We start from the raw sequence: 55,806 nt of genomic DNA, 5'->3' as shown, positions 1-55,806 counted from the left end.
AGCGTGAGGCCGGGCAGATCGAGCACTTCGAGCACGCGGACAGCTTCGTGCACCACTTCGGGACCCACCCCGTCGCCTGGCAGCAGCGCGACTTTCATGGCTTCAGCTTCTCCAGTCGCTCGCCCAGCATGGCGCGCGCGGCCATAGCATCGCCTTTCCGGTCGGCAAGCAGGTAGCGCTCCAGCGGAACCCCGAGCCGGGCAAACATTTGCAGCAGCGCCTCAAGATCGGCTTCGGCGGGGGGCGCCGTACCGCCATATCCCAGTTCGCGCAGGACCAGCGCCTCGAACGCGATCACGGCGCGCAACCATCCCCGTGCGGACGGCGCGTGACAGATCGCGTCAAGAGTGGCGCTTAACCCGCTGTAGATATTGGGATAAGCATTTCGTTCCGGCAGAACCGCGGCCGTCAGCGTGGTCACCCACGCGATTGCTCCTGCCGCCAGCGGCTCGCTGAGCCATGGGCCACGGCTCTCGACCAATTCCAGCCTGAGGAAGGGCATCTGGCTGTCGCTGCGACCGGACAATTCAGCCGCCACCCGGTTTCCGGGGATCAGCACGGGACGCAGATGGCGCCCGCGCGCGCCGGCCACGTATCCAGCCACCAGTCCATATTGCTCGCTCAACACCCGGACAATGGCCGCAGTCTCGCCGTGAGGCCGGGCGGCGACCACGATGGCGGCAAACGACAGATGCATTCAGTCCGTCGCGCCGGGTTCAGGCGGAATAGCTTGCGCGACTGCATCGCCAGTCGCCTTCACCAGCGCCGCCACGCCCTCCGCGGTGGGATGCACATGATCGGACTGGATCATCCGGGGATTGGTGAACACCTGCGCGGTGACGAAGGGCACCAGCGCCGCGCCGTGCTTGGCGGCCAGCGCGGGATAGATCGCATCGAACTGCTGCTGGAAGGCGGTGCCGTAGTTGGGTGGCGCCTGCAGGCTCATCAGGACCACCGGGATGTCCCGCCTGCCCAGCTCGGTCAGCATCGCATCGAGATTGGCGCGGGTCTGCTCGGGCGGAAGCCCGCGCAACAGATCGTTGCCGCCCAATTCCAGCAGAACGAGATCGGGCTTGGCGGGCTGGCTGTCGAGCGTAAAGGTTAGCCGCTGGCGGCCGGTGGCGGTGGTATCGCCTGAGACGCCGGCGTTGGCGATCCGCACGTTCCGCCCTTCCTGCCGCAACGCGCGCTCGAGCTGTGCCGGATAGCTCTGGTCGGGCGAGGCCAGGCCGTACCCGGCGAACAGCGAATCGCCGAAAGCGAGCACGTCGACCTGAGGGCCCGTGGCCTCAACGGCCGGCGGCGAAGCCTGGGGCGCGGGCTGCGGCGTGGGCGCCTCCGATCCACAGGCCGTGACTGCCAGAGCCACTGCAATAATCGACCAACCGCTGACCTGCATCGCCCACTCTCCCGCGGCGACGATTGCCGCCATCGACCAGCTATGCCATCGAGCGTGGGTGACAAGTGCTCATCCGGCAATTTGTGCCCGCAATCTTTCCCTCACCTACGGTTCCGCGTCGGCCCCGGTCGACGTGTTGCGCGGTATCGACCTCGATATCGGCGCGGGCGAGGTGGTCGCCCTGCTCGGGCCATCGGGCTCCGGCAAGTCAAGTCTGATGGCGGTGCTCACGGGGCTCGAGCGGGCGAGCGGCGGGACGCTCAGCGTGGCCGGGGCAGACTTCGCGCAGATGGACGAGGACGCCCTCGCCCGCGCGCGGCGGGGCCGCATCGGCATCGTCCTGCAAGCGTTTCACTTGCTGCCCACCATGACGGCGGAGGAGAACGTCGCCACCCCGATGGAGTTGGCCGGCATGGCCGATGCGCAGGAACGGGCGCGGGCGGAATTGTCCGCTGTGGGCCTGGGCCATCGGCTCGGCCACTATCCGACCCAGCTCTCCGGTGGGGAACAGCAGCGGGTCGCGATCGCACGGGCGACCGCGCCCCGGCCCCCGCTGATCTTCGCCGACGAACCGACCGGCAACCTGGATGCGGCGACTGGTCAGACGATCGTGGACCTCCTCCTCTCCCGCCGGGCCGAAACCGGCGCCACCCTGCTCGTGATCACCCACGACGTGGAGCTCGCGGCCCGCTGCCAGCGGGTGATCACGCTGGCCGATGGCCGGATCGCGAGCGACCTGCGACCGTGATGCGGGACCCAAGGTGCGTTCCATGACCTGGGCGATCGCCTGGCGCATTGCGCGGCGTGACCTCTCCGCGCGCTTCCACGGACTGCGCTTGCTGCTCGTGTGCCTGTTCCTCGGAACCGGCGCGCTCGCGGCGATCGGCACTTTGACAAGCACGATCGAACGCCAGCTGAGCGAGCGTGGCCGCGAATTCCTGGGCGCGGACGTGCAGGTCGCGTTGTGGCAGCGCGCGCCTACGCCGCCTGAACTCGCCGCGTTGCGCGCGCTCGGCACCGTGTCGCAAGGGCTGCGGATGCAGGCCATGGCGAGTTCCGCGGATGCCGCAGCGCCCGTCGAGTTGAAAGCGGTGGACGACCGCTGGCCGCTGTATGGCCGTGCGACGCTGCTGGATGGCCAGACGGTCGGTGCCCCGCCCGCCGGCGCCGCCTGGGTCGCTCCTGGCGCCGCAGACCGGCTGGGCGTGAAACCGGGGGACCTGCTGACAATCGGTTCGGCCCGGTTGCGGGTCGGCGGGCTACTCGACCAGGAACCGGATCGGCTGGGCGAAGGGTTCCAGCTTGGCCCGACGATAATCGTGCGCGCCGATGTGCCCGCGGCCGCCGGGCTCACCGCGCCGGGCGCAATGTACCGCTCCAAAACCAACGTCGCCTTCACGCAGCCGGGCGATCCGCAAGCGGTCGAAGCCGAGTTGAAGGCGCGCTTTCCCGCCGCCGGGTTCGAGATCCGCACACGCGACAGGGGCGCGCCCGGCGTGGACCGCTTCGTGGGCCGCATGGGGGAGTTCCTGACCCTGGTGGGGCTCGCCGCCTTGGTGATCGCGGGGATCGGCATCGGCGGGGGCGTGTCGTCATACCTCGACGCCCGGCGCCAGAACATCGCCACGCTGAAGGTGCTTGGCGCCACCAGCGGCGACATCGCCCGCATTTACGCCATGGAAATCGGCGCCGCCTCGCTGGTGGGCAGCATCGCGGGGATCGTTGCCGGGGTCGCGCTCACGCCGGTGATCGCACGCGCACTTGCCGGGCTGCTGCCGATTGGTACCGGCATCGTGTTCGCGCCCGCGGCGCTGTTCAGCGCACTGGCGTATGGCCTGCTCGTAGCGCTCGTCTTTGCCGCGCCGCCGCTGCTGCGCGCGCGGCGTTTCCCGGCCATGGCCCTGATGCGCGAGCGCGTATCTCCGTTGGGATGGGACCGGATCGCGATCGCGGTGGTCGCCGCCGGTTTGGCCGCGATTGCCGCTCTCGCGCTGGCGACCGCCCGGCAACCATTGATGACCGCGGGATTTCTGGGCGGGGCGGCGGCAGCGCTTATCCTGCTCGCGGCGCTTGGTTGGGGCATCCGGTTGGTCGCTGCCCGCCTGCCGCGCCCGCGCGATCCGCTGTGGCGCGCCGCGCTGGCCAACCTGCACCGCCCGGGCGCGGCGACCGGGACGCTGGTGACGGCCCTCGGCTTTGGCCTGTCGGCGTTCGTGCTGCTCGCCGCGGTCCAGACCAGCATCGACGGCACGATCGCCCAGCGCGTACCTGAGCGTGCGCCTGACTACTTCGTGCTCGACGTGCCAAAGGAGCAAGTGGGGGCATTCACCGGGCTGGTGGACCGCGTCGCGCCCGGCTCTGCGGTACAAACGGTGCCAGCGCTGCGCGGCGCGATCCTGGCCTACGGCCCCAAGGACGCCATGACCCGCGTCGCCAGCCTGGGAGAGAATTTGCCGGAGGACGCTTGGGCACTCCGCGGTGAGCGGGGGCTGACCTACGCGGATGAGGTGCCCCCCGGGAATACGCTCACGCAGGGTGAATGGTGGCCGGAGAACCATGCCGGCGAACCGCTGGTGTCGATCGACGAGGATCTGGCGCAGGCGATCGGCGTCGGGGTGGGCGACTTCCTGACCATCGGCATCCTGGGAACCGAGCGCAGTGCGCGGATCGCATCGCTGCGGCGGATCGACTGGCAGACCATGGGCTTCAACTATGTGCTGGTGTTCAGCCCCAACACGCTGCGCGACGCGCCCCACAACGTCGCCGCAACCATCGAGCTGCCCGATGACGGCGCAAAAGGGGCGCTGTTGCGCGACCTCGTGCGCGCGTTTCCGTCATCCAGCGTGATCGAGACAGGGCCGGTGCTGGTTCAGGCGCGCGAACTGCTAACTCAAGTGGGGCTAGCCACCCTCGCCGCCGCTTCGGTGGCGGTTCTGGCGGGCTTGGCCGTGCTGCTGGGAGCGATCGCCGCGGCGCGGGCGCAGCGCACTTACGATACCGTGATCCTGCGCGTACTCGGCGCCAGCAGGCGGCAGGTCTTGTTACTGGCTCTGGCAGAGTATGGCGCCCTCGCCGCGCTGCTTGCGCTGGTGTCCCTCGCGCTCGGGCTCCTCGCCGCGTGGGCGGTGGTGACCCAGTTGTTCGAGTTCGACTGGCTGCCCGCGTGGCCGGCGGTGTTCGGCGTGCTTGGCGCAGGCCTCGCGCTGGTTGTGTTGTTCGCGCTCGCCGGCGCCTTGCCGCTGCTCCGCGCGAAACCGGCACAGGCGCTGCGGGCGCTTTGAGCCCGCAGCGCCTGCCGCGCAGATCAAGCGAACGTTTCGGCTTCGCCCACGCCCTTGGGATCGGGCCCGAAGCGGTTCGGACCCGGGGTGCCCGGCAGCGCCATCAGCACCAGGAACGCGATCGAAACCAGAAATCCCACGACCGGGATCATCCCCCCGATGATCGCGCCAAGATACCACCACCCGCTCTTGTCGCGATCGTGCAACCGGCGCACGGTCACGGCGATGCTGGGGACCAACACGATCGCCGCGTACAGCAGCATCAGCAAACCCACTCCGCCAAACAGCGCACCGAAACCCGCGCCCAGTTCGCCACTGGCGCCCGGCGCCATCAAGCCGGCTGCCCCGCCCGCTCCGAAGATGACGAACATCAGCACCGTCACGACGATCACGTTGAGCAGCGCGAACATCCAGTATTCCATACGGCGCGAGCGGCCCGAGAATTCGGCGTAACGCTTAAACGGCAGTATCATCCAATCCATGGAAACTGTCCCCTCTGTTGTTTCCCTGTTGGGGAGGGGAACATAAGAGCTATCGGCGCGCAACAAAAAAGGGCCCCGCGAACGGGGCCCTTCCTTGCGTCAACGAAAACGCGCGCAGGCGCGTGATCAGAACTTGAACCGTGCCAGTGCGCCATAGGTGCGCGGCGTGTTCGGGTAGCCCGAAACGGTGCCCGCCTGGGCCACGCCGTCGAACACCGTCACGATGTAGCGATCGTCGAGCAGGTTGCGGGCAAATGCACCGATTTCCAGCCCGTTGTTGAGCGCCAGCGTCATCGACGCATTCACCAGGTTCACTTCGCGCCGGAAGCTGTTCGGACCGAACGTCGGCAGGCCGTTGTTGATCGCGGTGTTGCTTTCGTGGCTGAAATCGATCCGGCTGATCAGCCGGTTGCCGCTCGCGCCGAATTCATGCGCGTAAGTGGCCGAGGTAGAGAGGTTCCATTCGGGGATCCCGCCCGGACGCAGTCCCGACAGATCGCCCACCGGGCTATCCACGAAGCTGTCGTACACCGCATCGAGGTACGTTGCGGCGAACGTGAACACGAGCGGCCGGACAGGCGTGATAGTCGAGCTGAACTCGAAGCCCCGCACCGACTGCTGACCAGCGTTGTTCAGCTGGAAACCGGTGCCGGTGAACACGAAGCTCTGGAAGCCCTTGATGGTCTGGTCGAACAGCGCGAGGTTGAAGTCGAGCCCGGGGAACTGCGCCTTCAGGCCGATCTCATAGACCTCGGCATCCTCAGGTCCGGCAAACCGCGAACCGGTGGTGAGGTTCGCCACGCCCAGACCGGCGTCGGTGATCGGCGAAGACGGGGCGAGGAACGAGGAACGCCCCGGACCCGGGATGAAGTCCCCGAACAGCGGCCGCGAATCGCGTGACAGGTTGACCGAGCTGGCCTTGAAGCCCGTCGCATAGCTCGCGTAAACGTTGATCTGGTCAGACACGTTGTACGCCACCCGCAGCAGGTAGCTGAGGTCGCTGTCGTGGGTACGGCCGTCCTCGACCGCGTTCGGAATGGCCAGGAACGGCGGCTGGAACTGGAACGGCGCCAGACCCAGCAACGGATTGACGGCCGGATTCAGCGCCGCCGCGCGCAGGGCCGCTTGCGTTGCCGAAGGCAGCGCCAGGAACTGCGCCCGGCTCGTCACCGCGCCGCCAGTCGCACCGGTGATGAACGTGTCGACGAGGTTGAGATTGGACAGCTCGTCGAACGCCTGACCGCTAAGGGCGAAGTCCTTCTTGTCGTCGGTGTAGTTGAAGCCGCCCGTGAACACGAGCCCGTCGACCGGTTCGAAATCGACCGTGCCGAAGACCGAGACGGCCCGGTTGTCGAGCGAATAGCTTTCTGCCGTCAGCGGGCCGGCGGAGAAGAAGCTGTTCTGCGGCTGGCCCACCGCCGCTTCGATCTGGTTAAAGGTGAAGGCCGGGTTCTGCGTCGCCGCACGGCCCAGCAGAGTGAAGAACGAGCGCGAGGCCGCACCGGTGGTCAGCGCGCTGTCCTGGGTGACCTTTTCGTCGAAGTAGAAGCCGCCGAGCAGGAAGTTCAGCGGTCCGTCGAAGTCCGACGCGATGCGGAACTCCTGAGTGACCGTCTTGACCCGCTGATCGCGCATTTCGCTGACGATGTCGGCGCTCGTGAAATCGACGTCCTGGTCGACGAAGTTCTTGAGTTCGCGATAGGCGGTGATCGAGGTCAGCGAGATCGCGCCCAGATTGTAGTCGGCCTGTACCGACCCGCCGTAGTTGTCGACCTTGTTGATCGGCTCCTTGTTCAGGTAGGTGTCGTAGCTGAAGAAGTCAGTGCTCAACGCACCGCCGACCCCGAAGATCGCCGGAGCCGATGGGCCCGCGACCAGCGTGCTGACGACACAGCACACTTCGTCGATCTGCGAGTAATCGGCCATCGCGCGGATCTTGAGGTCGGAATTCGGCTCGATCAGCAACTGGCCGCGCGCAGTCCAGCGGTTGCGGTCGGAAATGTCCTTGTCGAGGTTGACGATCCGCCCATAGCCGTCGCGGCGATTGTAGCTGGCGTCGAGCGAGAACGCGATCGTCTCGGTGATCGGCCCGGTAACGTCACCCTTCAGGGTCATGGCATCATAGTTGCCGTAAGTCGCCTCGATCGAACCGCCGAACTCGAACTGCGGTTCGCGAGTGATGACCGAGATGACGCCGGCCGAGGCGTTCTTGCCGAACAGGGTCGACTGCGGGCCGTTCAGCACTTCGATGCGCTGGACATTGGACAGGTCGTTGAGCGACGAGGCCGAGCGCGAGCGGAACACGCCATCGATGAACACGCCAACCGACGGCTCGATGCCGAAGTTGTTGTCACCATTGCCGAAGCCGCGGATGATGAACGTCGAAGACGACGAGTTCTGCAGCTGGCTGACCCGCAGCGACGGATTGACCGTCTGCAGGTCGAGCACGTCACGGATCTGCGCGCGCTCAAGCGTCTCGCCCGTCGTGACGGTGACCGAGATCGGCGTTTCCTGCAGCGTCTGCTCGCGCTTCGAAGCGGTCACGACGATGACGTTGCCGGAGCTGGTGTCCTCAGCCACCGGGTAGTTGTCGCCGTCGGCGTCGACTTGCTCCTGAACGTCCTGCGCGGTCGTATCCTGCGCATGGGCGACGCCCGGCGCGACGAGCACGGCAGCACCGGCGAGCAGGGTAAAGCGGGCCCGGCCGGCAAATCCGGAAGCAGTCTTGATCATGTTACGAAAGGTCCTCGTCCGATGTGGGCGACGCTTATCACGCGCGAACCATTCGCGCGGTGCGGCGACCCTTAGCTGACAGGGGAGTCAATAGCCGGCAGATTGCACCGCGCAAGCACGCTCGTCGGACAAGATAGGTTGCTCGTCCGAACTGTGGCGCGCGCGACACACGCACGCACACGCGGTTGTCTTCCGCCGCCCGCTCGGCTAGGGGCGCGCCACTTTGCGGGGAGCCGTTCCCCTGCCCTACGACCAAGAGACATCGAAAATGAACCTTCGCAACGTGGCGATCATCGCCCACGTCGATCATGGCAAGACCACGCTCGTCGACCAGCTGTTCCGCCAGTCCGGCACCTTCCGCGATAACCAGCGCGTTGAAGAGCGGGCGATGGACTCCAACGACCTCGAGAAGGAACGCGGGATCACGATCCTGGCGAAGCCGACCTCGGTCGAATGGGCGCCGGAAGGCTCCGACGAGCATATCCGCATCAACATCGTCGATACGCCGGGCCACGCCGATTTCGGGGCCGAGGTCGAGCGGATCCTGTCGATGGTCGACGGGGTGATCCTGCTGGTCGACAGCTCCGAAGGCGCGATGCCGCAGACCAAGTTCGTCACCGGCAAGGCGCTGGCGCTGGGCCTGCGTCCGATCGTGGTGGTGAACAAGGTGGATCGCCCCGACCAGCGCATCCAGGAAGTGCTCGACGAGGTGTTCGATCTGTTCGTCAGCCTCGACGCCTCTGACGAGCAGCTCGATTTTCCCGTGCTCTACGCTTCGGGCCGCAACGGTTATGCCAGCGAGGATCCCGATCGGCGCGAGGGCAACCTGACGCCGCTGTTCGAAAAGATCGTCAGCCACGTCCCCGCCCCGCAGGCAGACTTCGACGGACCGTTCAAGTTCCTGGTGACCTTGCTGGACCGCGACAACTTCCTCGGGCGCATCCTGACCGGCAAGGTTCAATCCGGCACGGTCAAGATCAACTCGCCGATCCACGCGCTCGACAGCAGCGGCAAGGTGATCGAGACGGGCCGTGCCAGCAAGCTGCTGGCTTATCGCGGACTCGACCGCGTGCCGGTCGACGAGGCGCGTGCCGGCGACATCATCTCGATCGCGGGCCTGGCTGTGGCGACCGTGTCCAACACCATCGCCGATCCTTCGGTCAGCGAGCCGCTTCACGCACAACCGATCGACCCGCCCACCCTGTCGATGCGCTTCGCCGTCAACGACAGCCCCTTCGCCGGGCGTGAGGGAACCAAGGTCACCAGCCGCATGATCCGTGACCGGCTGGAGCGCGAAGCGGAAAGCAACGTCGCCATCCGCGTCACCGAAAGCGCCGACAAGGACGCGTTCGAGGTCGCCGGCCGCGGCGAGCTTCAGCTGGGCGTGGTGATCGAGACGATGCGCCGCGAAGGCTTCGAACTCGGCATCAGCCGCCCGCGCGTGCTGTACCGCGAAGACGAGAACGGCAACCGGACCGAGCCGTACGAAACGGTCGTGATCGACGTCGATGACGAGCATTCGGGCACGGTCGTCGAGAAGATGGCCATCCGCAAGGGCGAGATGATCGACATGCGCCCGAGCGGCGGCGGCAAGACCCGCATCACCTTCTCCGCTCCGAGCCGCGGACTGATCGGCTATCACGGCGAATTCCTGTCCGACACGCGCGGCACCGGGATCATGAACCGCCTGTTCGAGAAGTACGGCCCCCACAAGGGCCAGATCGAAGGGCGCCCGGTCGGCGTGCTGATCTCCAACGGAACCGGCGAGGCGGTCGGCTACGCGCTCAACATGCTCGAGGAACGCGGGCAGCTGTTCGTGCGGCCGCAGGAAAAGATCTACGAAGGGATGATCATCGGCGAGAACGCCAAGCCGGAAGACCTTGAGGTCAACCCGATGAAGTCCAAGCAGCTGACCAACTTCCGCTCGACGGGCAAGGACGATGCAATCCGCCTCACTCCGCCGCGCGTGATGACGCTGGAACAGGCGATCGCCTACATCGACGACGACGAGATGGTCGAGGTGACGCCCAAGAGCATCCGGCTGCGGAAGGCTTTCCTGGACCCGCACGAGCGGAAGAAGGCCCGCCGCTCGGGCAGCTAGGCCGCCGCCTGCGTCGCTTGAACGAAGCGCGCCGGGGCCTCTATACGCAGACTACCAAACGCAAAAGGGGCGCCCGTGAGGGCGCCCCTGCTGCATTCGGATGGTTGCCGCCGCTTAGAAGTGGAAGCTCACGGTGCCGCGGAACGACTGCAGGTCGAGGTCCGTCCGTGAAGGGCGCAGGTTGGTTCCGGTGGAATTGACCAGCAGGAACGGGTTGGTTGCGCCTGCCGTGCCCTTGCCAACGGCGACGTATGCCTTGTCGTCATCGTAGCGCGAGTAGAGGTACTCCAGCCCGATCCCGATGCTGGGCGTGATCATCAGTTCCGCGCCGGCACCGGCCTGCACGCCAAAGCGCATGTCGTCGTCGTTGACCACGGTGAACGAGTTGGCCGTGTTGGTCGTGACGAAGTCATGATTGATGCGGGCATAGGCCACGCCGCCGGTGATGTAGAACAGTCCCCGGCCGTCACCCGGCGAGATACCCGCCCGGCTGCGCAGTGCGATGGAGTAATCGAGCTCGCGCGAGAAAGTATAGCTGGCGGGTGTGGTGCTGAACCCGCTGGAGTAATCCACCGCGTTCGAACCGCTCGCCTCGACCAGAAGCCCGGCGACCAGCGGACTGTCAGGCTGCCGGAAATCGAAGCCGGCCCGGACGGCATAGCCGATCTCGTCATCGTCGCTGGAGCAGCCGGCCGCCGCGGTCGAACCCACGGCAGTGCCGCTGCAGAAACCGGGTCCGAAAGCATTCGCGCCCGCCGCGGTGCGGACGACATCGCCATACGTGCCATCAAGGTCAGTGTCGAACCGCAGACGCCGCGAATCGCTGGCTTGTGTATCCAGTCCACCCGCGACCGAAACGTACGGTCCATTGAAGTAAGGCCCGGCATCCTGCGCCAGCGCGGGTTGGGCGAACGCCACGGCAACGGCGAGCGCCGAGGTTGAAGCTAATGTGCGGAACATGGTGTATCCTTTGGCATGTATGGGGGCGCGACCGCCAATACGTGGCCGACGTATCAGCGCGAAAACCGCTGTTAGGCGCAGGCGTTCCAGCGCCCGCAGCGATTGCGCCACAGTGTGGAGGTGCAGCAACACTCCGCGCGCTCGCGCTCTGCAGCATTATGCCAACGTGCCAGCGGTCTCGTGCCCGGCGTAGCCATCGGAACCCGTGGCTGTTAGCACCCTGATCATGCAGACCGGCGTCCTCATCTCCCTGGTGGTTTACTTCATCCTGATGCTCGCGATCGGCGTGTACGCCTGGCGCAAGACAAGTGGTGACAGCGAGGGGTACCTGCTGGCCGGGCGCAACCTGTCACCTTCGGTCACCGCGCTGTCCGCAGGCGCATCGGACATGTCAGGCTGGCTGCTTCTAGGACTGCCCGGCGCGCTCTACGCGAGCGGACTGGTGGAAGCGTGGATCGCCGCGGGCTTGTTCGTCGGCGCGCTGGTCAACTGGATCGTGGTTGCCCCGCGTCTGCGCCGGCAGACCGAGGAACTGGGTGATGCGCTGACCATCCCCGAATTCCTCGGCAACCGCTTTCCCGACAAGGCGGTGGCGCTGCGGCTGACCAGCGCCATCATCGTGGTGCTGTTCTTCACGGTCTATACCGCTGCCGGCATGGTCGGGGGCGGCAAGCTGTTCGCCACTGCATTCGGCGGCGATTACATGACGGGGGTCTGGATCACTACCGTAGTCGTCCTGGCCTATACGATGATCGGAGGATTCCTCGCGGTCAGCCTGACCGACTTCGTGCAGGGCTGCATCATGTTCCTGGCGCTGGTGCTGATGCCGCTGGTGATCATGTTCGGCCCCGGCGGAAGCGCCGGCGGATCGATCGCCGCGGTGCCGCAGGAAGGCTTTCGCAGCCTGACGCACGGTCTCACCGCGGTCGGCTGGCTTTCGGCGGTGACCTGGGGACTGGGCTACTTTGGCCAGCCGCACATCATCGTGCGCTTCATGGCGATCCGCTCGGTCAACGAGGTGCCGACCGCCCGCAATATCGGCATGGTGTGGATGGGCGTGTGCCTGCTGGGGGCGATCGGCATCGGGCTTGCCGGCCGCGCCTATGTGAACCGCAACGGATTGGTGCTGGACGATCCCGAGACGATCTTCATTCTGCTCGCGAACCTGTTGTTCCATCCGCTTGTGACCGGGTTCCTTTATGCCGCGCTGCTGGCCGCAATCATGAGCACGATCAGCTCGCAGCTGCTGGTCTCGTCGAGTTCGCTGACCGAGGATTTCTACCGCCTGTTCCTGCGCAAGCAGGCGAGCGAGCGGGAAGCGGTCACGGTGGGCCGGCTCAGCGTTCTGGTGGTTGCCCTGATGGGGATCGCGATCGCCGCCGATCCGGATAGCCAGGTGCTGGGCCTGGTGGCGCATGCCTGGGCCGGCTTTGGCGCGGCTTTTGGGCCGATGATCGTATTGGCGCTGACCTGGCGGCGGATGACCGGCGCCGGGGCGGTGGCCGGACTCGTCACGGGCGCCGTGGTGGTCATCGCGTGGATCGCGCTCGGGTGGGATCAGGCGTTCTTCGGCGGGCCGGGAGTGTATGAGATCCTCCCTGGCTTCGTCGCGTCGTGGCTGGCGATCGTCGTGGTCAGCCGCGCCGGCCGCCCGGCACCTTCGGTCGAGGCCGCGCCGACAATCCATTAGGGCGCCATTAACCATCTTGGGGTGAGTTTGCCGCTCATGACGCGCCTCGCCGTTCTCATTCTTGCCTTCGCACTGTCCGGCTGCGGCAGCCTGGTGCCCGAAGGCCGCGCGCCCGCCAGGCCCCAGGCTCAGGCGCCCCGCCCTGTCGCTGTGAGCGGCGAGCAGCGCCAATGCCTCGCCGATCTGGGAGCCAGGGGTGCGAACGTCTCGCCCGTGGCTGATCGATACTATGGCGCGGGCTGTTCTACCCTGAGCACTGTCAATCTGAGCGCCGTCCACGGCGACGTCGGCGAGTTTCGGCTGACCAATCTGGGTCCGGTCAGTTGCCGCTTGGCGGAGACCACCGCCGCCTGGGCGCGCTTTGGAGTGGACCGGGCGGCGCGCCAGGTTCTCGGCAGCCCCCTCGCCCGGATCGAAACCTTGGGCAGCTATTCCTGCCGCGATGTCGCCGGCAGCGGGCGGCGATCGGCGCACGCGACCGCCAACGCGATCGACATTTCGGCATTCGTGCTGGCCGACGGTCGCCGGATCAGCGTGCTGGGCGACTGGAGCGGCGGCGATGCGGCGACGCAGCGGTTCCTCCGGCTCGTCCACCTGAGCGCCTGCAAGCGCTTCGGCACCGTGCTCGGCCCGGATTACAACGCGGCACACAAGGACCACTTCCATGTCGAGAGCGGTCGCCAGGGCGGGTTCTGCCGCTAACTGGCGCGTTGCCGATCTTCGCTGAGCCGCGCTTCGATCTGCAAGCGCACCGCATCAGCCGGATGCGCGGCGCCCAGCTTGTGCATCATGTTGGCGCGGTGGATTTCGACCGTACGGGGGCTGATCGCCAGTTCGCGCGCGATCGTCTTGTTGCTGCTCCCCCGGGTCAACCAGTCCAGCACCTCGCGCTCCCGCGCCGACAGGCTGCCGATCCGGCTGCGCGCTTCGACCATCCGGCGGCGGGCCTCGGCATGCGCGTGGGCTTCATCGCCGATGGTGGCCAGCATCGCATCAAGACGGGCGGGCAGGAGGGGCAGCGGTAGATAGTCGAGCGCGCCCGCCTTGATCGCGGCGACGATCCGGTCGGTCGTGGGGTGCTCGCCCATCACCACGGCCGGCAGCCACAACCCGCGTCCCGCCAGCAGGTCGAGCCGTTCACGGACCGTGCTGGCGTCGGTATCGTCCCGCAGGGCAATGATGCCGCGCTGCGGGGGATGGTCCGCCAGTTCCGCCAGGTCGGCATAGACTTCCGCGTGATGGCCGGCGGCGAATGTGACGCGGGCGAGATCGGCGCGCAGCCGCGTATCGGGTTCGACGAAGTGGATGATGTGCCGTTCGTTCATGGCACGTCAGGTGCCGTGAATAACCGCGCCGGCCTATCGCAGGTTCTTCGACATTGGAGAGGAACTAGGTGCTTCCGGCTAGGGATAAGTCCTGATGGCCTCAGCCAGCGCTCTCAACGCTTTACCTCCATTTCGGGACTTTTTCCTTCATGAACCCGGCTCGATATCGTCAACCGCCTGCCTGGTCCGGCGTGAAGAAGCTGTAATCGGGCAATCCGGTGAATGCGTCTTTCAAGGCTTCCCCCCACCCGTTCGCGATCGCGTGATAGTATGGATCGTCATGCGTGATCCGCCGCTCGTGCGTGGCGGCAAAGGCATCCCTTTCGATCACCATCAGGTCGAGCGGCAATCCGACCGAAAGGTTCGCCTTAAGCGTGGAATCGAAGCTCACCAACAGCAGCTTGACCGCATCCTCGAAGCTCATCTCGCGGTCATACGCACGGATCAGGATCGGGCGGCCGTATTTGGTCTCCCCAATCTGAAAGAACGGCGTGTCCCAGCTCGCTTCGATGAAATTGCCTTCCGGGTAGATCAGGAACAGGCGCGGCTCCATCCCCTTGATCTGGCCCGCCACGATGATCGAGCCGGTGAAGCGGCCCTGTCCTGCCACGCCGTTCGCCCCCTGCCGCTCCTCGATCGTCTTGCGCAGAAGCCGGCCGATCTCGGTCGCGACCTGGAACATCGTCTTGGCCTCGAAGACGGTGTTGTGCCGTTCGCCCGGCTGCTTGTCGCGCTCTTCCAGCTGGCTGATCACAGCCTGGGTCGTGGCCAGGTTCCCCGCGGTCATCACCGTGATGATCCGTTCGCCGGCGACCTGCCAGCTGATCATCTTGCGAAACACCGAGATGTTGTCGACACCCGAATTGGTGCGGGTGTCGCTCATCATCACCAGCCCCTTGTCGAGCACCATTCCCACGCAATACGTCATCTAGCTCCCCAATCAGCCGCCCGCCGGGCCCGCTTTTCCCGTCGGCGCCTCACTGCTGCTGTTGCTGCTGTTCAACCGCCACGACCACGTTGAGGTCCTCTGTCGCGGCGCCATAGCTGATGCCGGTGATCGGCGCCGCATCGCGATAGTCGCGCCCCGTGGCGACGCGCACGTAACGGGTATCCGGGCTGATGCCGTTAGAGACATCGAAGCCCACCCAGCCCAGGCCGTCGACGTGCGCCTCCGCCCAGGCATGGGTCGCCTCCTGGTCGATGCGGTCATTCATCATCAAATAGCCTGAGACATAGCGCGCCGGAATCCCGGTCATCCGAGCGGCGGCGATGAAGATATGGCTGTGATCCTGGCAGACGCCGGTCGCGGCCTCCAGCGCCTGCTCGGCCGTCGTTCGGACGCCGGTGGTGCCGGTCGCATAGACCACTTGCCGGCGGATCTCGTCCGACAGCGCGTGGAGAAAATCGAGCCGGCTGCGATCTGGAGCCTCGAGCCCACGCACAAGGTAGCGCAGGCGCGGCCCCGCCCGGGTCAGATCGGTCTGACCGACAAAGCTCCACAACGGCAGGTGCCCGGCATGGCGTCCGATGATCCCGGCCTTATCGTTCGTTTCCACGACACCGTGGCAAGTGATCACCACCTCCGTTGCACCGGGTTCCAGCGCGACCAGCGTCACATGGTTGTGATGCTGATCCTCGTACTCCAGTTCCTGCGCCGCGTTGGTGAAATCCATCTGCCAGTCGTGGATCGTCTGGCCCTGGGTTGCCTTCGGGGTCAGGCGGAGCCGTTGGAGCGCGTGCGAAACCGGCTGGTCGAACCGATACCGCGTCGTGTGGCTGATCGAGAGGCGCATCAGGCTGTATTCCCTCCCTAGGCCAGGAACCGGTAATCTTCAGCGATGGTCCGGGCAATTGCGGCATTGCACCGTTCGAATTCACCCAGGAATTCGTGCAGGCCGGTCTCGAACACTTCGCCGATCCGCAGCCTCGCCAGCTCTCCCGCCGAGCGTTCGATCAGGACGTTGCTCTGCCCCTCCCCGCCGTGAATCCGCGCCAGAGACGCGAGGTTCTCACGCAGTTGGGAGTGGCTGTAGGCCAAGCTGCGCGGAAACCGTTCGTCGAGCACCAGAAACTGCACGATGCCGCGCGGATCGGTCTGCCCCGCGTTAAGCCAGCGATAGGCCCGGTCCCCCGCGACCGAGCGCAGGATCTGATCCCACTGCCCACTGTCCACCGTGGTGCCGACGTAGCTGAGTGACGGCAGCAGCAGGTAATATTTCATGTCGAGGATGCGCGCGGTGTTATCCGCCCGTTCCACCAGCGTGCCTGCGCGCGCGAAGTCGTAGCCCGCATCGCGCAGCATCGAATTGGCCATCGCACCATGCGCCAGGGTCCCGGTCCGGCGGACCATGGAGATGATCTCGCCCACGTTCCCCTGGGTGACCGGCCGCGACAGCTTGTCGTCCAGCGCCATCCAGCTTTCGTTGACCACGCCCCACAGTTCCCCGCTGATGGCATTGCGGACACCGCGCGCGTTGGTGCGCACTTCACGCATCATTGCCAGCACGCTGCCTGCATTGTCCTTGTCGCGCAGGATGTAATTCCACACCTGAATGCCCGTGTAGGTGCCGTGCTTCTTGCCATAGGCACTGCTGTGGCCCGCGGCGTGGATGACCGAGCGCCATTCCTCCTCTGCCGAGATCAGGTCGCGCGTCAGGGCCATGCGCAGGCCCGCATCCAGCAGGCGGGCGGTGTTCTCCGCCCGCTCGAGATAGCGGAACATCCAGAACAGCCGGTGCGCGGTACGGCCTAGCATGGGACGGAGGCTCGCATATCAGTCCTTCAGCACCCAGGTGTCCTTCGTTCCTCCGCCCTGCGAGGAATTGACGACGAGGCTGCCCGGCTTCAGCGCCACGCGGGTGAGCCCGCCCGGCGTGATGTCGATCGTGTTGGGCGAGACCAGCACATACGGCCTGAGGTCGACGTGGCGCGGTGCCAGTCCCTTGCGAGTGAACACCGGGCAGGTGGACAGCGCCAGCGTTGGCTGCGCGATGTAGTTCTCCGGTCGCGCGATCAGCTTGCGCCGGAAGGCCGCGAGTTCGCGCCGGCTCGCCGCCGGGCCCACCAGCATGCCGTAGCCGCCGGACCCGTGAACTTCCTTCACCACGAGTTCGGCGAGGTTATCGAGCACATATTTCAAGCTGTCCGGATCGGCGCAGCGGAAAGTCTCGACATTGGGCAACAGCGGCTTCTCGCCGGTGTAGAACTCGACGATCTCCTGCATGAACGAATACACCGCCTTGTCGTCCGCCACCCCGGTGCCCGGCGCGTTGGCGATGGTGATCCCCCCGGCGCGATAGACGTCCATGATGCCCGGCACGCCCAGCACGCTGTCGGGATTGAAGGTCAGCGCGTCGAGATATTCGTCGTCGACCCGGCGATAGAGCACGTCGATCGGCTGGTATCCGCCGGTCGTGCGCATCGCGACCCGGCCGCCCACCACGCGCAGGTCGCTGCCTTCCACCAGTTCGGCGCCCATCTGATCGGCGAGGAACGCGTGCTCGTAGTAAGCCGAATTGTAGATTCCCGGTGTCAGCACCGCGACCACCGGCTTGCCCGAGGTGGCCGGCGGCGCGCACGCCGCGAGGCTGCGGGCGAGCCGCGTGGGATAGTCGCTGACCGTTTCCACCCCGACGCGGGTGAAAAGGTCAGGGAACATCGCCATCATCGTTTCGCGGTTCTCCAGCATGTACGACACGCCGCTGGGGGTCCGGGCGTTGTCTTCCAGCACGAAGAAGTCGTCCGGCCCGGTGCGCACCAGGTCGATCCCCACGATGTGGGTGTACACCCCGCCCGGAGGGGTGAACCCGACCATGTTGGGCAGCCATGCCGCGTTGTCGCGGAACAGCCGCTCCGGGACGCGCCCGGCCCGGATGATCTCCTGCCGGTGATAGAGATCGTGGATGAAGGCATTGAGCGCGCGGACGCGTTGCTCGATGCCGCGGCTCAGCCGGCGCCATTCGCTCGCGGATACGATGCGCGGTACCATGTCGAACGGGATCAGGCGCTCTTCCGCCGCATCCTCGCCATAGACATTGAACGTGATCCCGGTGCGGCGGAACACGCCTTCAGCTTCGAGGTGCTTGCGCTTCAGCCAGCCGGGATTCTGCTCGTCGAGCCACCGGCCATATGCGGCATACGCCGGTCGCACCTCTCCCGTGGGTTCGCGCATCTCGTCGAAAGGTGCGTCCGCGCCGTTCATCTGCCTCCGGGTGACTTGTTGCAGCGCGTCATTAACGCAGCGCGGCGCAAGCGCAGCAAGTATTTCGACATCGAGGCGCTTACCGGTCGAGTTCGCGGAGCACGGCATCGATGGCGCGCGGATCATAGGCAAAGCCCATGTGCGTGCAGCGCACCGCCACCGCCCGGTCACGTTCGCCCGGCGCACCGCAGGCCGCGCGCGGATGGACGATGCCATCGCGCGGGCTCCACAGCGCGACCGTCTCCACCGGCGGCTTGGCAGATAGCTCCACCGCAACCGGCGGTTCCTCGACCCGGTGGCCGGTGACCAGATGGTACGCCCGCCAGACGTTGTTCGCTCGCGGGCTCCACGAAAACGGGGAGCCCATCGTCACCACCTTGGCAACCTCGCCGGGACGCCGCTTTGCGAGTTCGCGCGCGAACAGCCCGCCAAGGCTCCAGCCGACCAGCGCGACGGGCTCTCCATGGCGCGCCGCAAGATCTTCGAGGCGCGTTTCGAGTGAGGCGATGTTGCCTTCGGTCGGACCCCAGTTGAAGCCCAGGCCCCAGCGCTTCACTCGGTGCCCCGCCGCCTCCAGCCGCCGCGCCATGTAGCGCATGCGCACCGGATGCGTGGCAAACCCGGGTAGCAGCATGACCGTGCGCGGACGACGCGCGGCCGCCGGTTCATAACGGCGAAACGCCCGGCGGGCCGGTTCCACCAACCATTCGAGTTCCCCCACCAACCGCCTCAGCGGCGGTCCGCCGACGCCTTCGGGACAATCTTCCCGCGCGAGCGCGATGCGATGCCGCAAGGCGCCCCGCGCGCCCGCGATCTGCCCCCCCAGCATCTGGTAATCGAACCGTGAGGCCACGCGCCGCATCCTTTCGCTTCTCGGTCGATCAACGCTGGCGGTCCGCGCGAGTTTCATCGAGTGGGGAACACTCCCCGATGCGGCGGGAATCCAGCTGCAGATCCATCTTCACCTCACCGCCCGGCAACATGGCCGCCGACTGGGTCATGGCCATTCGCATCGAGGTGCTCTGCGCGGTGGCGGTGCCCTCCAGAGTGATCGCCGACTGCATGCCCTGTGCACCCTTGCAGGTCATGTCCGCATCGATCTTGCCGCCGTTGACATCGAAGCGGGCGAATTCGCAGGTGAGGCCGCCCTGCCCCTCGCTCAACTTACGGATCATGTCCTCAAAACCCTTGTCCGCATCTTGGGCGGTCAGGCAGTAGGTCGAGCTCTGATCGCCGATATTGCTGCCCATCATCGATTTCAGCTTTTCGGCCTAACTCTGCGGAAGTCCGGGTACGGAGAATTCCAGCAGTTTGACCGTGGTCTGGTACTGTCCCGGCTCCGGCTTCTCCAGCTTGCCAGCCTCCGACAGCACCGCGGCGGCGCTCTTCGGCTGCGGTGGTTCGTCCGCCTCGTTCCCGCAGCCGGCAACCCCGAACGCCAGGCAGGCGGCGGCAACGAGAGAATGCGTCTTCATCAAGGGCTCCAGAGAACGGCGGGATTCATCGCGAGACTGCGGCAGGAAGCCGGAAATCGCAATCACTTGCCCGTGCCCGTTTCGTTCCCCATATCGTCCGGCATGGCCGAACTCGTCATCCGCCGCGGGCTCGAGGAGCCCGACACCTCCGACAAATTCGTACCGCACAAGCCCGCCCGGCCCGAGAAGTCGATGGGCGGCCGGCGGTTCGAGTTGATCAGTGAGTATCAACCCGCCGGCGATCAGCCGACCGCGATCGCGGAGCTGACCGCCTCGGCGCGGGACGGCGACCAGACCCAGGTTTTGCTGGGCGTGACCGGGTCGGGCAAGACCTTCACGATGGCCAAGGTCATCGAAGAGCTGCAGCGCCCCGCCCTGATCCTCGCGCCGAACAAGATCCTCGCCGCGCAGCTCTATGGCGAGTTCAAGAGCTTCTTTCCCAACAACGCGGTCGAGTATTTCGTCAGCTACTACGACTACTACCAGCCCGAAGCTTACGTGCCCCGGTCGGACACTTACATCGAGAAGGAAAGCTCGGTGAACGAGGCGATCGACCGGATGCGCCACTCGGCCACCCGCGCCCTGCTGGAGCGCGATGACGTGATCATAGTTGCCTCGGTCTCGTGCCTCTACGGCATCGGATCGGTCGAGACGTACTCGGCGATGATCTTCGATCTCAAGAAGGGCGCGAGCGTGGACCAGCGCGAGATCATCCGCAAGCTCGTCGCCCTCCAGTACAAGCGCAACGATGCCGCCTTCCAGCGCGGCAACTTCCGCGTGCGGGGCGACAGCCTGGAGATCTTCCCCTCGCACTACGAGGACATGGCCTGGCGGGTCAGCTTCTTCGGTGACGAGATCGAGGAGATCAGCGAGTTCGATCCCCTCACCGGCACCAAGGGCGCCAGCCTCTCCAGCGTGCGGGTCTACGCCAACTCGCACTACGTCACACCCGGCCCGACGATGAAGCAGGCCAGCGCCGCCATCAAATTCGAGTTGGAGGAGCGCCTGAAGGAGCTCCACGCCGAGGGCCGCCTGCTGGAAGCGCAGCGGCTGGAGCAGCGGACCAACTTCGACCTCGAGATGATCGCCGCCACCGGCAGTTGCGCCGGGATCGAGAACTACAGCCGCTTCCTCACCGGCCGCCTGCCCGGCGAGCCGCCGCCGACGCTGTTCGAATACCTGCCCGACAACGCCCTGCTGTTCGTCGACGAAAGCCACCAGACCGTTCCCCAGATCGGCGCGATGGCCAAGGGCGACCACCGCCGCAAGCTGACGCTGGCCGAATACGGCTTCCGCCTGCCCAGCTGCATCGACAACCGCCCGTTGCGCTTCAACGAATGGGACGCGATGCGCCCGCAGACGCTCGCGGTCAGCGCCACTCCCGGCAACTGGGAGATGGAGCAGACCGGCGGCGTGTTCGCCGAACAGGTCATCCGCCCCACCGGACTGATCGATCCCCCGGTCGAGATCCGCCCGATCGAGGACCAGGTCCAGGACTGCATCGCCGAGTGCAAGGCGACCGCCAAGCAGGGCTTCCGCACCCTGGTCACAACCCTGACCAAGCGGATGGCGGAGGACCTGACCGAGTTCATGCACGAACAGGGCGTCCGCGTCCGCTACATGCACTCCGACGTCGAAACCCTTGAACGGATCGAGCTGATCCGCGACCTGCGCCTGGGCGTGTACGACGTCCTCATCGGCATCAACCTGCTGCGCGAAGGGCTCGACATTCCCGAGTGCGGGCTGGTCTGCATCCTCGACGCCGACAAGGAGGGGTTCCTCCGCTCCGAAACCTCCCTGATCCAGACCATCGGCCGCGCGGCGCGCAACGTGGACAGCAAGGTCATCCTCTATGCCGACCGGATCACCGGCAGCATGGAGCGGGCGATGGCGGAGACCGACCGCCGCCGCGCCCGGCAGCAGGAATACAACGCCGAACACGGCATCACCCCCACCACCATCCGCCGCGACATCCAGGACATCGTCGCCCACACGGCGAGCCAGGACAGCGTGGTCATCGGCACCGGCGATGACGAGCGCAACAACCTCGTCGGGCACAACCTGCGCGCCTACATCCAGGACCTCGAGAAGCGGATGCGCGCCGCCGCCGCCGACCTGGAGTTCGAGACCGCCGGCCGCCTGCGCGACGAGATTCGCCGGCTGGAGGCGGACGAGCTGGGCCTGCCCGATGGCACGCAGCCGACCGCGCCGGTGGTGGGCCGCAGCAACGAAGGCAAGCCCGGCACCCGCAAGACCCGCTACGGCAAGACCCAGCGCAAGTTCGGGCGCTAGGCCGCCGGGCGGGTCACCCGGCCCCGGCCAGCGGCTCCCAGGGGGTCAGATCCTCGGTGAAGGTCCACTCCGCCGGGTCGTCGTCCTCGCCCGGGGGGACCACCAGCCACCACCGCGCCACCTGCGCCTCGAACGCGGCCATCTGCTCGGCCTCCACCGCGCCCGAGGGATAGCCGTAGATCTCGCCAGGCAGGCGCGCATCGGCGGGACGGGCGGCGTCCATCGCGTTGAGCAGGCGATCGACCCGCGGCAGCATCGTGCCGGTATGCTCGCACCATTGCCGCTCCGGGCCGGACGGCGGCGCGGCGGGCGGAGCCGGGGGCGGAGCGGCCTCCGCGTCGCCCGAAGTGTCACACGTGTCACACTGTTCTGGCGAGGAACCTGCCCCCTCCCCGCGCGCCGGCGGTTCGCCGCTGGCGAAGCGGTCCAGCGCGTCGTCGAAGTCGCCTGCCAGGGCCGCCGCATCGGCATCGTCCGCCAGCTTGTCGAGCCGGCCGAGGTGCGCGAGCAGCAGCCGCGCGTCATAGCGGCGGCGGGTGGCGACAACCTCGCCGTGGTACCACACCTCTTCCTCCACCCCGTCGATCGCGCGGGTGGCGAGCACCTCTTCCGCCTGCGGCCGCGCGGCGAGCAGCGCGCCATCCCACAACCGCCGGAACGCAGGATCGCTGCGCCGCGCGCGATAGGCGGTGCGATAGCACACCCCCACCCCGCGCGCCGCCGCGCGCACGCTGCCGCTGTCCGCCAGCGCCGCAAGGAAGGCGGTCTGCAGCGGCCGGGGGAAGCTCCGCTGGACCGGCGGCGGCGCGGCGCCCGGCTGGTCGATCACGGCGGGCAGAGAGGCAGGGGTCATCGATCCGCATCCTTCAAGGTTGAGGCGCCTTCACGCGAAAGGCCATGCGAATCGGACCATCTATGGCATGCGGGGGGCTGTAGGACAGCGGTTTGCGCGAGGCGCCCGGCGCAAGGAGGAGAGCGGATGGACCAGGTGACCGGCGGATGCCCATGCGGCGCGGTGCGGATCGAGGCGAGCGGCGAGCCCCGCCACTGGAAGAACCGCCACTTCTGCCCCACCTGCGGCGGATCGGTCTTCGCCCGCTGGGACGAAGAGATCGAAGTCCACCTCGGCACCCTCGACGAACCGAGCCGCTTCACCCCGACCTACGAAAGCTGGACCGTGCGGCGGGAGGACTGGCTGCCGGCGTTCGCGGGGATGCGGGGGTTTGTGGGGAATCGGGAGGGTGATGGGCAGGAGGGCTGATTGGGCAGGTCGAAGCCCGTCTCTCCCCTAACCCGCGCTCCAGGCAGAGCGGACTGTGCGGCGGCGACCATCGGAGAAAATACTGGCGCCTTAGAAAATGAGTGACATGTGAATTGGATGCGATGCGTGAAATGTACTCTGTAAAAGAGCCATCAGTTCCCGCGAGAAATAGTGCCCCTCATTCTTAAGAGACCTAAATTCCTCGTCAGTGTGCTTGTCCTCGGGTTTCAACGAGTCAATCCGTGATCGGAAATTCTTGTCTTCAATCTTGTCCAAAAAGAATGCATAGATTTCGAATAGACGCGTCGTTGCGGTTATACCACAGACATATTGAAGCCGTTCAATTGGCGTCATAGCAAACAGGGTCTGGAGGATTTCGCACTTCTGTACTTCAGATCGATCCGCGGTAAGGGCAACGGAGAAGATACCACTCGCATAGATCAGCTTGCGCGAATAAACCAGTTTAAGGTTTCGCACTCCCCACGGTTTACTAGGGCCAAGTTGGGAGGTCTTATGAGCGTAGTCTACTGCCATTGTTCTCCAATATCGCACTATGTCGTTCAACAAATAAAATGCGATCTGATGATCGTTTGGCGTGTTTCCCACATACTGCTCAATTAGGTTTGCACGAATCGCCTCAAACTCCTTACGATCAGTAAGGTATTCGCCTTCGAGCAAATATAAGATGCGCCGAGTAATGTTTTCATTATCGTCATCCCATCCCCCAATGTTCGTCAGGAGTTGACGTTCGGTGACGTCCTTCGCGAAGGCGCCGCCCTCTGAGGGCGCTTTTCCAATGACATCCATCACAATGTCACGGATTGCCGGGTTACTCGTCCGACCTTTTTCCTCGCCCGGAAATACGCAGAAGTAATCTAGATCAGAGGCGCGCGAAGCGTCGCGGCGAGCGAATGATCCGCAGGTGACCACGTTAGCCCCAGGTCCGATCTCCGCTGCCAGCTTAGCTCGTAGTTCCTGTATCTTCTCTTCGGAAAAGATGCGCGCCCGTTCTATCGAGTTCATGTATCCCCCTAGGCCTCGCCCAAATCACCCCCACTAAAGCGGGGGATCTGGACGTTGCGAAGCTCCTTTGTATGCTTATACCGGAGGGCGTCGCAACGGGTAAAAAAGTCCTGCGACTGATCTACGTGAAAATGGCGGACCGTAACGGAGAGATAACCCGAGAAGGCTTCTCGGCTAAACTGCTCAATGAAAGACGGATCAAATGCCTTCCGCAACCCAGGAAATTTCTTGAACATCTGCGCTTCCGAAAGGTAGAAGTCATTCGGCGAAATTCGGTCCTGCTCTCTCTTAAATATCTCTAGAAATAGCTGATCAAGGAAGGCACCGAAGGAGGACCTAATTACAAGATTATAAATCTCTCCCTTCAAATTCCAGAAACTATCAACAGTTTCTTGGTCGGCTCTGGCACTTCTGTCTTTCGACGCTTTGAGCACCCTCCACGGACTCAGCCCGAGGGTTTCCATTTTTACATATTGCCTCGAGCGCAGTATACCTTCTATGGTGTCGAAGTTTATAGGGCCAGAGAAATACCGGTCGTATTTTTCATCATCTCCGTTGAGGACAGCTATGACTTCCTCGGGGTCGAGGCCGTATGTCGTTAAAGTAGCGCGCACGTCCTCGAATTGGCGATCTGAACCGCGAATTATTTCCTCGGAAACTGCATGATGATTAATTCCGAAGAGCTCGACGAAGGCTGGCTCGAGGGTGTGAGAGAAAGCTGAGTGACCTATGTCGTGTAACATCGCGGCAGCGATGCAAACCATCCGGTCGTGCGGGGTAAAGGATTTACCCTGCAAATATCTTTGAGCCAACAGGGCGACGCCCCAACTATGCTGGGCTCGAGTATATCGCGAATTCTGAGGGTGTTGATTTGGCGATGATATAAGATAATAGTCAAGCGCGCCAAGAAATCGAATGTCAGAAAGCCTGCGGAATGCAGACGTTCGAGAGAGATCCTCCAAGAACTCCTCTTCCATGGTCGTCCGCTCGTGGTCGACGGGGAGATGAAACTCATATCTCTCGTCCGAATCTCGGGTTAGATCAATTACGTCCATGATTGCGGCCGAATTTTCCTCACTCTGCTTGTTCCCGTGCGAACTCAAACGCTTTAGCGATTCGATCCATTGATACAGCTTTGAGGCGAACCCTGCTTGCATCAGTCCACTGTTTCCGACTCATGTGGATAACGGGGAAAACTACGGAAATTCTGACAGCCCACTTAGGTGTTGTCGAGGTTTGCAGCGTCCTTGTTGAAGCCGAAGCATTGCAACAGAGCGCCTCGATTGTTAGCGCCGCTACTCCGCCGCCACCTTCTGCCGCGCCTTCCGCTTAGCCGCCGGCTGCTTCAAGGCCGCCTGCTTCGCCAGCATTGGCTTCAAGTACCCGCCGGTATAACTGCGCGGCTCGGCCGCGACCTGCTCGGGCGTCCCCTGCGCCACGATCTCCCCGCCGCGCACGCCGCCTTCGGGGCCGAGGTCGAGCACCCAGTCGGCGGTCTTGATCACGTCGAGGTTGTGTTCGATCACCACCACGCTGTTGCCCTGGTCGACCAGGCGCTGGAGCACTTCGAGTAGTTTGCGCACGTCTTCGAAGTGCAGGCCGGTGGTCGGCTCGTCGAGGATGTAGAGCGTCTGCCCGGTGGAGCGGCGGCTGAGTTCCTTGGCGAGCTTGACCCGCTGCGCCTCGCCTCCGGAAAGCGTGGTCGCCTGCTGGCCGACCTTGACGTAGCCAAGGCCGACTTCGTTCAGCATGTGCATCTTGTCGCGGATCGGGGGGACGGCCTTAAAAAACTCCTCCGCGTCCTCGATCGTCATGTCGAGAACGTCGGCGATGGACAGGCCCTTGAACTTCACCTCAAGCGTTTCGCGATTGTAGCGCTTGCCGTGGCATTCCTCGCACGTGACATAGACGTCGGGCAGGAAGTGCATCTCGATCTTGATCAGCCCGTCGCCCTGGCACGCCTCGCACCGGCCGCCCTTGACGTTGAAGCTGAACCGCCCCGCCTTGTACCCGCGCGCGGCGCTTTCGGGTAACCCTGCAAACCAGTCGCGGATCTGGGTGAAGGCGCCGGTATAGGTCGCCGGGTTGGAGCGCGGGGTGCGGCCGATCGGCGACTGGTCGATCTCGATCACCTTGTCGCAGTATTCGAACCCCGTCACCTGGTCGTGCGCGCCCGCGATCACCCGCGCGCCGTTCAGCGTGCGCGCGGCGGCGGCGTAGAGCGTGTCGATGGTGAAGCTCGACTTGCCCGAACCGCTGACGCCGGTGATGCAGGTGAACGTGCCCAATGGGATGCTGGCGGTGACGTTGCGCAGGTTGTTCGCCCGCGCGCCATGAACGGTGATGTGCTGGCCGTTGCCGGGGCGGCGCCGGGCCGGGATCGCGATCTGGCGGCGGCCGGTGAGGTAGTCGGCGGTGAGGCTGTTCTTGGCCTTGAGCACCTGCTTCAGGGTGCCCTGCGCGACGATCTCGCCGCCGTGGACGCCCGCGCCGGGGCCGAGATCGACCACATGGTCGGCGGTGCGGATCGCATCCTCGTCATGCTCGACCACGATCACCGTGTTGCCGAGATCGCGCAGCCGCTTCAACGTCAGCAGCAGGCGGTCGTTGTCCTTCTGGTGGAGGCCGATCGAGGGTTCGTCGAGCACGTAGAGCACGCCCGACAGCCCGCTGCCGATCTGGGACGCCAAGCGGATGCGCTGGCTCTCCCCGCCCGACAGCGTGCCGCTGGTGCGATCGAGGTTGAGGTAGTCGAGCCCGACGTTGTCGAGGAAGCCCAGCCGCTCGTTGATCTCCTTCAGGATCGCGCGGGCGATCTGGTTCTGCGTGTCGGTCAGCTGGTCCGGCAGGGCGAGGAACCAGTCCTTGGCCATCGTCACGCTCATCTGCGTGGGGGTGGCGATGTCGGTCCCGGCGATCTTGACGCTCAGAGCCTTGTCATTGAGCCGCTTGCCGAGGCAGGTCTCGCACGCCTGCGCGGTCTGGTACTTGCCCAGCTCCTCGCGCATCCACGCGCTTTCGGTCTGCAGCATCCGGCGGTTGAGGTTGCCGATCACCCCCTCGAACGCCTTGCGCACGGTGTATTCCTTGCGCCCGTCCTTGAAGGTGAGCGGCACGGCCTTGCCCTTGGTGCCGTGGAGGATGACGGTCTGGTTGTCCTCGCCCAGCGCCTCCCACGGGGTGGTGAGGTCGAAGCCGAACTCCTTTGCCAGGCTACTCAGCACCTGCATGTAGTACGGGCTCGGCGGGTTGGACTTGGCCCACGGCACCACCGCGCCCTGCTTCAGGCTAAGGTGCTCGTTCGGCACCACCAGCTGCGGGTCGAACAGCAGCTTTTCGCCCAGGCCATCGCACGCCGGGCACGCGCCCTGCGGAGCGTTGAACGAGAACAGCCGCGGCTCGACCTCCTCGATGGTGAAGCCGGACACCGGGCAGGCGAACTTTTCGGAGAACACGATCCGGTTGGCGGGGAGCCCCGCCCCCTTCATCGCGCCGCCCGCCTCGCCCTCGGCCTCGCGCCCCGGGACCACGCCGTCCGCCAGGTCGAAATAGACCAGCCCTTCGGCCAGCTTCAGCGCCTGTTCGAAGCTGTCGGCCAGCCGGGTCTCGATCCCCTCGCGCACCGCGAGACGATCGACCACCACCTCGATGTCGTGCTTGAACTTCTTGTCGAGCGCCGGCGCCTCGCCGATCTCGTACATCTCGCCGTCGATGCGCACGCGGGTGAAGCCGGCCTTCTGCCACTCGAGCAGTTCCTTGCGGTATTCTCCCTTGCGGCCGCGCACCACGGGCGCGAGCAAGTAGGCGCGCGTCCCTTCGGGTAGGGTCATCACCCGGTCGACCATGTTGGACACCGTCTGCGCCTCGATCGGCAAACCGGTGGCGGGCGAATATGGCACCCCGACCCGCGCCCACAGCAGGCGCATGTAATCGTAGATCTCGGTCACTGTCGCCACGGTCGAGCGCGGGTTGCGCGACGTGGTCTTCTGCTCGATCGAGATCGCGGGGCTGAGACCGTCGATATGCTCGACATCGGGCTTCTGCATCATCTCGAGGAACTGGCGCGCGTAGGCGCTCAAGCTCTCGACATAGCGCCGCTGCCCTTCGGCATAGATCGTGTCGAACGCCAGGCTCGACTTGCCGGAGCCGGACAACCCGGTGATAACGATCAGCGCATCGCGCGGCAGATCGATGTCGATGCCCTTGAGATTATGCTCGCGGGCGCCACGCACGCTGATCTGAGTGAGAGACATAGGAGTAGCGTGTTCCGGTTTCGTTCGCGAGTGTCAAGAGATGCGCGGGACGCCCTCCCCCGCCGAACGTGCGATGTGGGGGTCGGGGTCCGGAATGCAACGTCTGGCGCCGCCGGCACGGGCGGCAGCATGAGCGCCCGCGTTCGTCGGTTGGGCTGGCCCGTTGGTCGACCAGCCCTCGCCCGGGCCGCCGAACCGGTTTCACCACCAACCACTTGCGCGGCCGCGTGCGCGGCGCCAAGCACCTGTCGATACCCAGGGGGACCGCGATCACATGACCAGCTTCAAATCCATGCTAGCCGCCGCCACGGCGCTCGGCCTGTCGCTCGCCGCCGCGCCGGCGCTGGCGCAGAACACCAGCGCTGATGACAACGAACAGATCGTCGTCACCGGACAGGCGGCGATCGGCGATTACGGGCTCGACCTCACCACGCGCGATCTCAGCGCCAGGCCGGGCGACGATTTCGAACGCTACGCGAGCGGCGCGTGGATCGACCGGACCGATATCCCGGCGGACCGGGCTTCCACCGGATCGTTCGTCGACCTGGGCGAACGCTCGCAGGAACAGGTGCGCGATCTCGTCACCGCGCAATCCGCCGCGCAGACCAAGTACGGGATGCTCTACCGCACGTTTCTGGACGAGGCCGCGGTGGAGCGCGCCGGTGTCGCCCCGTTGATGCAGGACATCGCCCGCGTCCGCGCCATCGGCGACAAGACGGAATTCGCCCGCTTCATGGGCTCAACCTACGACAAGTTCGGGACCACCCTGTTCGGCGGCGGGCCCTATGCCGACACCGGCAATCCCGAAATGAACGTGCTGTGGTTCGGCCAGAGCGGGCTGGGACTGCCGGAGCGCGATTATTACTTCAACCCGCAGTTCGCCAAGCAGCGCGCTGCCTACCAGGACTATATCGAGCGGACCTTCCGCGCCATCGGCGTGGCCAACCCCGCCGTCTCGGCACAGGAGGTGCTGGCGTTCGAGACGTATGTGGCGCAGCTTTCGTGGCCGATCGCCGACCGGCGCGACATCGGCAAGATCAACAACCCCATGTCGAGCGCGCAGCTGGCCGCATACGCACCGGGGATCGACTGGAACGCGTATTTCCAGGGCGCGGGCATTCCGCCGCAGGACCGGATCATCGTCAACGAGAACACCGCGATCAAGGCGCTGGCAGAGCTGTACGCCAGCACCGATCTCGACACGCTGAAGCTGTGGGAGCAGTTCCACGTCGCGCACCAGGCCTCGCCCTATCTGAACAAGCGCATGGTCGACAGCCGCTTTGCCTTCACCAGCACGCTGTCGGGTGTCAGCGAACAGCAGCCGCGGTGGAAGCGGGCGATCACCAACGTCAATACCTCGCTGGGCGAGCTGGTGGGTGAGGCGTACGTGGCCGAATACTTCCCCGCGGTTGCCAAGACCCGGATGGAGGAGCTGGTCCGGAACCTGAAGCTGGCGATGGCGGACCGTATTCGCGGCAACGACTGGATGGGCGCCGCCACCAAGGATGCCGCGCTGGAGAAGCTGGAGAAGATGCAGGTCATGGTCGGCAATCCCGACGAATTCCGCAATTTCGACGGGCTGCAGGTGTCGCCCACCAGCCTGTACGACAACGTCCGCAACGCGACCAAGTTCAACGCCGACTATGCGATGAGCGATCTCGGCAAGCCGGTCGACAAGAAGAAGTGGGTCATGAACCCGCAGACGGTGAACGCCTACAACGGCGGGCTGGAGAACAAGATGGTATTTCCGGCCGGAATCCTGCAGCCGCCCTTCTTCGATCCTTATGCCGATCCGGCGGTCAACTATGGCGCGATCGGCGTCGTGATCGGTCACGAGATCAGCCACGGGTTCGATGACCAGGGCCGCAAGATCGATGCCAACGGCGCGGTGCGCGACTGGTGGACTCCGCAGGACTCCGCGCGGTTCGAGAAAGAGGCCAAGGTGTTCGGCGATCAGTACGCGAAATACGAAGCCGTACCGGGCGCGTTCGTGAACCCGGAACTGACGATGGGCGAGAACATCGCCGATCTCGCCGGCGTGCTCGTGGCCTACGATGCCTACCACAAGTCATTGGGCGGCAAGGAAGCGCCGGTGATCGACGGGCTGACTGGCGACCAGCGGTTTTTCCTCGCCTATGCGCAGGTGTGGCGGTCCAAGGCGCGCGAGGACGATCTGCGCAGCCAGGTCACCACCGATCCGCACAGCCCAGAACGGTTCCGCACCATCGGCCCGCTGCGCAACGTGGATGCATGGTACGCGGCGTTCGACGTGAAGCCGGGCGACAAGAACTACATCCCGCCTGAACAGCGCGCGCGGATCTGGTAAAGACGGTCGCAGCGGCCGCGGGCACCCACCGCGGCCGCCGACTGGAGCTGCGCCATGCCTCGTCTGTTCGTCGCCCTGCGGCCGCCCGAACCCGTGCGCGACGCGCTGCTCGATGCAATGGGCGGCGTGGAGGGCGCGCGGTGGCAGAGCGACGACCAGTTGCACCTGACCCTGCGTTTCGTGGGCGATATACCGCCGCCTGACGCGGAAGACCTCGCCGCCGAGCTGGGCCGGGTGCGCGCCGCCCCGTTCGCGCTGAAGCTGAGCGGAACGGGGCAATTCGCGCGCAAGGGCCGGCCGCACACGCTATGGGCGGGGGTCGCCCCCTCGCCCGATCTTGCCGCGCTGCAAGCGAAAGTCGAACGCGCCTGCCAGCGCGCCGGGCTGCCACCCGAAGGACGCAAGTTCGCCGCCCACGTCACGCTCGCCCGGCTGAGCGGCGCCGCCGGGCCGACCGGCGCGTGGCTGGCGCAGGCGGGACCGTTCCGCGCGCCCGAATGGCCGGTGGACGCGTTCCAACTGGTCGAGAGCACCCTTGGCACCGGGGGATCGCACTACGAGCCGGTTGTGCAATATCCGTTGCGGCCATAGTGGTTGCAGCGGCAACCAATCCGCGGCTCAAGCGTAGTTGCTGACAGCGCAACCCGCCGCGCGCGGGCCTGCGTGTTCCCAGGGAGAATTTCACTTGAAGATGACCAGGCTTTTCGTCGCAGCGGCTGTCGGCTCGCTGCTCGCAGGATGCAGCACGATGCAGAATACCACGATGGACGGCCCCGCCGTCGCCCTGCCGCAGGCGACCGGTTACTTTGCCGCCGACAGCACGCTGCCGCTGCGCGCGCCTGACTTCAGCAAGATTTCCGACGGCGACTTCCGTACGGCTTACGAACAGGCGATGGCGATCCACGATGCCGAGATCCAGGCGATCGTGAACAACCGCGCCGCGCCCACGTTTGAAAACACGATCGTCGCGCTGGAGCAATCGGGCGCGATGCTGGGCCGGGTAGGCCGGGTGTTCGGCACGTTGACCGGGGCCAACACCAACGACACGCTGGACGCGATCGACGCCGAGATCAGCCCCAAGCTGACCCAGCATTACGATGCGATTAGCCTGAACCCTGCGCTCTTCCAGCGGGTCAAGGCGGTGTATGACGGGCGCGCTGCGCTGAACCTCGACACCGAGGACGCCAAGCTGCTCGAAGACACGTATGAAGGCATGGTCCACGCCGGCGCGCAGCTGACCGCGGCGCAAAAGGAACAGGTCAAGGACATCAACACCCGTCTGTCGGCCGCGACCACCACGTTCGGCCAGCGGCTGACCCAGGCGACCAAGGACGCAGCGCTCGTCATCACCGAGGAAGCCAAGCTCGCCGGCCTGTCCGATGCCGACATCGCGGCCGCGAAGAAGGCGGCGACCGAGCGCGGGGCGCCGGGTGCGCAGGTCATCACCCTGCAGAACACCACCCAGCAGCCAGCGCTCGCGACGCTGACCGATCGCGCTACCCGCGAAGCGCTGTTCAACGCGAGCTGGAACCGCGCCGAGACGGGCGGCGAGAACGACACCCGCGCGCTGGTGGCCGAGATCGTCCAGCTCCGCGCGCAGAAGGCCGCGCTGTTCGGCGCGCCCGATTGGGCGACGTACCAGATGTACGATCGCATGGCGAAGAACCCCAAGACCGCGCTCGATTTCATGCAGCAGATGGTCCCCGCGCTCGAGGCGACCCAGCGGCGCGACGCCGCCGCGCTGAATGCGGAGATCAAGGCCAGCGGCCAGAACTTCACCGTCAAGCCGTGGGACTGGGCGATGTACGCCGACAAGCTCAAGGCCAAGAAGTACGCGATCGACGAAGACGCGGTGAAGCCGTATTTCGAATTGCGCCGCGTGCTGGAAGACGGCGTGTTCTTCATGTCGAACCGGCTCTACGGCCTCAGCTTCAAGCAGCGGACCGACCTGCCCGTCTACAACCCCGACGTGTGGGTGTACGACGTGTTCGAAGCCGACGGCAGCCAGCTGGGCATCTTCTACTTCGACCCGTTCCAGCGCGACAACAAGCGCGGCGGCGCGTGGATGAGCAACTTCGTCGAGCAGTCCAAGCTCAACGGCACCAAGCCGGTGATCTACAACGTGCTCAACATCCCCAAGGCGCCCGAAGGCCAGCCGCAGCTCATCAGCTTCGACTGGGTGGAGACGACGTTCCACGAATTCGGCCACGCGCTGCACGGGTTCTTCGCCAACCAGAAATACGAAAGCCTGTCGGGCACCGCGACCGCGCGCGACTTTGTCGAGTACCCGAGCCAGGTCCACGAGATGTGGGCCAGCCACCCCGAAGTGCTGGCCAACTACGCCAAGCATTACCAGACCGGCGCCCCGATCCCGCAGGAACTGATCGCCAAGATGGAAGCGGCGTCGAAGTACGACCAGGGCTACCAGTTTGGCGAAGTGGTGGAAGCCGCGCTGCTCGACATGAAGTGGCACGCTCTCACCCCCGCGCAGGCGGCGGCGATCAACACCCCGGCGGCGGTGAACACGTTCGAGAACAACGCGCTCAGCGAACTCGGCCTGGCGGTGGACCTGGTGCCGCCCCGGTACCGTACGAGCTACTTCCGGCACATCTTCTCCGATCCGGCGGGCTATTCGGCGGGGTACTATTCGTACTTGTGGACCCAGATGCTCGACCGCGACAGCCGCAAGTGGTTCATGGAGAACGGCGGCCTGACCCGGCAGAACGGCGATCACTTCCGCCGCACGGTGCTGAGCCAGGGCGGGACGCAGGACTACTTCGAGATGTACCGGGCGTTCACCGGGCGCGAACCCAACGTGCAGCCGATGCTCGAGGCGCTCGGCCTGACCGGCGGCACTGGCTCGGGAACGAGCACGATCCCGAGCAGCGGTGACGAGACCGGCTAAGCGGGAGGGCGTCCCGCCACCAGTGCCCGCGCGCCGGGCTCTCCCAGCCAGCGCGCGGGAACGCCCCAGACTTGCTGGATGATCGCGGCCGACAGCGCTTCTTCGGGAGCGCCGTCGGCCGCTTTCGTACCGCGGTCCAGCACCAACACGCGGTCCGCATGGTTCATCGCCAGCGCCAGGTCGTGCAGCACCAGCACCACGCCAACGCCGGCATCGGCCGCGCGCCGAAGGTGCGCCAGCAGGCTGAGTTGATGTGCGAGATCGAGCGCGGCGAGCGGTTCGTCGGCCAGGATCCAGCGCGGCGCCCCCGCCAGCACACGCGCCAGCAGCACCCGCGCCTTCTCGCCGCCCGACAGGCGCGACACCGGACGATCCGCCAGCGCGATCAGGTCCAGCGCGGCGAGAGCGCCGTCCACTTGCGCGGTGCCCCGGTCGCGGTGCGGCAGGCGCCCCAGCGCGACCAGGGTGCGTACGGCCACGTCCCAGGCCACTTCGCCGTCCTGCGGCAGGTAACCGATCGCTTTCGCCCGTTCGCGCGGATGCACCCCCTGCAACTCGGCACCGTCCAGCGTCACCGATCCGGTGTCGGGGCGGAGCAATCCTGCAAGGCACTGCAGCAGGCTCGACTTGCCCGCGCCGTTGGGGCCGCAGATCGCGGTGATCCGCCCCGGCTCCAGCGCCAGAGATAGGGAATTGAGTCGGCCTTCCAGCGAGACATCGTTCGCGCGCAGGATCATGCCAGCCCCCCTGGCCGGCCCAGGCGCATCCGCAGCAGCAACCACAGGAAGAACGGCGCGCCCACCAGGCTGAGCGCGATGCCGAGCCGCAGCTCCGTCACCAGCGGCAGCACCCGGCACACGCAGTCCGCCACCAGCACCAGCAGCGCGCCGGCGAGCGCGCTCGGCAGCATCACCGACGATGGCCGGCGGTCGGTCAACGGGCGGACGAGGTGCGGGACGATCAGCCCCACGAAGCCGACGATCCCGGCGACCGCGACCCCGCTGCCCACCGTCAGGCCCACGCCCGCGATCAGCCAGCCCTGCATCCGGCGCGTCTCCATGCCCAGGCTGCGCGCCGCGCCGTCTCCCAGCACCAGCGCATCGAGATCGCGCGCGGCCATCGCCAGGCAGCCGATCCCCGCGAGGGTCAGCGGGAGGGCAATCCACACCTCGCGCCACGACCGGTCGGTCAGCGCGCCCATCAGCCAGGTGACGATCTCGCTCATCGCAAAGGCATTGGGCGCAAGGCTGATGGCAAAGCTGGTCAGCGCGCCCGCCAGGCTGGCGATCATCATGCCCGCCAGCGTGAACAGGGCGATGCCCCCTGTCCCGCTGAGGGTGCGCCCCGCGATCAGCGACAGCAGCGCCATCGCGCCGGCTGCTCCCGCCAGCGCGAAGACCGGCAGCAAGTAGGGCGCGGCGGCGAACCCGAACCACAGGCTGGCGACCGCCCCCAGCGCCGCACCCGGCGCGATCCCGAACAGCCCCGGATCGGCGAGCGGGTTGCGCAAGTATCCCTGCATGGCGGCGCCGCTTGCCCCCAGCCCGGCCCCGATGATCAGCGCCAGAAGACTACGCGGCAGGCGCAGTTCGGCCAGGATCGCGGCCGCGTTGGGCGTGCTCCACGGATCGACCCACACCCGCCCGGCCAGCAGCGACAGCGGGAAGGCCAGCGCGATCAGGGCGAGGAGGATGACGACAGCGCGCGTCACGACAGCCCGTCCCTGATCTGAGCCAGTCGTCCCGCCGCCCGGATGATCGTCGGACCGCCGCAATAGAGCAGCGCCGGATCGAATGCGGCGCGCTGCAAGTGCGGCACGTGCCGGAGCGCGGGGTGGTGCTGACCGCGCTCGCTGCCCGCTACCAGCAGCACGCGCGGCGGATCGCTCAGCAAGCGCTCGAGCGACAGGTAATCGGCTTGCCCCAGTCCGCGCGCCGCGGCGTGGTTGGCAAAGCCGGTGCGGCGCATCAGTTCGCTCACCAACGCGCCGTCGCCCGGCACGATGCCGCCTGGCTGCCACAGGATCGCGGGCACTGGCGCGCCGGACGGCCGGGCGTCTGCCAGGGCCGCCTCGATCCGCGCGACCAGCGCCTCGCCCCGTTCGGGATGCCCGGCCAGCGCGGCCAGTTGGCGAACCTGCGTAAGGCTGTCGGCCACGGTCGAGGCGATCCCGACCGTCTCGACCCGCAGGTCGAGGTCGGCCAGTGCGCCGCGTGTCGCCGGGTCCATGAAGGTGGTGCCGACGACCATGTCCGGGTTCAGCGCCAGCACTTCCTCCACGGTCCCGCCGGTTGCGCGGAACCGCCGCGCCTTGGCGAGGTCCATCGAGGTGCCGCGCGGATCGTGGCTGTAGTGGCTTACCGCCAGGATCTGCGCCGGGTCTGCGACTTCGGCGAGGATCGCGTCGGTGCACGGGTTGAGGCTGACGATCGTCGGGTGCGCCCGCGGAGTGGCAGCTGGCGGCGGGGACGCTGGCGGGGCGGCGCACCCCGCCAGCAGCGCCAGCGCGACCAGCGCGACCTTCACAGCCGAACCCGCGCCCCCACGAACGCCGCCCGCCCGCGCGTGCCGTATCCGGCGACTTCGGTGTAACGCGCATCGAACAGGTTCTCGACCCGGCCGAACAGCTCGAACGTGTCGCCGAGCGGGACACTAGCGCGCACGTCGGTCAGCACATACCCGTCGATCGCGGTGAAGTTACCCGCGTCGTCGAAGCTGTCACCCACCAGCCGCACGTCGCCGCCCAGCACGACGCCGAACGGCGCGCTCCAGTCGGCAGTGGCGGTCAGCGCGTGGCGCGGACGGCGCGCGAGCCGGTTGCCGGTCGCGCGGTCCTCCGCATCGAGATAGCTGTACGCGACGCTGGTCCGCAGCCGCTCGCTGGGCGCAAGACCGACCTCGACCTCGAACCCTTGGGCGCGGGCGCGGCTGACGTTGTCGTACGTGCCGAACGGGCGATCGGTGCAGATGCCGCCGCTCACGCCGAAGCAGGAAACGAAGTCGATCAGGTCGCTACTGTCGCGCCGGTACAGCGTCACCGCACCCCAAGTGGGCGCGGCGCGGGTCCGCCAGGCGAGGCCCACATCGAAACTGCGGCTGCGTTCGGGCTGGAGCGCGGCGTTGCCGTAGTCGCTCAGCAGCTGGAACAGCGTCGGCGCCTTGAACCCTTCGCCATACGATGCGCGCACCCGCAGGTCGGGCGCGACTTCGTAGCTGGCGTCGGCTCCCACGCTGGTCTCGCCGCCGAACCGCGCGTGGCGGTCGTGGCGCAGCCCGGCGTGGGCGGCGAGCTTGCCGAACTCGATCCCGGCTTGCGCGTAAGCGCCCCAGATGCTGGTCCGCTCCGCCGCGTCGAACGAGGTGGCGAAGCGGGTCCATTCACTCTCCCCGCCGAAGTTCACGATCAGCGGGCCGATCGGGCGCCACTCCCCGCGCAGGTCCACCCGCTGCGAATGGCCATCGGTGGTGTAGTTGGGAGCGGTGCTGTCCTGCGTGTCGAATGTCGCGCGCTCGGTGTCGGCGAACGAGTAAGCCCCGCGCAGGTACAGCGGCCCGCTGTCGTAGATCGCGCCTCCCGCGCCGGTGTATTGCCGGGTGTGCTGGCGCTCGTCCGTATCGGCGAAGGTGAAGCTGGGCGCCAGATACCCGTCGAGATCGAGATCGCCTTCGACATATCGCCCCAGCGCGAACAGTTCCAGCGCGGGCGAGAGGTAGGCGCGGGCGCGCAGGTTGCCGGACCATTGCTCGGACCCGTCGGCCTCGCTGCCCGATGCCGCTGCCGAGAAGCCATGGGTCCGCTGCCACCCGGCCGATCCGCCGAGGAAGAATGCGTCGCTCCCCACGCCGCCGCTGGCGGTGAGATAGCTGCTGTCGTCCGCGCCGTATTCGCCACTGGCGGTCAATCCGCGGCGGTTGCGGGTCGTGACGAGCAGCACCCCGCCGATCGCATCCGATCCCCAGATGGTGGAATTGGAGCCGCGCAGCAGGTCAAGCTTCTCGACCTCGCCCGCCGCCAGGTTGCCAAAGTCGAACCCGCCGCCCGGCGCCGCCGGATCGGCGACCCGGACCCCGTCGACCAGCACCAGCAGCTGCTCGGCCGCCGCGCCGCGCACGCGCACGCCGGTGAAGGCGCCCGGCGGGCCGTTGCGGGTGATGGTCACGCCCGGCGCGCGGCGCAGGACCCGGGCGATGTCGGCCCCCTGGACCGCGTCGATCTCCGCCTCCCCGATGACAGTGACCGGCTGGCCGGACACCTCCACCTCGCTGCGGGTACCGGTCGCGGTGACGGTGATCCCGGTATCGGGAATCTGCGCCGCGGCAGACGAAGCGCACGCGGCAGCACTCAGCAAAAACAGATACTTGGGCATTGATCCTCCTGTCATGTGCGAAGTCGCTCATGACGAAGGCCGGGCCGGAACTGGCCCCCCTGCGCTTGCCTTCGGTACACCCCGCCCGCCGGCTCGAACGACCATCACCGGCAGGTCTCCTGGCTCCCGGATCGCCAGCTTGCCCCCGCCTTCCCGGTGTCCCAGTGGCATCTGGGGGCAGCCTCCCCGGTCACAGTTGCGGGGGCAGCGGGGGCATCGCACCCCCTTCCCTCTTAGGCCCGCTTTCGCGAGCACCCATGACGTCGCGGCGCCCATAGGCGGCAGCGCGGCCTGAGGCAAGTTAACCGGTGGTGAGGCATGCGAGGTAACCATTCCCTGCGGGCTGTTCCGCCAAGGGACACTGCCAGTCACCGCGCTCGCGCCAACCGGTGTGCGGACGTAGGCGCACTTGCTGTCCAAGGAGCCATGTTGCCCGCATCACCTCGCCTGCCCCGCCGCCCGCGGCCTCCCCGGCCGATCGACCGGCTGCGTGCGCTGCTGACGCTGGACGGTCCACACCGGGGGCGGCGGCTGCTCACGCTCGCCGCGGCGATCGCCGTGCCGGCGATGGCCGCGCCCGGTGAATGGGGCGCTTTCGACGATGCCGGCAGCCCGGCGGCGGCGCGCGTGATGCCGTTCGAGACACCGGGCGAAAGCTTTCCCGGGTCGGCGTTCTTCTACCTGATGGATGTGCCGGCGGCCCCGTCGGACGATCTGGCGCTCACTGACGACTTGCCGCCGCCGCTCGACACCGGGGCGCACTCCGACGCGGACGAGCCACTCGCCAGTGCCTCGGCCCGCGCGTTCACCGCGATCGGCAGCGGGCTCGACAAGGCGCGCGCGCTACAGTGCATGACGCTGGCGCTGTACTACGAAGCGGCAAACGAGCCGACCGAGGGGCAGCGCGCGGTGGCGCAAGTGATCCTCAACCGCGTGGCGCATCCCAGCTATCCCAACAGCGTATGCGGGGTGGTATTCCAGGGCAGCGAGCGGCGCACCGGGTGCCAGTTCAGCTTCACCTGCGATGGCTCGCTGGCACGGGTTCCGTCCCGGACGACATGGGCGCGCGCCCGCTCGGTCGCCGCTGCATCGCTGGCGGGATACGTGTACCGGCCGATCGGCCTGGCCACGCATTATCACGCGACGTACGTGCTGCCATACTGGGCCTCCAGCCTGCAGAACGTCGGGACGATCGGGCTGCATACGTTCTACAAGTGGCGCGGGCTCGCCGGACGCTCCGAAGCCTTCGCCGCGCGCTACCGCGGCGGGGAGCCAATGGCTGCGCCGCACCCGCGCAGCGAGGCCTTGACCCCCGACTCCGCGCCCGATCCGGTGCTGCTGGCGCAGGCGTACGAGGCGGCGAAACGCAAGGCGGCGGCGCAGTCGGCAGCGTATGTCCCGCCCCCGCCCCCCGCTTACAGCGCGGCCGTGCAGGCGCGCGGCGGGGACGCCGCATTCAAAGCGGAGAACCTGCCGCAGACGAGCGGGATCAAGGCGGAGTACGCGAACTCAGGCCGCTGGATCGGCCAGCCTTCCAAGGCGCCAGCGATGTAGAGAAGGTGGGGGATTCTGTTGCTAGGCTCCCCGTCCTTGTTTCGGGGGGGCGAGGACCGCCGCGATCGGGGCCAAGTCGGTCCAGCAATAAAATGAAGGTGGGGGATTCTGTTGCTAGGCTCCCCCGGGCCCCCGGTTTCCGATTCTGTTACCCGGTTCGGTCCGAACCGTGCTCAAAGCCTTGTAACTTCAGGGCGTTAGCCCCTAGAATTACGCAGCGAGAGCAAGTGCTTCGTTGTCGTTGGCACTTGTGGGTTTTGAGCCTTGAACGGGTTACTCAGCCCGAGCAAAAACGATGCTTTTCAATACACGTCGATCCTAGTTCGGCCCCGTCATTTCCCCTGCAACGCCAGAGGAGGTGGTGGAGCCGCCGGGTACTGCCCCCGGGTCCGCTGTATCTATTGCACACCGCAATTTATCGCCATATCCGGCCCTCGGTTTCCCTTGGACCGGCACCGACGGATATAGTCGCCCTGCGCTGAATGTGAAGTGACTAGACGCGCCGCCGCAGCTCATCGCGGATTTCCGCCAGCAGCTCGATCTCGCTCGGCCCCGCTGGCGTTTCGTCCGGACGGCGATTGACCTTGTTGGCGGCCTTCACGACCAGGAAGATGACCCAGGCCACGATGAGGAAGTTGACCACCTGGGTCACAAGGTCGCCATAACCGATCATCGGCACGCCCGCTTCCTTGAGCGCGGCATAGTTCGTCAGCGAACCATTGTACGTCTCAGGTATCGGCCCCAGACGAATGAAATAGCTTGAAAAATCGGTGTTGCCGAACAGCCAGCCGATCACCGGCATGATGACGCTGTCGGTGAGCGACGTGACGATCTTGCCGAAGGCCGCGCCGATGATCACCGCCACCGCCAGATCAAGCACGTTGCCGCGGTTGATGAATTCCTTGAACTCTGTGAACACGTTCCACCTCCTGCCCGGTTATGTCAGCGTGAGATGTGCCCCCGATTTTCTTGAGTAGCAAGCGGTGGGCCGCTTGAACGCGCCGGCCGGTGTGCTAGAACCGCAATACAGGCCGGGCGCGCCTTTCGCGCCGTGTTGACAGCTGCTTGCATAGGATGCTCGACGCAATGACCTTCACCACTCTCCGCCGCACCGTCGTGGTCGCGATGGCCGCGATCGGCCTTTCCGCCTGCGGCATCAACTCGATCCCCACCAAGGAAGAAACCGCGAAGGCGCGCTGGGCCGATGTCGAGGCAGCGTTCCAGGAACGTGCCAATCTCGTTCCCAATCTCGCCGAAGTCGCCAAGGGCGCGGCAGAGCAGGAGCGCGGCATCCTCACCGACGTGATCGAGGCCCGCGCGAAGGCGACGAGCGTCCAGATCAACGCCGACGACCTGACCGATCCCGCCAAGATGGCGGAATACCAGGCGGCGCAGAACCAGCTGAGCTCGGGCCTTGGCCGCCTGCTCGCGAACTTCGAAGCGTATCCCGACCTCAAGTCCATCACCAATTACCAGATGCTGCAGGGCCAGCTCGAAGGGGTCGAGAACAAGGTCCGCATCTCGATCCGCGACTACAACGAGGCGGTGCGCGACTATAACACCGAGATCCGCACGTTCCCCAGCGCGATCGGCGCCAACGTGATCTACGGCGCGAAGCCGATCGTGCCGTACAAGGCGGTCACCGCCGGTGCCGAAGTGGCGCCCACGCTCGACATGACGCCCTCAGGTTCGGCTACGCGGGCGACCGGCGCCAATGACAACGCGCCGGCGCCGACCGCTTCGGCCGCGAACCAGTAACCCTTGGCGCGCTCACTCGCGCTGGTCTTCGCCTGGCTGGCGGCGCTCCTCGCGTCGCCAGTCGCGGCGCAGGAGTTTCCCGCTCTCACCGGGCGGGTGGTCGATGCGGCCAACATCCTCCCGCCCGCGGTCGAGGCGCAGCTCGACAGCAAGCTGACCGCCTTCGAACAGCGCAACCAGCGCCAGTTCGTCGTCGCCACGGTGCCGAGTCTGCAGGGCTATGACATCGCCGACTACGGTTACCAGCTTGGGCGCAAGTGGGGCATCGGCGACGAACAGCGCAACGATGGCGTGATCCTGCTGGTCGCCCCGAACGACCGCAAGGTACGGATCGAAGTCGGCTATGGCCTGGAGCCTGTCCTGACCGACGGCTATTCCACGCTGATCGTGCAGAACACTATCCTGCCAAAGTTCCGGGCGGGAGACATGCCCGGCGGTGTCGTCGCGGGTGCCGACCAGATCATCCAACAGCTTGAGCTGCCTGCCGAAGAAGCGGCCAAGGTGGCGCAGGCCGCAGAGACACGCGCGCGATCGGGTGGCGAAGGCGGGTTCCCGTTCGGCCTGCTGATCTGGGGCGGGTTCCTGCTGTTCTTCGTCATCCTGCCGATGATGCGCGGCGGGCGTAAGGGCCGGCGCTATCGCCAGCGTGGCGGCATGGGCGGCGCAGTGGGCAATATCATCCTGTGGGAAGCGCTCAGCGCGGCCGCTCGCTCAGGCGGTGGTGGAGGCGGAGGCTTTGGCAGCGGCGGTTTCGGCGGCGGCGGTTTCGGGGGTGGCGGCGGCAGCTTCGGCGGCGGCGGCGCATCCGGTGGCTGGTAGCGGGGGCTGACGATGGCTTATCTGAACGAAGCCGAGCACGCGCAGGTCTCTGCCGCGGTGGCCGCGGCGGAGATGCAGAGCGCGGGCGAAATCGTCACCGTGCTGGCCGAACAGTCCGATGGCTACAGCGATATCCAGCTCGCCTGGTCCGTGCTGGTCGGCACGCTCGCGTTGGCCGCATTCACGCTGATGCCCGACTTCTACTTGCGCCTTGTCGAATGGCTATTCGGCGGGTGGAACCACGAATGGACCACGCGCGAAATTCTCTCATTGGCGCTCGCCGGGTTCGTCGTGAAGTTCGCGGGCACCTGGCTGATCCAGCTGTGGCGGCCGCTCAAGTTCGCGCTGATCCCCGCCCCCATCAAGCAGGGGCGCGTGCGCGACGCGGCGGTGCGTCACTTCAAGGTCGGGGCGGAGCGGCGCACGCACGGCCGCACGGGCGTGCTGATCTACCTGTCCATGCGCGAACACCGGGCCGAGATCGTCGCGGACGCCGCGATCGCCACGCAGGTTTCGGCGGAGGTCTGGGGCGAGGCGATGGCCGACATGCTGGTGCACATCCGTGAAGGCCGCATCGCGGACGGGCTCAGCGCAGGCATCGCCGATGTCGGCGCCGTTCTGTCCGAGCACTTCCCGCGCGCCGAGGATGATAGCAACGAGCTTCCCGACCGCCTGATCGAGGTGTGATGTCTAGCGACCAGCCCAACCTGCCGCCCGATGCGGAAGGCGCCGGAGGAGGTCGTGTGGGAAGGCCGCTTCATCGTCGCGCGAAAGCGCGGGCGGTGGGAGTACGTCAGCCGGGCGCGCGGCATCCGTGCGGCGCTGATCGTGGCGATCGATCAGGGTCACGTGTTGCTGGTCGAGCAGTTCCGCGTGCCGATGGGGCTCCGCTCGCTCGAGCTGCCGGCTGGCCTTGTCGGCGACGCCGACGATGCGGACGAGGAAACCGAAACCGCCGCGCGCCGTGAACTGGAGGAGGAGACCGGCTACCGCGCTGGCCGCATGGAAGACTGCGGCCAGTTCTTTTCCTCGCCCGGGATGTTGTCGGAAAGCTTCTACCTGTTCCGCGCCAGCGGCCTTACGAAAGTCGGCGACGGCGGCGGGACGGATAGCGAGGATATCACCGTCCACCGCGTGCCGCTGGACGAAGTGCCCGCGTTCGTCGAAGAACGGCGCCGGGCGGGTGTCGGGATCGACGCCAAGCTGCTGCTCCTCTTGGGAGCATCGATCATCGGGAGAGGGTGACTATGAGTGGACGGGTAGCGGGCAAGCTGGCGCTGGTGACGGGCGCGGCGCAAGGATTGGGCGCGGCGCACTGCCAGGTGCTCGCATGTGAGGGCGCGCGGGTGCTGTGCACCGACGTCAACGGCGCCGGGGCGGAAGCGACCGCCGCCGCGATCAACGATGCGCACGGCGCGGGCACCGCCTTCGCCATGCAGCACGATGTCACCAGCGAGGATCAGTGGAACGCCGCGATCGAGATGGCGCGGGACCAGCTCGGCGGACTGTCCGTACTGGTGAACAACGCGGGCGTCGGCGTCCGCGGCAACATCGAGACCTGCACGCTCGAAGATTGGCGCCGCGGCTTCGCGATCAACGTCGAAAGCGTGTTCCTGGGCTGCCAGAAGGCCCTGCCGCTGATGAAGGACAACCAGCCCGGGTCGATCATCAACATCAGCTCGATCGCCGGCCTGATCGCGAGCGACACGATGCCCGGTTACAATGCCAGCAAGGCGGCGGTGTGGATGCTGTCGAAATCGGTCGCGCTCTATTGCGGCAAGATGGGGTGGAATATCCGCTGCAATTCGGTCCACCCGACGTTCGTCGACACGCCGATCCTCGACGGGATGGTCGCGAGTTCGGGCCGCGAGAAGAGCGTGATCATGGACAAGCTGGCTCGCCAGATTCCGCTCAAACGGGTCGGGGAACCCCGGGAGATCGCCGATGGCGTGCTGTTCCTCGCCAGCGACGAAAGCAGCTTCATGACCGGGGCGGAGCTAAAGCTCGACGGCGGCATCAGCGCGATGTGAGGCGGCATGAGAAAGGGCGCGGAATACCCCCGCGCCCTCCTCAGTCAGCGATCAATGCGATCGCCAGATAGATCAGGACAAACGATCCAAGACCGATGATCGTGCCGATTGCAAATACGGCGCGGACGATCATGGGATCGATCCCGAAGTGGAGGCCGATCCCGGAACACACTCCGAAGATCTTGCCATTGGCGCGGTCGAGGCCGAACCCCGATCGCACGGGGGTCACAGCGGGGCGCTGGCGGTCGATGGCGCTCATGCCATGACGCCCGGGAGCAGCGCACCACCGTTTGCGGGAGCGATTGCCATCGACAGCATCACGAGGGTGAAAGCGGCTGACATGAGAGCGGCACCGAGCTTGTTGTTGAGTACGGGCATTTCCTGATTTCCTTGTCCAAGCGTTCCATCGGACCATCCGGTGGATGCCGCATACTTCGCAAGCAGCGTGCCAATTCGCGAAAACCGCATAATTCCGCCATTTTCGGTCTCGGTCCGATGTCTGCGCGATTAACGTCGCGCTCATCATCGGGAAATTTTACCAACAGTTGGTATCGGCGAAATGGCGGCTGGCGGCAGCGGTGCCGCACCGCTAACCGGGGCACTTACGATGGCCCTTGACCGCATCTCCCTGTCCCGCTTTCGCAACCATCGCGAAACCACGCTTGAGGGTGCGCGCGGCTTCAATCTGCTGGTGGGCGAAAACGGCGCCGGCAAAACCAACGTGCTCGAAGCGCTCTCGCTGCTTGCCCCCGGACGGGGTTTGCGCCGCGCGGCTCTCACCGAGATGGCCTCCGCCGCAGGGGACGGTGGATTTGCGGTCGGCGCGTCGCTGGGCACGGACGAAGTGCGCCTTGGCACCCTGATCGATCCGGTCCGGCCCACCCGCCGGCTGGTGCGGATCAACGGCGCGGAGGCGAGCGCGGTCGCGCTGGGCGAATGGCTCGCGCTGTCATGGCTCACACCGTCGATGGACGGGCTGTTCACCGGCAGCGCGGGGGGCCGGCGGCGGTGGCTCGATCGGCTGGCGGTGGCGCTCGACGCCGGTCACGCCCGCAACGCCGCGCGCTTTGAAGCCGCGTTACGCGAACGCAACCGGCTGCTGGCGGGCGAGGCGACGCCCGACCCGCTGTGGCTCGACGGGATCGAGGGCCAGATGGCGGAAGCCGGCTCGGCTCTGGCAACCGGACGGGCCGCGCTGGTGGAGGCCCTCTCCGCCGCGCTAGCCACCCTGCCCCGCGCGCCGTTCGCGCTGCCCGAGCTCGCCTACCGGTCAGGCGGCGCCGCGAGTGCCGAAGCCTGGCGTGCCGCGCGCGCGCGCGACCGGGCGGCGGGGCGGACGCTCGAAGGTCCGCACCGTGACGATCTGGACATCACGATGGCCGGCAAGGGGCAACCGGCGGAGCGCTGCTCGACCGGCGAGCAGAAGGCGATGCTGATCGCGATCACGCTGGCGCACGCCGAACTGGCGGCGCGCGGCCGCACGGGGGTGCTGCTGCTCGATGAAGTGGCCGCGCATCTCGATCCCGTCCGGCGCGCGGCGCTGTTCGATCGGCTGGCGGGAAGCGGCACGCAAGTGTGGTTCACCGGGACCGAAACCGCGCCCTTCGACCCGATCATCGACCAGGCCGCCATCTGGCGCGTGGCCGGCGGCGGGGTCCGGCGGGAGAGTTAGGCGGCCACCGGCGTCACCATGTCGGCGCAATCTTCGCACGCCACTCCCGATCCGGCCTTCGCCGCGATCCGCTCGCGGGAAGCGGCGACCGTGCCGCTGCGGGCGCGGCCCATGCTCCAGTTGGCTTGCATGCGGGCTTGCGGATTGGGCGCGCACCAGATTTCGCCGGTCGCGTCGATCGCGGTGATCCACAGCAGATTATGCTCAGGACCGTAGTCGATCAGACCGGTGGCGAGACCGTCGCCCTTGTCGAGGACGTGCAAGGGGAGCGGCGGGTTAAGCTGAGTGAAGATGGTGGAACGATCCTTTCCACCTAAACCTCGATCAGGAACCAGCGTTCCCGCCCGCCGCCAGCCTGGCTTCGAGTGCGGCGATCCGGTCCGACAGCCGTTCGTTTTCCTCGCGCGCGCGGGCGGCCATGTCCTTGACCGCGTCGAATTCCTCGCGGGAAACGAAGTCCAGCCCGCCGACCGTCTCACGCACCCGTTCCCGCGCGCCTTCGCGCGCTTCGCGGGCCATGCCCGCGGCGGTCCCGGCAGCCGCGTTGGCCAGCTTGACGAAGTCGGAGATCAGATGATTTTCGCTTTGCATAAGGCGCTATGTGGCCGCTGCCCCGGCGCCCCGCAAGTGAGATTCCGGCGCGTCAGATCTCGTACCGCTGCGCCGCCCCGCTCTCCTGCCCCAACCCGCCTTCGGGATTGGCGCGCAGGAACTCGTAATTGAGCAAGGTCGCGAAGGCGATCCAGGCCAGATACGGCAGCAGCAGCAGCGCCGCGCTTCGCCGCACGCGCCAGAACAGCACGATGGTGACGATCACCAGCACATCGAGCACCGCGATCACGATCAGCGCCGTGCTGATCTGCTGCATCCCGAAGAACGTCGGCGACCACGCGAGGTTCACCGCCAACTGCACCGCGAATGCGATGATCGCGGCTGTCCGCCCGCGCGCGCCCCACGCGGCGCAGACGATCGCCAGCGCCAGCCCCATCATGACGTACAGGATCGTCCACACGATCCCGAACCACATCGGCGGCGGGAAGATGTCAGGCTTGGCGAGCGCCTGGAACCACGGGCTGTCGGCGCTGCTGCCGGCGCGGCCGGACAGGAACCCGAGCAGCAGCACCAGCGGCACGGTGAACAGCGCCCAACGCATCAGGCTCGCGCGCAGTTGTCGCCTCGATGCCAATCCGGTCATTCCACTTCCCCTGATTCGCCCTGGGTCGCGACGCTTGCTTCGTCTTGGCCGAGCGCGGCGGCGGGCGCAACGTGGCCCCGGCGCGCGGCCACCAGGAACTCGACGTTGCCTTCGGGCCCGGTGATCGGGCTGGTGGTGAGACCGTCCACCGTCCAGCCGCCGGCGGTGAGCCATTCGCGGACCTCGCCGCACACCCGCGCATGCAGTTCAGCCGCGCGCACCACCCCGCCCTTGCCCACTTCCTCGCGCCCCACCTCGAACTGGGGCTTGATCAGCGCGACCAGCCGGCAGTCGGGCGCGGCGAGCGACAGCGGCCGCTCGAGCACCTTGGCGAGGCTGATGAACGAGGCATCGCACACCACCCAGTTGCACGGCGCGTCGATCTGCTCGGCCGTCAGGATGCGCGCACTGGTCTGTTCCAGCACCGCCACGCGGGGGTCCTGCCGCAGTTTCCAGGCGAGCTGGTTGGTGCCCGAATCGACCGCGAACACCCGCACCGCCCCGCGTTGCAGCAGAACGTCGGTGAATCCGCCGGTCGAGCTGCCGATATCCATCGCGGTGGCCCCAGCCGGATCGAGCGCGAACACGTCCAGCGCGTGGGCCAGTTTGATCCCGCCGCGCGAAACCCACGGGTGGTCGCGCCCGCGCACCTCGATCGCGGCGTCCTCCGCCAGCGATTGACCGCTCTTGGACAGCTTGGTTTCGCCCGAGAACACGAGGCCCGCCATGACCAGCGCCTGCGCGCGCGTGCGGCTTTCCGCCAGCCCGCGGTCCACGAGCAACTGGTCGAGGCGCTTCTTTCCCATTGGCACCGCATCGCCTAGCGTGCGTTGAACTCCGCGGGAACAGGGAGAAATCATGCAGTTTCGCCGCTCGATCACCATTGCGCTACTTCTGGGCACCGCGGCGTGCGTGGCGCCCAGGCCCGCGCCCACGCCCACGCCTCCGGTGCAGCAGCCCGTCGCCCGGCCTACCCCGGCCCCGTTGCCCGCGCCCGCGTTCACCAACTGGATCGACGCGCCGCAGACCCCGGGCGACTGGCGCTACAGTCCCGTCAGCGGCGGCAGCGAGGCGCGCTTCGGCGAAGCCGCCAGCGAGCCGCGCTTCGCGATGCGCTGCGTGCCTGCGTCCCGATCGGTGGAACTGATCCGCGCCGGCAACTTCGCTGCATCAGCGCCAGTCACCGTGCGCACCGAATTCGACAACCGCGCGCTGGCCGGTTCCCCCGTGAACGGCGCGATGCGCGTGGTGCTGGCCGCCAGCGATCCGCTGCTCGATTCGATGGCGCTCTCGAAAGGCCGGTTCGCGATCGAGGTGGCCGGCGCACCCCCGCTCTATCTGCCGAGCTGGCCGGAAGTCACGCGAGTGATCGAAGACTGCCGCTAACCGCGCGACACTGGACCCCTGGCGGGACGCCGCGCTAGCCGGTGACCGCCAGATGGCGCACATCGCGCCACGTCGCGGTTCGCAGCGCATCGCGAACGATGGCGGGTTTCACGTCTGCCGTGAAGAATTGGCCGGGCGAGAGCCACACCTGTTCAAGGTGCTCCTCCCGGCTGGAGACCTGTTCCCGATCGAGCGTGACTTCGAAATAGTGTTCGAGCGTCTGCACCTCGTGAGACCCGGACCGGAAGCGGTTTTCCACGACGAACCGATAGTGCGCGGAAACGACCCGCGCGCTCGTCTCTTCCTCGAACTCGGCCCGCAAGCGCGCCTGGAAGCTGTCCCCCAGTTCGTACTCACCGCCGATGAAGGCATTGTGCGCGTTCGGCCCATCGGTTGGACGCTGGACGAGAAATCCGCGATCGGAAATGACGATGGCGCGCACGGAAGCTCGCACCAGCTGGCGCGCGGCCACCGCCGCGAAAAAGCGTTCTTCCCTGCTCATTGCCGAAGGTCTGGCAAGCTTCGTTACGCCCTGCAAGCCGCCCGCTCAGCAAGGCGCCAGCGCGTTGTGCAGGACCGGAGCGCGAACCACCGATCCTGACAGTGAAAAACTCCATTTCAAGTCTTGTGTTCGCCGGCTGTTCGACTCACATTGCGCCTTGAGGCCAGCGATACACGCGGCTCTCGGCCCCAGGTGAAACAGGGGTCTGGCTATCCAGCGCGAAAGGAGGTGACCGATGTCTCATGGTTCAGCAGGGAGGTCGGTGTCGACCCTCGCGGAGCATTATCGGTAGTCTTCTTCGCCGATAGAGGCTTCGTGGGCGGCCGCACTGGCCGCTGACCATGCGAAGGGCGGTTCTTGCTTGGCAGGAGCCGCCCTTCTCATTTGTACCATACGGGGCGCGCCGGGACGGCTGATCTTGCGCCCATGCTGCTGCGCTACTAACCGCCGCGCATGGATTTCGCGCACCTGCCCCACCCCGCTCCCGTCCCCGGCGAAACTCGCGCCCAGGCCATTGCCGACCCCGGCTTCGGCTCGGTGTTCACCGATCACATGGTCACGATCGATTACCATGCCGAAAAAGGCTGGCACTCGCCGCGGATCGGCCCGCGCGAGCCGCTGATCATCGATCCCGCGTGCGCGGTGCTGCATTACGCGCAGGAAATCTTCGAAGGGTTGAAAGCCTACCGCCACCCCGATGGTAGCCTGGCGATGTTCCGTCCCGAGGTGAACGCCGCGCGGCTCAACCAGTCGGCGGATCGGCTGGCGATGCCGCGCTTGCCCGAAGACCTGTTCATCGCCGCCTGCCGCGAACTGGTGCTGAAGGATCGCGACTGGTTTCCCACCGTCGATGGCGGCTCGCTGTACCTGCGTCCCTTCATGTTCGCGTCGGAGGCGTTCCTGGGGGTGCGGCCCGCGCGCGAATACAAGTTCCTGGTGATTGCCAGCCCGGTGGGCAATTACTTCAAGTCGGGCGCGCCGGCGGTGTCGATCTGGGTCAGCCAGGACTATGTCCGCGCCGCCCCCGGCGGCACCGGCGCGGCCAAGACCGGCGGCAATTATGCGGCGAGCCTGGTTCCGCAGGCGGAGGCGATCGCCAAGGGGCACGACCAGGTGGTGTTCCTCGACGCGGTGGAACGCCGCTGGATCGAGGAACTGGGCGGCATGAACCTGTTCTTCGTGTTCGACGATGGCAGCGTGATCACCCCCCCGCTCGGCGGCACGATCCTGCCCGGCGTCACCCGCGACAGCCTGATCCAGCTGCTGCGCGACGAGGGGCTGACTATCCGCGAGGAACGCTACGCGATTGACCAGTGGCGAGCCGATACGGCGTCCGGCCGTCTGGTGGAGACGATGGCGTGCGGCACCGCGGCGGTGGTGACCCCGGTCGGCAAGGTCGCCGCGCCGGACTTTGAATTCACCATCGGGTCAGGCGGTCCCGGCCAGCTGACGACGCGGCTGCGTGAGCGGCTGGTCGGCATCCAGCGCGGCGAGCAACCCGATCCGCACGGCTGGGTGGTCGCGCTCTAGATCCGGGTCAGCGCCATGGCGGCGCGCGCCAGCATCGGCGCTTCGCCCGCCAGCGCCGCCAGCAGCCGCGCACCGAGCGGGCGTTCGGCGGTTGCCCATACGAGCTGCGCGGTCCTGACCGGGCGCCACGCGCGGCGAGCGAAGCGCCGCTGGAAACGGGGCGCGCTTTCCCCCGCCAGCCACGCCTTCGCGGCGAGTTCACCGCTGGTCATTGCGATGGCCATCCCCTCTCCCGCCAGCGACGGGATTACCGCCGCCTGATCTCCCAGGCGAAACAGACCGCTCTCCGTATCCCGCGCAATCCACCCGTAAGGCACCGAGCCGACGGTATCGATGGGCAAGTCCGTGCCGGCAAACGCCATCCGCTCAGCGAAGCGCGGGTGCGCGCCGGCGAGGTGGTCAAGCAGCGCGCGGGGGTCGCCGCCCGCCGCCGCCAGCCGCGATTTGCGCAAGGCCAAGCACACGTTCGCGGAGCCATCTTCCTGCAGGACGATGCCGGCATAGCCGCCATCGAACAGGTGCAACTCGATCCGCCCGCGCAGGAGAGAATGCAGTCCAGCCTGGGCCGGCAGGCGTATGCGCAGGCCCAGCGCGGGGTCGCTAGCGGTGCGTGGTCGCGGCTCGCCGCGCACGTCGTGCTTGCCGGTCGCCAGGAAAATCGCCTCTGAAGGCCACTCGCGGCTGTCGCCCTCGATTGCGCCGGGCCGGACCGCGCGCGCCCGCTCGATCACCAGCCGCGCCCCATCTGCCATCGCCCGAGCGCGCAGAGCCGTATCGAGCGCCCGGCGCGACAACCCGAACCCGGCCGCCGGCAGGGGCGCGACAGCCACGTGCCTCCCGGCGATCAGCGCCAGCGTGTGGACCGGGTGGCCGCCAAGCTCCGCCGGATCCGCCCCGATCGCCCGCAGCCGGTCGGCACTCCGCCATGACAGGAACCCGCCGCACAGCGCGTCCCCCACCTGTGCATCGCGGTCCATCAGCACCGGCTCCGCGCCAGCCCTCGCCAACACGATCGCGGCGATGCTGCCGGCTGGCCCCGCACCCAAGACCAGCGGCGGCATCAGCGCACTTTCTCCACGCACAGGCGAAACGGAAACTGGCGGAACACCCGCGCCCCTTGCACGCCGGCCTCCGCCAGGAGCGGGGGCCACTCGGGAGGCCGGTAAGACCGGGCGATCGACAGATGGCCGTCATGCCGCACGATCGGGTGCCACCGCATCACACCGGCGAGCAGCGGCCAGCCGGCATAGGCAAAGCCGTGGCGGTGCAGGTCATTGACCAGCCACCCGGCCCGCGCCTCCCGCTCCATGAACTGCAGGAACGCGACCAGTTGCTCGCGGGTCATGTGATGGGCGACCAGGCTGGAGATGACGCAATCCCACCCTTCGCCCGCCAGCTCGGCATAATCGCCGGTGCGATACTCGATCCCAAGCTCGGCCGGGGTAACGTCGCGCGCCGCGCTGACGCTGCGGGAATTGAGATCGACCCCGGTCAACCGCGCTTCGATGCCGCGCCGTTTCGCCCACTTCGCGATCCTGCGCAGCATGTCGCCGTCACCGAAGCCGACATCGAGCAGGTTGAACCTTTTGTGCGTGCCGATGGCGCGCTTCAGGAAGGCCAGCGTCGGCCGCCGCGCGAGGGTGACCGTGTTGACCCGCGCCAGATCGTGCAACACCCGGGTGTAAGTGCCCGCGTCCAGGGCGGGGTCGTCCATCAGCTCTTCGCGAGGGGACCGTTCGCTCAGCACTCAAGCAGAGCCAGCATCGCGCCAGCCGAAGCGGAAGCCCTCCATCGCGAGGCCGGGCCCGAAGGCCAGCGCCACTCCGCTTGGAGGGCGGCGGCGCATGATCTTGCCGAGCGCGAACATCAGGGTGGAGGAACTCATATTGCCGCACATCCGCAGCACTTCGCGGGATTCGTCGAGCGCGGTGGCGGGCAGGTGCAGGCCCTTTTCCACCGCGTCCAGGATCGACCGGCCGCCCGCGTGAACCGCCCAGCCCTCGATCTCGTGCGGCACGGCACCGCCGGTGATCCGCTCCTGCACCCCAGGGTTGGCGAGCGCGGCGGCGATCCGCCCGGGCACTTCCCCCGACAGTCGCATGTGGAAGCCCGTGTCGCCGATGCGCCAGGTGATCAGTTCCTCGCTGTCCTCCAGCGCTGCTGAGATGCCTTCGCCCAGCTCCAGCCCGGCCCCGTCGCGCGTGACGATCGCCGCGGCGGCGCCGTCACCGAACTGGGCGCCCATCAGCAGGGGTTCGAGATCCATCTCTTCCTGGTGGTGCAGGCTCGACAACTCCACCGTCACCACCAGCACGCGCGCTTCGGGTTGGGAGCGGACGATGTGCCGCGCGGTTCGCAGCGCGGTGACCGCGGCATAGCAGCCCATGAAACCGATCAGCACCCGTTCCACCTGATCGGTCAGGCCTAGCCGGCGCGCGATGATCTGATCGATGCCAGGCGCGACGAAGCCGGTGCAACTGGCAACCACGATGTGCGTCGGTTCGCCGAGGTCCGGCAGCGCGGCTATCGCTTTCAAGGCCAGCTCCGGCGCTTCGCGCGCATAAATCTCCATCCGGGCAGAGGTCGACGGAGACGCTCCGCCATAAAAGCCGACGCCCTGATCGAGCCGCGCATCGTCCTCCGTCAGCACTGACCAGCGATGTTCGATGCCGGACCGTGCCGCCATCCGGTCGTACAGCTTCGCCTCACGGCTGTCCCCAAGGCGCGCCAGCGCCCAGCGGCGATAATCCTGCTCGAAATCGAGGTGAGGGACTGCGGTCGCAAGTCCCGTGATCGTGGCCATGAAGTGCAGGTGTCCGTCGCTAGTTGAAACTAAAACGCGGCGCGCTGCGCTTTGTGCCGGTTATCCCAACGGCGGCAGGCCTGCTCGCAGTTCATCCACCCACACGTCGGCAACCGCATCGGACGGCGCGCGCCAGTCACCGCGCGGGCTGAGCGCTCCGCCGGCGCTGACCTTCGGGCCATTGGGCATGGCGCTGCGCTTGAACTGGGCGAAGCCGAAGAAGCGCTTGCAGAAGCTCTCCAACCAGCGCGCGATCGTCGCGAGGTCATAGGCATTCTTCAGGTGTTCGGGAAACTCGGCCGGCCAGCGACCGCTCTGCGCATCGCGCCAGGCGTGCCAGGCAAGGAATGCGACCTTGCTGGGCCGCTGCCCGAAGCGGATGATGTGATGCATGAAAAAGTCGTTGAGCTCGTACGGACCGATCTTGTCCTCGGTGCTCTGCATCTCGCCGTCTTCGCCGGCTGGGATCAGTTCGGGGCTGATCTCCTGCCCCACGATCGCGTCGAGCACCGCGTCGGTCGCGGGATCGAACTGGTTGGTGCGCGCGGCCCAGCGGATGAGGTACTGGATCAAGGTCTTGGGCACGCCGGAGTTCACGCCGTAGTGACTCATCTGGTCGCCCACGCCGTAGGTGCACCAGCCCAGCGCCAGCTCGCTCATGTCGCCAGTGCCGATGACGAACCCGTTGTGATGACCTGCCAGGCGGAACAGATAGTCGGTCCTCAGACCCGCCTGCACGTTTTCGAACGTGACGTCGTACACCGGCTCGCCGCGTCCGAAGGGGTGGCCGATAGCGGCGAGCATCTCTTGCGCGGCCGGTTTGATGTCGATCTCCTCGGCAGTGATGCCAAGCGCGTTCATCAGCTTCCAGGCGTTGGTCTTTGTGCCCTCTGAAGTGCCGAAGCCCGGCATGGTGTAACCACGGATCGTCGTGCGCGGCAGACCCAGCCGGTCGCACACCTTGGCGGCGACGATCAGCGCATGGGTGGAATCAAGCCCGCCCGATACGCCGATGACCATCGAATCCCCGCGGGTCGACTGGAAGCGGCGCATCAGGCCATCGACCTGGATGTTGAACGCTTCGAAGCAATTCGCGTCGAGGCTCTCGATCCGGTTGGGCACGAACGGAAAGCGCCGGACCGGTCGGATCAAGTCGAGATCGCCGCCCGCCGGCTGGTGTTCGAACAGCACCGTGCGGTAGATGTCCTCCGGCCGCCCCTCAGCCTCGCATGCATCGTTCCAGGTCTGCATCCGCATGCGGTCCGCCAGGATGCGCTCGCAATCGATGTCGGCGATGCAGAGTTCGGGCTCGAGCGAGAAGCGCTCGCTCTCTCCCATCAGGTCGCCCAGTTCATAGATCATGCCCTGGCCATCCCACGCCATGTCGGTCGTGCTCTCCCCGTGGCCCGCGGCGGAGTAGATATAGGCCGAAACGGCGCGCGCGCTTTGCGAACGGCACAGCATGTGACGCTCGTCGCTCTTGCCGATGACGATGTTGGAGGCGGAAAGGTTGGCCAGGATGGTTGCGCCCGCCATCGCGGCATAGGTGGATGGCGGGATCGGCGCCCAGAAATCCTCGCAGATCTCGATGGCAAGCTTGAAACCCGGCAGATTGTCCGCCGCGAAGATGAGGTCGGTGCCGAAGGGCACGCTCTCACCGTTCAGCGCGATCTCCAGGCCGGCGATCTGGCGTCCGTTGGCGAACCAGCGTTTTTCGTAGAATTCGCGGTAATTGGGCAGATAGCTTTTCGGCACCACGCCCAGCAGCCGACCGCGGTGGATCGCCAGCGCGCAGTTGTAGATGCGGCCGTTGTGGCGCAGCGGCGCACCGATCACCATCACGGGGACCAGATCGACGCTGGCGGCGACCACCTCCGCCACTCCTGCCTCGACCGCATCGAGCAGCGCGAGTTGCATGTGTAGATCGTCCAGCGCGTAGGACGACAGGCACAGTTCCGGGTAGATCAGCAGGTCGACATGCGCATCATGCGCCCGCCGCGCCTCATCCAGGATCGCCTGGCAATTGAAGGCCACGTCCGCGGTGCGCACCTTGGGCGTGCTGGCAGCGACGCGGACCAGCCCATGCGAATGAAGCGAATAGAACGGGTGGTCGCGGGTCTCGGTCATGTGTCGAGTGCTTCTTCCAGCATCTGGAGCGCGACTTCAAGCGCAGCGAGCCGCACGCCGGCACGGCCGATCGCCCCGAAGTGCTCCTCCCGGTGACAGGTTGTCCCATCGCGGCGGGCGCAGGCGAAGTGTACCAGCCCCTCCTCATCGTCGTCCCCGCCCGGGCCGGCGAAGCCGGTGATCGACAACGCCATGTCGGCGCGAGAGCGGTCAAGCGCGCCTTTCGCCATGGCGAGGGCCACGGTGCGGCTGACGGCATTGTGCTGCTTGATCGTTTCCAGCGGAATGCCGAGCAAGTCGCTTTTCGCTTCTTCCGAATACGTGACGAAGCCGCGCTCGAACACATGCCCCCGCCC

The 55,806-nt window shown here is 66.6% G+C and carries 54 protein-coding genes, 1 other RNA gene and 1 riboswitch (2 of these 56 running past the window's edge); of the genes, 19 read left to right on the top strand and 36 right to left on the bottom strand.

The window, feature by feature from the left end:
* The 3 genes in view from leuB to C0V74_RS00535 are tightly spaced (each overlapping or abutting the next) and all read right to left on the bottom strand, a layout consistent with a single transcriptional unit that may run on beyond the window.
* A protein-coding gene (gene leuB, locus C0V74_RS00545) for a 3-isopropylmalate dehydrogenase (protein WP_143250198.1) crosses the window boundary here: on the bottom strand, window positions 1–98 show its beginning. 961 nt of this gene lie to the left of the window's left edge; the window shows 98 of its 1,059 coding nt (coding positions 1–98); the start codon lies at window positions 96–98; the stop codon falls past the left edge of the window.
* Window positions 95–697, bottom strand: a complete 603-nt coding sequence (locus C0V74_RS00540) for a recombination protein O N-terminal domain-containing protein (protein ID WP_143250197.1) — start codon at window positions 695–697, stop codon at window positions 95–97. Before C0V74_RS00540 ends, leuB begins: the two co-directional genes overlap by 4 nt.
* Window positions 698–1,432, bottom strand: a complete 735-nt coding sequence (locus C0V74_RS00535; protein ID WP_246844903.1) for an arylesterase — start codon at window positions 1,430–1,432, stop codon at window positions 698–700. It lies immediately after the preceding gene.
* A gap of 25 nt (window positions 1,433–1,457) precedes the next feature.
* Between C0V74_RS00535 and C0V74_RS00530 the strand changes: the two genes are divergently transcribed.
* Both C0V74_RS00530 and C0V74_RS00525 read left to right on the top strand, forming a co-directional pair.
* Window positions 1,458–2,147: an ABC transporter ATP-binding protein gene (locus C0V74_RS00530; RefSeq protein WP_143250196.1), complete on the top strand. Its 690-nt coding sequence runs from the start codon at window positions 1,458–1,460 to the stop codon at window positions 2,145–2,147.
* 22 nt (window positions 2,148–2,169) lie between these two features.
* On the top strand, window positions 2,170–4,680 hold the full coding sequence (locus tag C0V74_RS00525) for an FtsX-like permease family protein (RefSeq protein ID WP_143250195.1): 2,511 nt from the start codon (window positions 2,170–2,172) through the stop codon (window positions 4,678–4,680).
* 23 nt (window positions 4,681–4,703) lie between these two features.
* Here C0V74_RS00525 and C0V74_RS00520 read toward each other — a convergent pair whose 3' ends face one another.
* Both C0V74_RS00520 and C0V74_RS00515 read right to left on the bottom strand, forming a co-directional pair.
* Entirely contained in the window at window positions 4,704–5,153 is a 450-nt protein-coding gene (locus C0V74_RS00520) for a DUF805 domain-containing protein (RefSeq protein WP_349236016.1), read from the bottom strand.
* A 135-nt stretch (window positions 5,154–5,288) separates the two neighbouring features.
* Window positions 5,289–7,895 (bottom strand): TonB-dependent receptor, encoded by a 2,607-nt coding sequence (locus tag C0V74_RS00515; RefSeq protein ID WP_143250193.1) that lies wholly within the window; start codon window positions 7,893–7,895, stop codon window positions 5,289–5,291.
* A 268-nt stretch (window positions 7,896–8,163) separates the two neighbouring features.
* Here C0V74_RS00515 and typA point away from each other — a divergent pair, with 268 nt between their 5' ends.
* Window positions 8,164–9,996, top strand: coding sequence for a translational GTPase TypA (gene typA, locus C0V74_RS00510; protein ID WP_131623581.1), 1,833 nt, complete (start codon window positions 8,164–8,166; stop codon window positions 9,994–9,996).
* Window positions 9,997–10,110: 114 nt separating this feature from the next.
* Here the strand turns inward: typA and C0V74_RS00505 are convergent, their stop codons facing one another.
* Complete coding sequence (locus C0V74_RS00505) at window positions 10,111–10,956, bottom strand: outer membrane beta-barrel protein (protein ID WP_131623583.1); 846 nt, start codon at window positions 10,954–10,956, stop codon at window positions 10,111–10,113.
* A 226-nt stretch (window positions 10,957–11,182) separates the two neighbouring features.
* Here C0V74_RS00505 and putP point away from each other — a divergent pair, with 226 nt between their 5' ends.
* Both putP and C0V74_RS00495 read left to right on the top strand, forming a co-directional pair.
* Window positions 11,183–12,646 carry a sodium/proline symporter PutP gene (gene putP, locus C0V74_RS00500; protein ID WP_143252103.1) on the top strand — a complete coding sequence of 488 codons (1,464 nt, stop codon included), beginning with the start codon at window positions 11,183–11,185 and terminating at the stop codon, window positions 12,644–12,646.
* 36 nt (window positions 12,647–12,682) lie between these two features.
* Complete coding sequence (locus C0V74_RS00495; RefSeq protein ID WP_143250192.1) at window positions 12,683–13,348, top strand: extensin family protein; 666 nt, start codon at window positions 12,683–12,685, stop codon at window positions 13,346–13,348.
* Here the strand turns inward: C0V74_RS00495 and C0V74_RS00490 are convergent.
* From C0V74_RS00490 to C0V74_RS00455, 8 genes are all read right to left on the bottom strand, one after another.
* A complete protein-coding gene (locus tag C0V74_RS00490) occupies window positions 13,345–13,971 on the bottom strand; it encodes a LuxR C-terminal-related transcriptional regulator (RefSeq protein ID WP_143250191.1) in 627 nt (208 codons plus the stop codon). The two genes, C0V74_RS00495 and C0V74_RS00490, sit on opposite strands and share 4 nt — an antisense overlap.
* A gap of 169 nt (window positions 13,972–14,140) precedes the next feature.
* Window positions 14,141–14,899, bottom strand: a complete 759-nt coding sequence (locus C0V74_RS00485) for a proteasome-type protease (RefSeq protein WP_131623589.1) — start codon at window positions 14,897–14,899, stop codon at window positions 14,141–14,143.
* Window positions 14,900–14,948: 49 nt separating this feature from the next.
* A complete protein-coding gene (locus C0V74_RS00480) occupies window positions 14,949–15,764 on the bottom strand; it encodes a transglutaminase family protein (protein ID WP_143250190.1) in 816 nt (271 codons plus the stop codon).
* A 17-nt stretch (window positions 15,765–15,781) separates the two neighbouring features.
* Window positions 15,782–16,726, bottom strand: a complete 945-nt coding sequence (locus C0V74_RS00475; protein ID WP_131623597.1) for an alpha-E domain-containing protein — start codon at window positions 16,724–16,726, stop codon at window positions 15,782–15,784.
* Between the two features lie 18 nt (window positions 16,727–16,744).
* Window positions 16,745–18,172, bottom strand: a complete 1,428-nt coding sequence (locus C0V74_RS00470) for a circularly permuted type 2 ATP-grasp protein (protein WP_143250189.1) — start codon at window positions 18,170–18,172, stop codon at window positions 16,745–16,747.
* Between the two features lie 79 nt (window positions 18,173–18,251).
* Window positions 18,252–19,001 carry an alpha/beta fold hydrolase gene (locus tag C0V74_RS00465; RefSeq protein ID WP_143252102.1) on the bottom strand — a complete coding sequence of 250 codons (750 nt, stop codon included), beginning with the start codon at window positions 18,999–19,001 and terminating at the stop codon, window positions 18,252–18,254.
* A gap of 52 nt (window positions 19,002–19,053) precedes the next feature.
* Window positions 19,054–19,422 (bottom strand): DUF3617 family protein, encoded by a 369-nt coding sequence (locus C0V74_RS00460; RefSeq protein WP_168194117.1) that lies wholly within the window; start codon window positions 19,420–19,422, stop codon window positions 19,054–19,056.
* 21 nt (window positions 19,423–19,443) lie between these two features.
* Window positions 19,444–19,647 (bottom strand): DUF3617 family protein, encoded by a 204-nt coding sequence (locus C0V74_RS00455; RefSeq protein ID WP_143250187.1) that lies wholly within the window; start codon window positions 19,645–19,647, stop codon window positions 19,444–19,446.
* Between the two features lie 102 nt (window positions 19,648–19,749).
* On the opposite strand from C0V74_RS00455, the gene uvrB reads away from it, so the two are divergent.
* Window positions 19,750–21,939, top strand: coding sequence for an excinuclease ABC subunit UvrB (gene uvrB / locus C0V74_RS00450; protein ID WP_143250186.1), 2,190 nt, complete (start codon window positions 19,750–19,752; stop codon window positions 21,937–21,939).
* Between the two features lie 13 nt (window positions 21,940–21,952).
* On the opposite strand, the gene C0V74_RS00445 is transcribed toward uvrB, so the two are convergent.
* A complete protein-coding gene (locus C0V74_RS00445) occupies window positions 21,953–22,792 on the bottom strand; it encodes a hypothetical protein (RefSeq protein WP_143250185.1) in 840 nt (279 codons plus the stop codon).
* Window positions 22,793–22,918: 126 nt separating this feature from the next.
* Here C0V74_RS00445 and C0V74_RS00440 point away from each other — a divergent pair, with 126 nt between their 5' ends.
* Entirely contained in the window at window positions 22,919–23,200 is a 282-nt protein-coding gene (locus C0V74_RS00440) for a GFA family protein (protein ID WP_143250184.1), read from the top strand.
* Between the two features lie 90 nt (window positions 23,201–23,290).
* On the opposite strand, the gene C0V74_RS00435 is transcribed toward C0V74_RS00440, so the two are convergent.
* From C0V74_RS00435 to uvrA, 3 genes are all read right to left on the bottom strand, one after another.
* Complete coding sequence (locus tag C0V74_RS00435; RefSeq protein ID WP_143250183.1) at window positions 23,291–24,223, bottom strand: nucleotidyltransferase domain-containing protein; 933 nt, start codon at window positions 24,221–24,223, stop codon at window positions 23,291–23,293.
* Between the two features lie 8 nt (window positions 24,224–24,231).
* Window positions 24,232–25,380 carry an HD domain-containing protein gene (locus C0V74_RS00430; RefSeq protein ID WP_143250182.1) on the bottom strand — a complete coding sequence of 383 codons (1,149 nt, stop codon included), beginning with the start codon at window positions 25,378–25,380 and terminating at the stop codon, window positions 24,232–24,234.
* Between the two features lie 138 nt (window positions 25,381–25,518).
* Entirely contained in the window at window positions 25,519–28,476 is a 2,958-nt protein-coding gene (gene uvrA / locus C0V74_RS00425) for an excinuclease ABC subunit UvrA (protein WP_143250181.1), read from the bottom strand.
* Between the two features lie 274 nt (window positions 28,477–28,750).
* Here uvrA and C0V74_RS00420 point away from each other — a divergent pair, with 274 nt between their 5' ends.
* The 3 genes from C0V74_RS00420 to C0V74_RS00410 all read left to right on the top strand — a co-directional run bounded on the left by C0V74_RS00420 (window position 28,751) and on the right by C0V74_RS00410 (window position 33,707).
* The gene (locus C0V74_RS00420; protein ID WP_143250180.1) at window positions 28,751–30,802 is read left to right on the top strand and encodes a M13 family metallopeptidase; all 2,052 of its coding nucleotides are present in this window, start codon (window positions 28,751–28,753) and stop codon (window positions 30,800–30,802) included.
* A gap of 54 nt (window positions 30,803–30,856) precedes the next feature.
* Window positions 30,857–31,393 carry an RNA 2',3'-cyclic phosphodiesterase gene (gene thpR, locus C0V74_RS00415; RefSeq protein WP_143250179.1) on the top strand — a complete coding sequence of 179 codons (537 nt, stop codon included), beginning with the start codon at window positions 30,857–30,859 and terminating at the stop codon, window positions 31,391–31,393.
* A 100-nt stretch (window positions 31,394–31,493) separates the two neighbouring features.
* On the top strand, window positions 31,494–33,707 hold the full coding sequence (locus tag C0V74_RS00410; protein ID WP_210413423.1) for a M3 family metallopeptidase: 2,214 nt from the start codon (window positions 31,494–31,496) through the stop codon (window positions 33,705–33,707).
* On the opposite strand, the gene C0V74_RS00405 is transcribed toward C0V74_RS00410, so the two are convergent.
* Genes C0V74_RS00405 through C0V74_RS00390 form a run of 4 tightly spaced genes read right to left on the bottom strand, consistent with a single transcriptional unit; the run spans window position 33,704 to window position 38,074 of the window.
* Window positions 33,704–34,444: an ABC transporter ATP-binding protein gene (locus C0V74_RS00405; protein ID WP_143250178.1), complete on the bottom strand. Its 741-nt coding sequence runs from the start codon at window positions 34,442–34,444 to the stop codon at window positions 33,704–33,706. The genes C0V74_RS00410 and C0V74_RS00405 overlap by 4 nt on opposite strands.
* On the bottom strand, window positions 34,441–35,418 hold the full coding sequence (locus C0V74_RS00400) for an iron ABC transporter permease (protein ID WP_143250177.1): 978 nt from the start codon (window positions 35,416–35,418) through the stop codon (window positions 34,441–34,443). Before C0V74_RS00400 ends, C0V74_RS00405 begins: the two co-directional genes overlap by 4 nt.
* Window positions 35,415–36,233, bottom strand: a complete 819-nt coding sequence (locus tag C0V74_RS00395; protein WP_168194116.1) for an ABC transporter substrate-binding protein — start codon at window positions 36,231–36,233, stop codon at window positions 35,415–35,417. Before C0V74_RS00395 ends, C0V74_RS00400 begins: the two co-directional genes overlap by 4 nt.
* Window positions 36,230–38,074 (bottom strand): TonB-dependent receptor, encoded by a 1,845-nt coding sequence (locus C0V74_RS00390; protein ID WP_143250176.1) that lies wholly within the window; start codon window positions 38,072–38,074, stop codon window positions 36,230–36,232. Before C0V74_RS00390 ends, C0V74_RS00395 begins: the two co-directional genes overlap by 4 nt.
* Window positions 38,075–38,165: 91 nt before the next feature.
* Window positions 38,166–38,348, bottom strand: a riboswitch (cobalamin riboswitch).
* Between the two features lie 155 nt (window positions 38,349–38,503).
* On the opposite strand from C0V74_RS00390, the gene C0V74_RS00385 reads away from it, so the two are divergent.
* The gene (locus tag C0V74_RS00385) at window positions 38,504–39,628 is read left to right on the top strand and encodes a cell wall hydrolase (protein ID WP_246844902.1); all 1,125 of its coding nucleotides are present in this window, start codon (window positions 38,504–38,506) and stop codon (window positions 39,626–39,628) included.
* 134 nt (window positions 39,629–39,762) lie between these two features.
* On the opposite strand, the gene ssrA is transcribed toward C0V74_RS00385, so the two are convergent.
* Together ssrA and mscL are read right to left on the bottom strand one after the other, a co-directional pair.
* Window positions 39,763–40,121: a transfer-messenger RNA gene (ssrA, locus tag C0V74_RS00380) on the bottom strand.
* On the bottom strand, window positions 40,122–40,547 hold the full coding sequence (gene mscL, locus C0V74_RS00375; RefSeq protein WP_131623621.1) for a large conductance mechanosensitive channel protein MscL: 426 nt from the start codon (window positions 40,545–40,547) through the stop codon (window positions 40,122–40,124).
* A 155-nt stretch (window positions 40,548–40,702) separates the two neighbouring features.
* Between mscL and C0V74_RS00370 the strand changes: the two genes are divergently transcribed.
* The 5 genes from C0V74_RS00370 to C0V74_RS00350 are packed head-to-tail and all read left to right on the top strand — an operon-like array spanning window position 40,703 to window position 44,235.
* Window positions 40,703–41,386, top strand: a complete 684-nt coding sequence (locus C0V74_RS00370) for a LemA family protein (protein ID WP_246844901.1) — start codon at window positions 40,703–40,705, stop codon at window positions 41,384–41,386.
* A 3-nt stretch (window positions 41,387–41,389) separates the two neighbouring features.
* Window positions 41,390–42,205, top strand: a complete 816-nt coding sequence (locus C0V74_RS00365) for a TPM domain-containing protein (protein WP_210413422.1) — start codon at window positions 41,390–41,392, stop codon at window positions 42,203–42,205.
* A 12-nt stretch (window positions 42,206–42,217) separates the two neighbouring features.
* On the top strand, window positions 42,218–42,892 hold the full coding sequence (locus tag C0V74_RS00360; protein ID WP_143250175.1) for a hypothetical protein: 675 nt from the start codon (window positions 42,218–42,220) through the stop codon (window positions 42,890–42,892).
* A 30-nt stretch (window positions 42,893–42,922) separates the two neighbouring features.
* Window positions 42,923–43,450 (top strand): NUDIX hydrolase, encoded by a 528-nt coding sequence (locus C0V74_RS00355; protein ID WP_143250174.1) that lies wholly within the window; start codon window positions 42,923–42,925, stop codon window positions 43,448–43,450.
* A 2-nt stretch (window positions 43,451–43,452) separates the two neighbouring features.
* On the top strand, window positions 43,453–44,235 hold the full coding sequence (locus tag C0V74_RS00350) for an SDR family oxidoreductase (RefSeq protein WP_143250173.1): 783 nt from the start codon (window positions 43,453–43,455) through the stop codon (window positions 44,233–44,235).
* A 40-nt stretch (window positions 44,236–44,275) separates the two neighbouring features.
* On the opposite strand, the gene C0V74_RS00345 is transcribed toward C0V74_RS00350, so the two are convergent.
* Window positions 44,276–44,494 (bottom strand): PspC domain-containing protein, encoded by a 219-nt coding sequence (locus C0V74_RS00345; protein WP_143250172.1) that lies wholly within the window; start codon window positions 44,492–44,494, stop codon window positions 44,276–44,278.
* A complete protein-coding gene (locus tag C0V74_RS13200) occupies window positions 44,491–44,613 on the bottom strand; it encodes a hypothetical protein (RefSeq protein WP_282595924.1) in 123 nt (40 codons plus the stop codon). The genes C0V74_RS00345 and C0V74_RS13200 overlap by 4 nt, the downstream gene beginning before the upstream one ends.
* A 229-nt stretch (window positions 44,614–44,842) precedes the next feature.
* On the opposite strand from C0V74_RS13200, the gene recF reads away from it, so the two are divergent.
* Window positions 44,843–45,907 carry a DNA replication/repair protein RecF gene (gene recF / locus C0V74_RS00340; protein WP_143250171.1) on the top strand — a complete coding sequence of 355 codons (1,065 nt, stop codon included), beginning with the start codon at window positions 44,843–44,845 and terminating at the stop codon, window positions 45,905–45,907.
* Here the strand turns inward: recF and C0V74_RS13070 are convergent.
* The 4 genes from C0V74_RS13070 to C0V74_RS00320 are packed head-to-tail and all read right to left on the bottom strand — an operon-like array spanning window position 45,904 to window position 47,908.
* Window positions 45,904–46,200: a hypothetical protein gene (locus C0V74_RS13070; protein ID WP_246845014.1), complete on the bottom strand. Its 297-nt coding sequence runs from the start codon at window positions 46,198–46,200 to the stop codon at window positions 45,904–45,906. The two genes, recF and C0V74_RS13070, sit on opposite strands and share 4 nt — an antisense overlap.
* A 31-nt stretch (window positions 46,201–46,231) precedes the next feature.
* Window positions 46,232–46,498: an accessory factor UbiK family protein gene (locus tag C0V74_RS00330; protein ID WP_143250170.1), complete on the bottom strand. Its 267-nt coding sequence runs from the start codon at window positions 46,496–46,498 to the stop codon at window positions 46,232–46,234.
* 52 nt (window positions 46,499–46,550) lie between these two features.
* Entirely contained in the window at window positions 46,551–47,102 is a 552-nt protein-coding gene (locus C0V74_RS00325) for a TspO/MBR family protein (protein ID WP_143250169.1), read from the bottom strand.
* The gene (locus C0V74_RS00320) at window positions 47,099–47,908 is read right to left on the bottom strand and encodes a TlyA family RNA methyltransferase (protein WP_210413421.1); all 810 of its coding nucleotides are present in this window, start codon (window positions 47,906–47,908) and stop codon (window positions 47,099–47,101) included. Before C0V74_RS00320 ends, C0V74_RS00325 begins: the two co-directional genes overlap by 4 nt.
* A gap of 52 nt (window positions 47,909–47,960) precedes the next feature.
* On the opposite strand from C0V74_RS00320, the gene C0V74_RS00315 reads away from it, so the two are divergent.
* Window positions 47,961–48,488: a hypothetical protein gene (locus C0V74_RS00315; protein ID WP_131623644.1), complete on the top strand. Its 528-nt coding sequence runs from the start codon at window positions 47,961–47,963 to the stop codon at window positions 48,486–48,488.
* Between the two features lie 34 nt (window positions 48,489–48,522).
* Here C0V74_RS00315 and C0V74_RS00310 read toward each other — a convergent pair whose 3' ends face one another.
* Window positions 48,523–48,990, bottom strand: a complete 468-nt coding sequence (locus C0V74_RS00310; RefSeq protein ID WP_143250167.1) for an NUDIX domain-containing protein — start codon at window positions 48,988–48,990, stop codon at window positions 48,523–48,525.
* Between the two features lie 453 nt (window positions 48,991–49,443).
* On the opposite strand from C0V74_RS00310, the gene C0V74_RS00305 reads away from it, so the two are divergent.
* Complete coding sequence (locus C0V74_RS00305) at window positions 49,444–50,520, top strand: branched-chain amino acid aminotransferase (protein ID WP_143250166.1); 1,077 nt, start codon at window positions 49,444–49,446, stop codon at window positions 50,518–50,520.
* Here the strand turns inward: C0V74_RS00305 and C0V74_RS00300 are convergent.
* The 5 genes in view from C0V74_RS00300 to C0V74_RS00280 are tightly spaced (at most 60 nt apart) and all read right to left on the bottom strand, a layout consistent with a single transcriptional unit that may run on beyond the window.
* Window positions 50,517–51,581: an FAD-dependent monooxygenase gene (locus C0V74_RS00300; RefSeq protein WP_143250165.1), complete on the bottom strand. Its 1,065-nt coding sequence runs from the start codon at window positions 51,579–51,581 to the stop codon at window positions 50,517–50,519. The two genes, C0V74_RS00305 and C0V74_RS00300, sit on opposite strands and share 4 nt — an antisense overlap.
* Window positions 51,581–52,234: a methyltransferase domain-containing protein gene (locus C0V74_RS00295; protein WP_143250164.1), complete on the bottom strand. Its 654-nt coding sequence runs from the start codon at window positions 52,232–52,234 to the stop codon at window positions 51,581–51,583. Before C0V74_RS00295 ends, C0V74_RS00300 begins: the two co-directional genes overlap by 1 nt.
* Window positions 52,235–52,267: 33 nt before the next feature.
* Window positions 52,268–53,323 carry a type III polyketide synthase gene (locus tag C0V74_RS00290; protein ID WP_143250163.1) on the bottom strand — a complete coding sequence of 352 codons (1,056 nt, stop codon included), beginning with the start codon at window positions 53,321–53,323 and terminating at the stop codon, window positions 52,268–52,270.
* A gap of 60 nt (window positions 53,324–53,383) precedes the next feature.
* Entirely contained in the window at window positions 53,384–55,450 is a 2,067-nt protein-coding gene (locus tag C0V74_RS00285; RefSeq protein ID WP_143250162.1) for an NAD(+) synthase, read from the bottom strand.
* A protein-coding gene (locus tag C0V74_RS00280; RefSeq protein WP_143250161.1) for a CinA family protein crosses the window boundary here: on the bottom strand, window positions 55,447–55,806 show its 3' portion. The gene runs 165 nt beyond the window's last position; 360 of the gene's 525 nt are visible here — the last part of the coding sequence; the start codon falls outside the window, past its right edge — the gene reads right to left on this strand; the stop codon is at window positions 55,447–55,449. Before C0V74_RS00280 ends, C0V74_RS00285 begins: the two co-directional genes overlap by 4 nt.

The sequence above is a fragment of the Altererythrobacter sp. TH136 genome (assembly GCF_007065885.1).
Lineage (GTDB): Bacteria > Pseudomonadota > Alphaproteobacteria > Sphingomonadales > Sphingomonadaceae > Tsuneonella.
Note: the sequence above shows the minus strand (reverse complement) of the source record. Positions and strands in the feature narration are given on the sequence as shown.

Coding starts and splice junctions, on each gene's coding strand:
- C0V74_RS00540 (WP_143250197.1), bottom strand. CDS start 697: ATGCATCTGTCGTTTGCCGCCATCGTGGTCGCCGCCCGGCCTCACGGC.
- C0V74_RS00535 (WP_246844903.1), bottom strand. CDS start 1,432: ATGGCGGCAATCGTCGCCGCGGGAGAGTGGGCGATGCAGGTCAGCGGT.
- C0V74_RS00525 (WP_143250195.1), top strand. CDS start 2,170: ATGACCTGGGCGATCGCCTGGCGCATTGCGCGGCGTGACCTCTCCGCG.
- C0V74_RS00520 (WP_349236016.1), bottom strand. CDS start 5,153: ATGATACTGCCGTTTAAGCGTTACGCCGAATTCTCGGGCCGCTCGCGC.
- C0V74_RS00515 (WP_143250193.1), bottom strand. CDS start 7,895: ATGATCAAGACTGCTTCCGGATTTGCCGGCCGGGCCCGCTTTACCCTG.
- typA (WP_131623581.1), top strand. CDS start 8,164: ATGAACCTTCGCAACGTGGCGATCATCGCCCACGTCGATCATGGCAAG.
- C0V74_RS00505 (WP_131623583.1), bottom strand. CDS start 10,956: ATGTTCCGCACATTAGCTTCAACCTCGGCGCTCGCCGTTGCCGTGGCG.
- putP (WP_143252103.1), top strand. CDS start 11,183: ATGCAGACCGGCGTCCTCATCTCCCTGGTGGTTTACTTCATCCTGATG.
- C0V74_RS00495 (WP_143250192.1), top strand. CDS start 12,683: ATGACGCGCCTCGCCGTTCTCATTCTTGCCTTCGCACTGTCCGGCTGC.
- C0V74_RS00490 (WP_143250191.1), bottom strand. CDS start 13,971: ATGAACGAACGGCACATCATCCACTTCGTCGAACCCGATACGCGGCTG.
- C0V74_RS00485 (WP_131623589.1), bottom strand. CDS start 14,899: ATGACGTATTGCGTGGGAATGGTGCTCGACAAGGGGCTGGTGATGATG.
- C0V74_RS00480 (WP_143250190.1), bottom strand. CDS start 15,764: ATGCGCCTCTCGATCAGCCACACGACGCGGTATCGGTTCGACCAGCCG.
- C0V74_RS00475 (WP_131623597.1), bottom strand. CDS start 16,726: ATGCTAGGCCGTACCGCGCACCGGCTGTTCTGGATGTTCCGCTATCTC.
- C0V74_RS00470 (WP_143250189.1), bottom strand. CDS start 18,172: ATGAACGGCGCGGACGCACCTTTCGACGAGATGCGCGAACCCACGGGA.
- C0V74_RS00465 (WP_143252102.1), bottom strand. CDS start 19,001: ATGCTGGGGGGGCAGATCGCGGGCGCGCGGGGCGCCTTGCGGCATCGC.
- C0V74_RS00460 (WP_168194117.1), bottom strand. CDS start 19,422: ATGGGCAGCAATATCGGCGATCAGAGCTCGACCTACTGCCTGACCGCC.
- C0V74_RS00455 (WP_143250187.1), bottom strand. CDS start 19,647: ATGAAGACGCATTCTCTCGTTGCCGCCGCCTGCCTGGCGTTCGGGGTT.
- uvrB (WP_143250186.1), top strand. CDS start 19,750: ATGGCCGAACTCGTCATCCGCCGCGGGCTCGAGGAGCCCGACACCTCC.
- C0V74_RS00445 (WP_143250185.1), bottom strand. CDS start 22,792: ATGACCCCTGCCTCTCTGCCCGCCGTGATCGACCAGCCGGGCGCCGCG.
- C0V74_RS00440 (WP_143250184.1), top strand. CDS start 22,919: ATGGACCAGGTGACCGGCGGATGCCCATGCGGCGCGGTGCGGATCGAG.
- C0V74_RS00435 (WP_143250183.1), bottom strand. CDS start 24,223: ATGAACTCGATAGAACGGGCGCGCATCTTTTCCGAAGAGAAGATACAG.
- C0V74_RS00430 (WP_143250182.1), bottom strand. CDS start 25,380: ATGCAAGCAGGGTTCGCCTCAAAGCTGTATCAATGGATCGAATCGCTA.
- uvrA (WP_143250181.1), bottom strand. CDS start 28,476: ATGTCTCTCACTCAGATCAGCGTGCGTGGCGCCCGCGAGCATAATCTC.
- C0V74_RS00420 (WP_143250180.1), top strand. CDS start 28,751: ATGACCAGCTTCAAATCCATGCTAGCCGCCGCCACGGCGCTCGGCCTG.
- thpR (WP_143250179.1), top strand. CDS start 30,857: ATGCCTCGTCTGTTCGTCGCCCTGCGGCCGCCCGAACCCGTGCGCGAC.
- C0V74_RS00410 (WP_210413423.1), top strand. CDS start 31,494: ATGACCAGGCTTTTCGTCGCAGCGGCTGTCGGCTCGCTGCTCGCAGGA.
- C0V74_RS00405 (WP_143250178.1), bottom strand. CDS start 34,444: ATGATCCTGCGCGCGAACGATGTCTCGCTGGAAGGCCGACTCAATTCC.
- C0V74_RS00390 (WP_143250176.1), bottom strand. CDS start 38,074: ATGCCCAAGTATCTGTTTTTGCTGAGTGCTGCCGCGTGCGCTTCGTCT.
- C0V74_RS00370 (WP_246844901.1), top strand. CDS start 40,703: ATGCTCGACGCAATGACCTTCACCACTCTCCGCCGCACCGTCGTGGTC.
- C0V74_RS00360 (WP_143250175.1), top strand. CDS start 42,218: ATGGCTTATCTGAACGAAGCCGAGCACGCGCAGGTCTCTGCCGCGGTG.
- C0V74_RS00355 (WP_143250174.1), top strand. CDS start 42,923: ATGCGGAAGGCGCCGGAGGAGGTCGTGTGGGAAGGCCGCTTCATCGTC.
- C0V74_RS00350 (WP_143250173.1), top strand. CDS start 43,453: ATGAGTGGACGGGTAGCGGGCAAGCTGGCGCTGGTGACGGGCGCGGCG.
- C0V74_RS00345 (WP_143250172.1), bottom strand. CDS start 44,494: ATGAGCGCCATCGACCGCCAGCGCCCCGCTGTGACCCCCGTGCGATCG.
- C0V74_RS13200 (WP_282595924.1), bottom strand. CDS start 44,613: ATGCCCGTACTCAACAACAAGCTCGGTGCCGCTCTCATGTCAGCCGCT.
- recF (WP_143250171.1), top strand. CDS start 44,843: ATGGCCCTTGACCGCATCTCCCTGTCCCGCTTTCGCAACCATCGCGAA.
- C0V74_RS00330 (WP_143250170.1), bottom strand. CDS start 46,498: ATGCAAAGCGAAAATCATCTGATCTCCGACTTCGTCAAGCTGGCCAAC.
- C0V74_RS00325 (WP_143250169.1), bottom strand. CDS start 47,102: ATGACCGGATTGGCATCGAGGCGACAACTGCGCGCGAGCCTGATGCGT.
- C0V74_RS00320 (WP_210413421.1), bottom strand. CDS start 47,908: ATGGGAAAGAAGCGCCTCGACCAGTTGCTCGTGGACCGCGGGCTGGCG.
- C0V74_RS00315 (WP_131623644.1), top strand. CDS start 47,961: ATGCAGTTTCGCCGCTCGATCACCATTGCGCTACTTCTGGGCACCGCG.
- C0V74_RS00310 (WP_143250167.1), bottom strand. CDS start 48,990: ATGAGCAGGGAAGAACGCTTTTTCGCGGCGGTGGCCGCGCGCCAGCTG.
- C0V74_RS00305 (WP_143250166.1), top strand. CDS start 49,444: ATGGATTTCGCGCACCTGCCCCACCCCGCTCCCGTCCCCGGCGAAACT.
- C0V74_RS00300 (WP_143250165.1), bottom strand. CDS start 51,581: ATGCCGCCGCTGGTCTTGGGTGCGGGGCCAGCCGGCAGCATCGCCGCG.
- C0V74_RS00295 (WP_143250164.1), bottom strand. CDS start 52,234: ATGGACGACCCCGCCCTGGACGCGGGCACTTACACCCGGGTGTTGCAC.
- C0V74_RS00290 (WP_143250163.1), bottom strand. CDS start 53,323: ATGGCCACGATCACGGGACTTGCGACCGCAGTCCCTCACCTCGATTTC.
- C0V74_RS00285 (WP_143250162.1), bottom strand. CDS start 55,450: ATGACCGAGACCCGCGACCACCCGTTCTATTCGCTTCATTCGCATGGG.